This is a genomic window from Knoellia aerolata DSM 18566, from assembly GCF_000768695.1.
Classification (GTDB): domain Bacteria; phylum Actinomycetota; class Actinomycetes; order Actinomycetales; family Dermatophilaceae; genus Knoellia; species Knoellia aerolata.
Window position 1 is genome coordinate 1 of sequence record NZ_AVPL01000012.1, and the last position, 57,671, is coordinate 57,671.

Sequence of the window (57,671 nt, forward strand, 5' to 3'; positions counted from 1 at the left end):
GTGCGCGCCCCGGCGGCCCCGGCGGCCGCGGCGGCGTCCGGGTTCGCGGAGACCGGGGGCACGGCCGGGGCCCGCCGCGTCGAGGTCGTCGTGCTCGTCGCCCCGGTGCGGGCGTCGACACTGGTGGTCGTGACCTCGATGTTGTCCCCCTTCACGGTCGACACGGTCGTCGTCGTCACGGAGCCCACCGTCTTGACCGTGGCGTGGGCCACGGGCGCGGGGGTGGACGCCGCGGCAGCCGAGCTGCCCTGTGTCGCAACCTTAAATTCCTTCTGGGCCGTGGCACCGGCCGCCACGCCGAGGACCTTGCCATCGCTGAGCCGGAGGAAGGCCGCGGTCTCGGCGGGCACCATCCCCATGTCGAGGGCGCGCTGGGCCAGCACGGGGGCCGCGCTCTGCGCGTCGATGGCGTGGCCGAGCGCCTCCTGCGCGTCGGCGAGCTCGTTGGAGCGGTCCTGCAGGTCGCCGAGGACGAACGAGCCCTTGGCCATGGCCGTGTTGAGCATGAGCACGCCGATGAGGCCCGCGACGAGCAGCGCGAGGCAGGCGGCGACGAACCCGGGCTGGCCGTGGACGGGCTGCACGCGCACGACACGCAGCGGCTGGGGCCGTGACGGTCGGGACGCGGACCGCTGGAGCGGGCGGGCGGTGGCGGTCTGGGTCATCGCCGGGTTCCCTTCGTGGGACGAGTACGTTCGGCGACCCGCAGTCGAGCTGAGGCGGATCGGGGGTTCGAGGCCTGCTCGGACGCGGGCGCCTCCTCGGCGCCACGCGTGACCAGGCGGAGGTATGCCGCGTGCTCGGGGAGCTCGACCGGCATGCCGTGGGGGGTGGTCGAGGTGGCACCGGCGGCCAGGGCGCGCTTGGTGATGCGGTCCTCGAGCGAGTGGTACGACAGGACCGCGATCCGGCCCTCGACGGCGAGCACGTCGATCGCGGCGACGACGGCGCGCTGCCACGCGCCGAGCTCGTCGTTGACCTCGATGCGCAGTGCCTGGAAGGTCCGCTTCGCGGGGTGGCCGCCGCTGCGCTGCGACGCGGCCGGGACGGCCTCGCGCAGCAGCTCGACGAGACGCGCCGACCGGGTGAACGGCTCGACCTCCCGCTCGCGGACGATCGCGGAGACGACGCGCTTGGCGAAGCGCTCCTCACCGAAGTCGCGCAGGATGCGGACGAGCTCGCCGGGGGCGTAGGTGTTGAGGACCTCGGCGGCGGTGATGCCGGTCGACTGGTCCATGCGCATGTCGAGCGGCGCGTCCTGCGCGTAGGCGAAACCCCGGTCGGCCTCGTCGAGCTGGAGCGAGGAGACGCCGAGGTCGAAGAGCACGCCCTGCACCTCGCTCAGCCCCGCGTCGGCGACGACGTCGGCGATCTCGTCGTAGACGGCGTGCACGCCGCGGAACCGGTCACCGAAGCGCGCGAGCCGCTCCCCCGCGAGGGCGAGCGCCTCCTCGTCGCGGTCGATGCCGATGACGACGGCCTCGGGGCAGCGCTCGAGGACCGCCTCGGCGTGGCCGCCCATGCCGAGGGTGCCGTCGACGAGGACCGACCCCGGCGTGGAGAGTGCCGGGGCCAGGAGCTCGACGATGCGGTCGCGGAGGACGGGAACGTGCCGCTCTGCGGCGGCTCCCCGTGACTCCATCTGTCGGCTCCTCGTGCGTCGGTGTGGCGGTGTGGCGGTGTGGCGGTGTGGCGGTGTGGCGGTCGATCCCTGCGGTGGTGTCCGGTTCCCGGCTCCTGGTCCCCATCCGTCCGGTGCCCGGCACGGGGGAAGTCGTGTCGGGAGTCCGGTCGGCTGGAGGCCGGGAGCCGGGGTGGTCACATGAGTCCGGGGACGACCTCCTCGGACTGCTCGGAGTAGGCCTGCTCGGTGTTCGCGAGGTACTCGTTCCACGCGTCGGTGTCCCAGACCTCGACCCGGGAGCCGGTGCCGATGACGGTGCACTCGCGGGTCAGCCCGGCGTACTGGCGCAGGTGGGCCGGCACGGTGACGCGCCCCTGCTTGTCGGGGATCTCGTCGCTGGCCCCGGAGAGGAAGACGCGGATGTAGTCGCGCACGGCGCGGTTGGTCGTCGGCGCCGCCTGCATCTGCTCGGTCACCTTGAGGAACTCGTCCATGGGGAAGACGTAGAGGCAGCGCTCCTGGCCGCGGGTCACGACGAGGCCGGTCGAGAGGCGCTCGCGGAACTTCGCCGGGAGGAACAGCCGACCCTTGTCGTCGAGCCGAGGCGTGTGCGTCCCGAGGAACACCGCGCTCACCTCCCCACCCGTCTCGACCCCCGAAGACGACACTTCTCTCCGGCTTCCCCCACTTTACTCCACCAACCACCGAAATCAAGTCGTTATCAGGGTTCCGACACCCTTTTTCTGCAGGTCAGATGCGGTGGTGCAAAGTGGGGCACCTCCGTGCTGCCGCGCGGTCGCGCCGCCCGGCAGGACGGCATACGGCGGTGCGGTCGCCTGCGTCCCCCATGTGCCCCGGCTGCACGTTGGCTGTGAACCCCGAATTCGGCCCCCGGTGGCTACCTCGGTGGAGCAATGTGGGGGAAGATCGAAAGACCGGAGGCGCAGGGCCTCGGGTCCCGTCACCCAGGAGACGCCGTGCCCGCACACGACGAGGTCCACCAGACCCACGACCAGCGTCGCCTCGCCCACCCGACGCCCCCCGGAGCCGCCCTCGACCAGGTCTTCCAGGTCGCGAGCTCGCTGCAGACGGCGATGAACTCGGTCATCGAGGGCAAGCCTGCGGCCGTGCGCACGGCCGTCACCGCGCTCCTCGCCGAGGGCCACCTGCTCATCGAGGACGTCCCCGGCGTCGGCAAGACGATGCTCGCCAAGACGCTCGGCCGCTGCATCGACTCCTCGGTCCGGCGGGTGCAGTTCACCCCCGACCTGCTGCCCAGCGACATCACCGGCGTGAGCGTCTACAACCAGGACGTGCGCGACTTCGAGTTCCGGCCCGGTGCCATCTTCGCCAACGTCGTCGTCGGCGACGAGATCAACCGTGCCTCACCCAAGACGCAGTCGGCGCTGCTCGAGTCGATGGAGGAGGCCCAGGTCACCGTCGACGGCACGACCTACGCGCTCCCCCGGCCGTTCATGGTGCTGGCCACCCAGAACCCGATCGAGATGGAGGGCACCTACCCCCTCCCCGAGGCGCAGCGCGACCGGTTCATGGCCCGGATCTCGATGGGCTACCCGTCCGCGCGCAGCGAGGTCGAGATGCTCGACACGCACGGCTCACGCTCGCCGCTGGAGGACCTGCGCCCGGTCACGGACGCCGCGACGGTGACCCAGATGATCGACGCCGTGCGCCGGGTGCACGCCTCCCAGGCGCTCAAGCAGTACGTCGTCGACGTCACCCAGGCGACCCGCACCAGCTCGGCGCTGCGTCTCGGCGCGTCACCCCGGGCGAGCCTGCACCTGTTGCGCGCCAGTCGTGCTCACGCCGCGCTCGCCGGACGCGACCACGTCCTCCCCGACGACGTGCAGTCCATGACGGTGCCCGTCCTCGCGCACCGGCTCATGCTCACCGGTGAGAGCCAGCTGGCGCACCGGAGCGCCGCCGACATCCTCACCGACCTGCTCCAGCGCGTGCGCGTGCCGGCGCCCACGCGCTGAGTCGATGCGTCGGTTCCGCGAGTCACTCACCACCCGGGGCGCGGCCTTCCTCGCCTCGGGGATCGTCCTCGTCCTCGCGGGGATCGCGCTGGGCCAGCACGACCTCAGCCGCATCGGCACCGCCCTGTGCGCGCTGCCGGTGCTCGCCGGCCTCCTCGGACGCAGGCACGACCTCTCCCTCGTCGTCGAGCGGGTCGCCCGGCCCTCGCGCATCACCATCGACGAGCCGGCCGTCGTCGTGGTGTCGATCTCGAACCCGGCGACCGCGCGCGCCCCGATGCTGCTCGCCGAGGAGCACCTCGACTACTCCCTGGGTGACCGGCCTCGCTTCGTCGTCCCCGCACTCCACAGCGGCGCCTCGACCCATGTGGAGTATGCCGTCCGCGCCCACGCGCGCGGCGCACACCGCCTCGGTCCGCTCGGCGTGCGCGTGCAGGACCCGTTCGGGCTGACGCTGCGACACACCTCGATCAGCAGCCACGACGAGCTCCTCGTCCTCCCGCGCGTGGTGAACCTGGCCGACGGTCGTGCGCTCGGGCGCGGTCTCGGCGCCGAGGGCTCGGTCCCGCACCGTGTCGCCCTCCACGGCGAGGACGACCAGTCGATCCGCGAGTACCGCGACGGCGACGACCTGCGGCGCATCCACTGGCCGGCGACCGCCCGCACCGGTGAGCTCATGGTGCGGCAGGAGGACCGCCCGGCAAAGCGCCGCGCGACCGTGCTGCTCGACACCCGGGTGCGGGCCCACGGGGGCAAGGGTCCCAGCGGGTCGCTGGAGTGGGCGGTGACGCTCGCGGCGTCGGCGGTCACCCACCTGCTCGACACCGGCTTCGCCGTGCACCTCCTCACTCCCGACCCGGGGCAGGAGTCCGGCGTCCGCGAGGACTCACAGATCGACCCCGCCCTCGAGACCCTCGCCCGCACGGTCGCGACGGACGAGAGCGGGATCAACGGCATGCTGCACGCCGCGAGCGGGGCGACCGCCCAGGGCGGGCTCGTCGTCGCCGTGGTGGGCGCCCTCGACGACCCGTCGGCCCGGGCCCTGTCGTCCCTGCGCCAGCCCGGCGGGCCGGGACTGGCCTTCGTCATCGACCCCGACGGCTTCGGCCGCGGGGGGCCGCGGCCCGGCACCGGCGACCTCGACCCCCGGGCCACCTCGGCCGCCCTCGCCGCCGCCGGGTGGTCGGTCGTCACCGTGACGCCCGACCTCGACGTCGCCGACGCGTGGGCGACGGTCGCCGGCTCCCGCAGCCTCGTGGGTGCGCGATGAACCGCGCCCGGCCGATCGAGAGCCTGCTCGCGGCACTGGCGAGCTTCTGCGTCGCGCTGCCGCTGCTCACCCTCTTCGACGCGAACACGTGGATGCGACCGAGCGTCGTCGTCATCGCCACCATCGCCCTCGTCGGCGTCGCCGTCCGCTCCGTGACCACGTCCGCGTGGTCGCCGATCCTCGGCCAGGTCCTCGCGGGCTTCCTCATGGTGTCGTGGCTGCACGGACAGGGTCACCTCTACTACGGGTTCCTGCCCGGCATCGACACGGTGAGGTCGCTCGGGATCCTGCTCGGCGAGGCGCAGCAGACGGTGCTGACCTTCTCGGTACCCGTCCCGACCGATCGCGGCATCGTCGTCGCCATCACCATCCTCATCGGGTTCACGGCCCTCGTCGTCGACGCCGTGGGGGTGACCCTGCGCGCGCCGGCCCTGGCCGGGCTCGGGCTGCTCACGGCATACCTCATCTCCGCGACGAACTCCGGTGACGGGCTGTCGTGGAGGTACTTCGTGCTCCCGGTGGCCTGCTGGCTCGCCCTGCTGGCGATGCAGGGCATCGGCAGCGTGCGCCGCTGGGGCACCGCGGTCCCGCGCTCACCCGACGGCGAGGGGCCCGACCCGGTGCTCGGTGTCGCGGGGACCGCCCGCCTGCTCGGGGTGAGCGCGCTCGCCCTCGCGATCGTCCTGCCCATGGTCGTCCCGCACCTTCCCACCACGTTCCTCGCCGACGGGCTCGGTCGCGCCGACGGCTCACGCGGCGGCGGCGCCGTCAGCCTCAACACGACGGTCGACCTCCGCCGCTCCCTCGAGAGCCAGTCGCAGGCGCCCGTGGTCACGTACTCGACGACGACGAGCACCCCGGACCCGCTGCGGGTCGGCATCCTCACCGAGTACCGCCGGGGCGAGTGGAGCACGCGCTTCGAGGCCAACCGCGTCCTCACCGGCAACACCGAGCGACTCCTCGCCTCCCCCGACATCACGTCGACCGACGTGACGATCGAGGTCCAGGAGAACCGCCTCCAGGCCCCGCAGATCGCCCTGCCCAGCCCGCTCAAGTCCGCCGACCTCGGCGACGCGACGCTGCTCAGGAACTTCGTCGGCGGCTACGAGATCGACACGACCCTCGACGAGTACTCCGCGACCTACGCCCAGCTCGCCCCCGTGGACGCCGACTTCGCCCGTGACGGCGCGCGGCCGCAGGGATGGCAGGAGGGTGTCTACAGCGACATCGACGGTGAGGGGGTCGAGCGGCTCACCGAGCTCGTCGACTCGGTCGTCCCCGAGAACTCCACGCCGCTCGAGACCGCCCGGCTGCTGCAGGCCCACTTCCGCAGCAGCCAGTACACCTACTCACTGCAGCTGCCGACGCCCACCGACCCGGTGTCCGGGCGGGCGATGATGTCGGACCCGCTGTCGAACTTCCTCGTGTCGCGCACCGGCTACTGCGTCCAGTTCGCCACGGCCTTCATCATGGCCGCGCGGCTCAAGGGCATCCCCGCACGGATGGCGATCGGGTTCCTCCCCGGCACGTTCAGCACCGGGTCGTACACGGTGCGCGCGAACGACGCCCACGCCTGGCCGGAGCTGTGGTTCTCCGACCTCGGCTGGACCCGCTTCGAGCCCACCCCCGGCGGGCGGGCGGGTGCGGCTCCGACCTACAGCCTCATCCCCGCCGCGGCCGGCCCGTCGGCGAGCGCGTCGGCCACCGCACCGACGGCCACGCCCACCGTGTCGGCCAGCCAGCGTCCGGACAGCGACGCCGGCGCCGCCGCGGACGCCGCGGCGTCCAGTGGCGGGCCGCTCACGTGGCTCAGCGACAACGCCCTCGCCATCGTCGTCGCCCTCGCGACCGTCATGGCCCTGCTGCTCCTGCCGGTGGCGGCGTGGGCGCGCCGACGACGCCTCCGGCTCGAGGCTCGCGACGACGCCGAACGGGTCGAGGCCGACTGGGCCTCCCTCATCTCCCGCCTCGGCGACATCGGGATCGCGCCACCGCCGGGGAGCACCCCGCGGCAGGCGGGGACCCGGCTGACCCACGACGCGATCCTCTCCGGGGAGCCGAAGGAGGCGATGGGACGCATCGTCGCCACCGTCGAACGCGCCCGCTACGCCCCGCCCCGCTCCGACATCCCCGACGTCAGCGCCGACGCGCGCACGGTCTGGCAGGCCGCGCTGTCCGCCCGCCAGCGCAGCGACCAGGCACGGGCCTACCTCTTCCCGGCCGACGGCATCCGCCAGTGGAACGACGTCAAGGACGCCGTGGCCCGCTGGCCCCGGGACGCCTGGCGTCGCCTCCGGCGCGACTGACCCTCGTCCCTTCGCGGCTCCTCTGCGCAGCGGAGCCGGTTTCGCCAAACCCGGGAGCGGTGGCTCATCTGGCGGATCGGCCAGCCGATCCTGTGCGATCTGCATCGACCGACGCGGGCGCTGCCCCCGTCCTGCCGGATGGAGGAGCACCATGCACCTCGCGTGGCGACTGCTGTTGGCCCTTCTCGTGTCGGTCCTGCCCGTCACCCTGCCGGCGTCCGCCCACGCGGCCGGCGCGCAGGTGAACCCGGCGCGCTACTGCACCACGCACTTCTTCGAGTGGACGACCTTCGACGGGCGGGTGATCGAGGCGTACTGGGTGCCGATGCGCTCGACCGCGACCGCCGGCAGTCCGGTGATCGGCTTCTCCATCGAGTCCTGGGCCGGCTGCGTGAGCACGGTCGCCGCCGGGCTGCGTGACGGGGTCGTCGCCTCGGACTCCTTCACCATCCCCGCGACGATGGCCCAGTGCGCCTATCTCGAGGAGTCCCTCGGCCTGACGTACCCGGCCACGCTCTACGGCCGTTTCGAGGTCCGCAACCGCGCGGAGTGCGGGCAGGTGCTGCAGGACCTGCTCGCCGTCCTCCCACCACCCGCCAATGGCCCGCCCCTGTAGCCCGACGACCCCACCACGCAGGACGAGAAGGAGAACATCATGAAGCTCACTCGGATGGTTGCGGCGCTTGGCGTCGCGGCAGGTGCCATGGGTGCCAGTGCGACGACCGCGGCGGCGGACGCGCCCTCGCCCAACCCCGCCCAGTTCTGCCGGACGACCAACAACGCCGACGGGTACCTCGGCAGCCACGGCGGGTGCGTGAGCAGCGTGGCATCCATCGGCGTCGACGCCCTCATGGAGGGCGCCTTCCCGTCCCGTGCCGCCGCGATCGCCAACTGCAAGGGGATCGAGGAGATGGTGGGCGGCTTCCCCTACTACTTCTACGGCCGCGTCGGTGACGACCGCTACCTCGCCACGAACTATGCGAGCTGCGTGAGCATCCTCTACCAGCTCCACACCGGGCAGCTGCAGCCCGGCCCGGCCTGAGGGCCGGTTGCCGTGCACCGACGCATCGCGGCCCTCGCGCCGCTGGTGTACCTGCTCGCGGTGGCCCCGGCCCCCGCCGCAGCCGCTCCCTCCCCGGGGGCACCGAGCAACCTCGGTCTGTGCTCGCCCTACCTCGCGAGCCTGCCCGCGGTGACCGACCCGGTCACCGGGGAGTCGCTCGGCGGCAACACCCGAAGCGGCGTCAACCTGCTCATCAAGCGCTACGGCATGCTTCAGCCGGACCGGCTCGAGAACCCCGGTCAGCTCTACCGGATCAGGGCACACGAGCATCCGACCGCGTCGGCCGAGGACGAGTGCCTGCAGCGGAGGGAACCGTGAGGGCACGGACCGTGGTCGGCGCGGTGCTGGCGGCCGGGCTCGCCGCCGGCGTCACCCCGCAGGCGGCCGCCTCCGAGCTCGACAACCCGTCCGCCCTCTGCGGCGACGGCAACACCGTGACGGTCGTCTACACCCACCCCTCCCTGGGGTGGACCAAGCCGCTCACGAGGGCGACGTCGACGCACGGCGGCTGCGCCAGTGCCTGGGCGACGGGGCACATGACCTCCGCCGCGATCACCAAGCAGTGCTCCGAGGTGCTCAGCCGGTTCTTCCCGTTCGCCCCGTACGGGTACCTCATCGAGAACCAGGGTGACTGCATCCGGGTGATGGGCGCCCTGTCCCGGGGCGAGCTCGACCCCGGACCCGTGGACCCCTTCCCCTTCGGCTAGGTCACGACGCACGTATGCCGTGTGCCCGAGGTGGGCACACGGCATACGTGGCGGTGGTGGTGCGGCTCGCTCAGTCCCCACCCATCGGACTGACTTCTCACGGCTACGGGCCTTGGTCGCAGAGCGACCTGCGTTGCCTTCGCCGATCGGCGTCAGTCCAGGTAGTCGCGCAGCGCTTGGCTACGGCTCGGGTGACGGAGCTTGCTCATCGTCTTGGACTCGATCTGGCGAATCCGCTCACGGGTGACGCCGTAGACCTTGCCGATCTCGTCGAGGGTCTTGGGCTGGCCGTCGGTGAGGCCGAACCGCATCGAGACCACGCCTGCCTCCCGCTCGGAGAGGGTGTCGAGGACCGAGTGCAGCTGCTCCTGGAGGAGCGTGAAGCTCACGGCGTCGGCCGGGACGACCGCCTCGGAGTCCTCGATGAGGTCACCGAACTCGCTGTCGCCGTCCTCGCCGAGGGGCGTGTGCAGCGAGATGGGCTCGCGGCCGTACTTCTGGACCTCGACGACCTTCTCGGGCGTCATGTCGAGCTCGAGCGCCAGCTCCTCGGGAGTGGGCTCGCGACCGAGGTCCTGGAGCATCTGGCGCTGGACGCGGGCCAGCTTGTTGATGACCTCGACCATGTGGACCGGGATGCGGATCGTGCGCGCCTGGTCGGCCATGGCGCGGGTGATGGCCTGCCGGATCCACCACGTCGCGTACGTCGAGAACTTGTAGCCCTTGGTGTAGTCGAACTTCTCGACCGCACGGATGAGGCCGAGGTTGCCCTCCTGGATGAGGTCGAGGAAGAGCATGCCGCGACCGGTGTAGCGCTTGGCGAGCGAGACGACGAGGCGCAGGTTGGCCTCGAGGAGGTGGTTCTTGGCGTTCTTGCCGTCCTGGGCGATCCACCACAGCTCGCGCTTGAGCTTCATGTCGATCTTGTCGCCGGAGTTGAGGCGCTCCTCGGCGAACAGGCCGGCCTCGATGCGCTTGGCGAGCTCGACCTCCTGCTCGGCGTTGAGGAGGGCGACCTTGCCGATCTGCTTGAGGTAGTCCTTGACCGGGTCGGCGGTGGCGCCGGCGGTGACGACCTGCTGGACGGGCGCGTCCTCCTCGTCGTCGTCGCGCAGGACGAAGCCACCGGTGCTCTCGGGCGCGGTGTCGGCCTTCGCCTTGTCGCCCTCGCCGTCCTCGGAGTCGCTGTCGTCGTCACCCTCGACCTCGGCGGTCACGGCGGCGACCGCGGCAACGTCGACCTCGCCGACCTTGGCGAGCTCGGCCGGGTCGACGTCCTCGACCTCGGCGTCGCCGTCCGCCGCAGCGGTGCCGTCGGTGGACGTGGCGGCGGTCTTCCTGGCGGCCGTCTTGCGCGCCGGCGCGGCCTTCTTGGCCGGCGCGGCGGCAGCGGCGGCCGCCTTCTTGGTCGTCGCGGCCTTGGCGGTGGTCTTCTTGGCAGCCGTCTTCGCGGCAGGTGCCTCGTCCGCGGTGGTCGCCTTCGTGGTGGCGGCCTTGGCGGGTGCGGCCTTCTTCGCGGGCGCGGCCTTGGTGGTGGTCGCGGCGGCCTTCTTGGTCGCGGCCGCCTTCTTCGTCGCGGCCGACGTCGTCTTCCTCGCGGACGCCTGGGCCGCGGCGGCCACGGCCTTGTCGGGGGCGGTCATGACGACCTCGATGCCCTGACCGGCGAGCGCGCTGAGGACGATGCGCCCCCTGTTGGCGCGCACCCCCGCGGCGGTGATGGCCTGCGCCACCTGCTCACCGGTGACCTGACCGCCGGTGCGTCCGGACCGGACGAGGTCCTGGAGGGCGGGGTGGCTGAACTCGGCGGGCAGGGGCGTCTCGGAGGCGTTCGTGGACACAGGCGACACCGGCAACCTTTCGTCACGGGGGAGGGCTCGGCGGTGCTCACGCGTGAGCGGAGCACCGACCGGCTGATCGACTTTGGTGCACCTTCTGACGTGACCCACAGGGGTGAGAATCGGCCGTTGCTCGAAGGGTGCTTCACCATTATAAATCGCTGCGACCCCCCAGCCCTATTCCTGGGGGGTCGACGGCGATTCCACGCGGCGGGCACACCCGCTCGAAACGGCCGGATGGGCGTGCCTGCCGGCGTGCGGCGGGGCGCTCAGCTCTTGACGGCGAGCACGGGGCAGGGGGCGTCGAGCAGGATGCGCTGCGCGTTGGAGCCGAGGATGAGCTTGCCGACCGGGGTGCGGCGCCGCAGTCCGATGACGATGAGCTCGGCGCCGATCTCCTCGGCCACGGCGATGAGGTCCTCGGCGGGCTCGTTGCCGCGGATGAGCTGGCGCACCGTGACCGTGACGCCCTCACCCTTGAGATCGTCACCCAGACGCTGGAGCTCCTCGGAGTCGTTCCCGGCACCGTCCCGGTTGGAGTTGATCACGACGAGGTCCGTCCTGCGCAGGACGGCTTCCTCTCCGGCACGAGCCAGGGCGGCCGCGCCTTCCTTGGTCGGGATGTATCCCACGACGATTGCCACGAGCGTCTCCTCTGTCTCAGGTCAGCCCCACGGGGCTCTCTTGCGTGGACGCTACCGGAGAACGTGACGCTTGACACGGACGTCGGGCACGCCGTCAGCCGTGGGGACCGGCGAGCGCGTCGCGGATGATCTCGCCGACCCGCTCGATCTCGATGAGGAAGCCGTCGTGGCCGAACCGCGACGTCACCCGGCGCTGGATCGTGCCGGGGCGCAGGGCGGCGATCTCGTCGGAGAGCCGCTCCGGGTAGAGCCGGTCGGTGTCGACACCCGCGACGACGAGGCGTCCGGTGAAGGCCGCGAGCGCGGCGGCCACTCCCCCGCGGCCCCGGCCGACGTCGTGGCTGTTCATCGCCTCGCTGAGGACGACGTACGAGTTCGCGTCGAACCGCGCCCCGAGCTTGCCGGCGTGGTGGTCGAGGTAGGACTCCACGGCGAAGCGCCCCCCGCGGCGCAGGGGCTCCTCGCCGGGCTGGGCCACGCGGCCGAAGCGCTCGGCGAGCTCACCCTCGTGGCGGTAGGTGACGTGAGCGATCCGTCGCGCGATGCCCAGGCCGTCGGACGGGACGACGCCGTGCGCGTAGTAGTCGCCACCGTGGAAGTGCGGGTCGCTGCGGATCGCCAGCAGCTGCGGCTGGCACCACGCGATCTGGTCGGCCGTCGCGTACGCCGTCGACGCGAGCACGATGCACGTCGCCACCCGGTCCGGGTGGCTCGTCGCCCATTCGACGGCCCGCATGCCGCCCATGGAGCCGCCGAGGACGCCCGCCCACCGGCTCACCCCGAGCTGGTCGGACAGCCGGGCCTCGACGGTGACCTGGTCGCGGATCGTGATGGCCGGGAAGCGGCTCCCCCACGGCACGCCGTCCGGGGCGTCGCTCGACGGGCCGGTGGTGCCCTGACAGCCGCCGAGCACGTTGCTGGCCACGACGAAGAAGCGGTCGGTGTCGAGCGGCCGGCCCGGCCCGATGAGCCCGTCCCACCACCCGGGGGTGGGGTGGCCGTCGCCGACAGGCCCCTCGACGTGCGAGTCGCCGGTGAGCGCGTGCTCGACGAGGACGGCGTTGTCACGCGCCTCGTTGAGGACGCCCCACGTCTCGTACGCCACGGTGACGTCGGGCAGCGAGCCGCCGAGCTCGAGCAGGACGGGGCCGACCGAGGTGAGCTGTCGGCGGCCCGGCGGGTCACCGGGGCGCCAGAACGCCGCCGTCGGCAGGTCGGTGATGGTCATCGGAGGTGCTCCTCGGATCGCGCTTGCCCGTCGGGTGCCGACGGACCGTGTCTTCACCCGGGGCACCCCACCGCGAGGAGGGTTGCCGCCCAGCAAGCCGGGGCTTGTCGCTGGGACTCATGACCTGGTGCAGAGTCTAGGACTCCGGAACCGCGACGACCCAGCCCTGTCCGCTCCGTGAGAGCGCTCAGGCCGCGACGTCCGACCACTGCCGCCGGGGACGGACCTGGAACTCGATGAGCCGGCCGAGGTACTCGGCCAGGGTGTAGCCCGGCCGCACCCACAGGGCCCGGTCCACGGCGTCCCCCGCGGTGGAGCCGTTGCCGATTCCCCACGCCACGCACGCGGTGACCGTGCAGATCGCCGCGGCGTCCTGGGCGCACCCGTCCGGGACCCGCCGGGTGAGGGACAGGAGACGCTGGAGGACCGCCCGCGACCACGTCGCGCTGCGCACCGGGCCAGCCGGTGCGGCGGCGGCCAGCAGCATCGAGGACGCGTCGTCGACGAGGTCGAGCGGGAACATCACCGCCGACATGCACGCGACGAGCGCGTCCCGCCACTGCTTGTCGCGCAGGGAGTGGAGCATGCGGGCGACCTCGTCGTCGGTGGCCTCGAACCTCTCGCCCCGGGTCCCCTCGGGGGCGAGCACCCGCGCCCAGAGGTCGGGCACCGGGTCGACGGTGTCCGCGCACGCCCCGTCCAGCCGGTCGAGCGCCTCCCGGACCCCGGCACTCGCCGCCCGGTCCTCGGCGACGAGTGCGCTGACCTCGTCGCGGCTCGCGAGCGGAGCGCTGCCGTTGACGACGAGCTCGGCGACGGCGGCCACGCGGGAGGGGTCGGGCAGCGCGTGACCGGTGAGGTGGCCCGGAACGAGCCCGTCGAGGGAGCGCGGCGACGGGCGGCAGCAGGCGCCCCACCAGGAGTCGTCGCGGACGACGACGTGGTCGATGATCCCCACGCCGGCCCGCCGCAGGCCCGCATGGAGCCGGTGCCGCACCGTGCGCGACGCCCCCGGCACCGTCTCGTAGCCGACGATGAGCGCCAGCTCGGGCTCCACCCGCAGCAGGCTCGCGAGGAACTGCGCGGCGAGAGCCGGAGCGTCACGCTCGCAGGGCAGGTCGGTGCGCGCGACCGGGCCGAGCACCTTGTCGCGCACCATGGCGACGACGACGCAGTCCTCGAGCTGGTGGCCGAGCTGGTGCGGGAGGACGGCGAGGAACTCGCCGGTGGTCGTGATCTTCACTGAGGTCATGACCCCAGCGTCGGAACTCCCCGGCCGTCCCGGGAAGGGTCAGCTCACGCGCCTGTGGAGCGCGGACGGCATACGGGACGGCTGTGGACGACCGTCACGCACGAGGTGAGGAGGAAGCGCCACCGAGGTCGTCGTCGACGACCTCGCCCGGCACCGTGGCGCCGTGACCGGAGCCGCGCCCGGTGGACCGTTCCCACGCGAGGAAGTCCTCGGTCTCGGTGACGAGCTGCGCGGCCAGCCAGGAGCCGACGACGGCGTCGTCGGCGAGGCCGAACGCACCGAGCAGGGCCTCGGGGAGCAGGTCGACGGGCGAGACGAGGTAGCCCGCCGCACCGAGCATGAGGGCCAGCCGCCCGAAGGAGGTGCCGGTGTACTCACCGCTGCGGACGGCCCGGACGAGCCGGGGCATGGCCTGGGCCCGCTCCACCATCGACGGACCGCCGGGGCGGGTCGCGATGCGCACGGCCGTCGCGAGGCTCTTGAAGGTCGCGACCTTGGAGTGCAGTGCCACGGCTCAGGCCCCCGCGATCTGCGCCGTCGCCGTCGGGAACTCGCGGCGGGCGTTCTCGGAGATGCGCTTGATGAGCCAGCCGTCGAGACCGGCACCGACGACACCACCGACGATCGGCACGTTGCGGCCGAAACGGCTGAACGTCTTCCTGCCGGCGGTCGAGAGCAGGCGGAACCCGACGGCCTTGTTGACGACCATGAGGGCCGGGCCGGGCAGCCGCTGCGCGGCGAGGCTGGTGAGGCGGCCGGTCGGCGAGACCATGCCGGCCTTGGCGAGCAGGTCGTCCGCGTCGGCGCCCACGAGCGTGAGGAGGACGGCGGTGCGGATCTGCGGCGTCGCGAGGTCGTGACCACGCAGCGACGCGATGGCCGCCGTCATGCGGGTCGCGAGGAGGTAGAAGCCGATGACGTTGGCCGGAAGCGCGACCGGCAGCGTGATGAAGCCGCCGAGGCTCGTGACGAACCCTCCGGCCGCTGCGAGCTTGAGGTGGCTCTTGATGACGTCGTCGACCGCGGCCTCGACGTCACCGCCGTTCTTCTTCAGGGCCGACGCGGCGACGTCGGCGGCCGGGTCGAACGGGCCCTTGCCGACGATGCCCGTGTCGAGGAGGTTCTCGACCATCTTCGCGGCCTGGTTGCCGACGAAGCCCTGGTCCTGCGTCCCGGCCCGCGCCTGCTCGAGCGCGGACGTGGTCTGCGCGCTCTGGCCCTTGGCCTCGTCCTGGCCGAATCCGAAGAGTCCCACGGTGTCCTCCTGTGGCCGCCCGGTCCGACCGGGTGCCGTTGCGAACTGCTGACTGCGTCGATCCTGCCACGCCAGAGGGGCTGAACCGCCCGGCGTCGTGGTGTCGTCGTCCTCACCTAGGCTTCGCCCCATGTCCCACCCCGGCGGCCCCGTCGACCTCGTCGCCGCCGTCGTCCACGGGGGCCGCGCCGCCCTCGTCGGCGCTGACGTGCGCATCGCCGGGTCGGTGGCGGAGGTGGCGCCGCGGATGGCCGGCCTCGCGGCCACGTCGGGTCCGCGGTGGGTCTGGTGGTCCGCCCGGTATGCCGGTGAGCTGGTCTCCGCGGTCGGCTCACCGCTCGCTCGGGCCTGGGACCTCGCGGAGGCGCACCGGGTCCTCCACGGCGGCTGGAAGGCCGAGCCGGGACGCGTCTGGGCGGCGGCGCACGGGGTCCCGCTCTCGACGATGCCGGAGCCGTCGGCCGGCGACCTCTTCGACTTCTCGGCGGCCGACGAGGTCGGGCCCGACGACCTCGTCCGCGGCGACGGGCACCTGCGCGCCGACGCGGCGTCCGGGTGGCTCGAGACCGACGATCGCCTGCTCGCCTGGGCCGGCGCCGCACTCGACTGCGCCGTGCGGCAACGGGACCGGGCGCAGCAGCTCAGTCCGCGGACCGTGGGCACCGTGCACTCCGAGTCGGCGGCGGCCCTGATGTGCCTCGAGCTCGAGTGGGGCGGGCTGCCGGTCGACCGACCGGTCATGGAGGGGCTCATCGCCGACTTCGCCGGGCCCCGGGCGGCCTCCGAGGAGGCGGCAGCGGTGGCGCGACGCGAGCGCGACGCCCTCGTGCTGCGGCACGTGCCCGGACGCGAGTCGACCGACCTGCGCAACCCCCAGCAGGTGCGCGACATGCTCGCCGGCGTCGGGGTCGACGTGCCCAACACGCGCAAGTGGGTGCTCGACGCCTACCGGCAGGTGCACCCGGTCGTCGACGCGCTGCTCGAGTGGCGCAAGGCGGAGCGGATCTCGACGACCTACGGGTACCGCTGGCTCGACCAGTGCGTCGGCGCCGACGACCGGCTGCGCGGCGGCTGGACCGCGTGCGACGGGGCGGCCGGGCGGATGACGGCCGAGAACGGGCTGCACAACCTCCCGGCCGCGCTGCGGTCCGGGGTGGCGGCGCATGCGGGGCACGTGTTCGTCCGGGCCGACCTCGGCCAGATCGAGCCCCGGGTGCTCGCGGTGGTGTCCGGGGACCCGGTGTTCGCCGAGGCGACCCGGGCCGACGACCTGTACGCCCCGGTGGCGTCACGGCTGGGCGTCGAGCGACCGGTGGCGAAGATCGCCGTGCTCGCCGCGATGTACGGGCAACGCAGCGGCGCGGCCGGTGAGGCGCTGCGCGGGCTGGAACGGGCGTATCCCGTGGCGATGGGCCTGCTGGACCGGGCCTACGAGTCGGGGGTTCGGGGCGAGCCGCAGCGGACGTTCGGCGGGCGGCTCGTCCCCACGGGGCGCTTCCTCGCCACCTCACCGGTCGGCGCGGATCCGGCGCTCGACGCGGCGCGGGGGCGGTTCGCGCGCAACGCCATCATCCAGGGCGCCGCGGCGGAGCTCTTCAAGGCGTGGGCGGCGACGGTGCGCGCCCTGGCCGGACCGCTGGGGGGCCAGATCGTGCTGTGCCTGCACGACGAGCTGCTCGTGCACGCCCCCGCCGAGAAGGCGGAGGAGGTGGCGGCCCTCGTGGACCGGGCCCTGGCCGACGCGTCCCGGCGGTGGGCGGCGGGCGCACCCGTGCGGTTCGTCGCCGACACCTCCGTCATCACCCGCTGGTCCGACGCCAAGGACTGACCCACTTATTGCGCATGGTGACCGAGCGCGGCCGACTCATTGCGCATGGTGACCATCTCCGCGCGACGTGCGGCTCCGCACGCAGGGATCACAATGCGCAATAAGTCGGGCTCTGGTCAGTCGTCGCTGACGTTGCGGAGGAACTCCTCGATGTCCGCGCCGAGCTCGTCGGCCGACGGGAGGTCCTCGGCCTCGGTGGCGAGCAGGCTGGGCCGCTCCTGGCCCGAGACGAACGCGTCGTACTGCTGCTCCAGCGCGCTGACGATCTGCCCGGCCTCGGCGTTGTCGTCGAGCTCGGAGGCGATCTCGCGGTTGTTCACCCCTGCCTTGGCGATGAGGTCGTCGTTGGGCAGGTTGAGCCCGGTCGAGTCGGTGATCGCGTTGAGCGCGGCGAGCGCCCCCTCGGCCCACTCGGCCTGCGCGAGGTACTGCGGCACGTGGATCGCGAAGCCCAGCGCGTCGCGCCCGGCCTCACCGAGACGCAGCTCGAGCAGGGCCGGGAACGAGGCGGGGACCTGCACCGTGCCGAACGGCGACTCCTTGTCACCGACGAGGCGCGGGTCGGTCGCGTGGGCGGTCATGCCGACCGGCCGCGTGTGCGGCACGCCCATGGGGATGCCGTGGCTCGTGACGACGAGCGTGATGCCGAGGACCTGGATGAGCTGGCGGATCGCCTCGATCGTGCGCTCCCACTGGAAGTCCGGCTCCGGCCCGGTGAGCAGGTAGTAGGTCTGCCCGTCACGGTCGGCCATCCGGTACAGCACCATCGACGGGTCGGCGTAGCTCTCCCACCGGTTCCGGTCGAACACCATGGCCGGGCGGCGGCCGCGGTAGTCGAGCAGCGCATCGACGTCGAACGTCGCGACGACCTCCGCCTCGGTGGTGTCGACGAGGTGCGTGCCGAGGATGCGCTGGATGTTTCCGGCGTCGATGAAGGCGCCGAGCAGCACGATGAGCGCGCCGGGGCGACGCGTCGGCGGCGGGGCGTCGAGCTCGAAGCGATACAGGTCAGACGGGTTCTGCACGGGAACAGCCTCTCAGGGGGGTCACGTCTGGATGGAACGTGTGGGTCGCCGTGGAGATTCCCCCAACGCGTCGGGTCATCGGCTCACGGCGGCGATGGCCTGCCGCACGCGCTTCTCGCTCACCGGGTGGGCGGTCCCGAGCGACTGCGCGAACAGGCTGACCCGCAGCTCCTCGATCATCCAGCCGATGTCGCTCACCTCGGACGCGCGACGTGCCGTCGCCGGGAGCGCGTCGAGGAGGTCGGCGTATGCCGTCTCGACGCCGTCGACCTGCGCCTGCAGCTGGGGTTCCCGCGCGTTCGCCGGCGCCTTCTCGAGCCGCTGGAGCATCGCGCGGAGGTAACGGTGCAGGTGCGGCATCCGCGCCAGGCCGCTGTCGGCGACGAAGCCGGGGCGCACGAGCCCGTCCAGCTGCGCGCGCACGTCGGCACTGGTGAGGGCCAGGGTGCGGGCCGCGGCGCCGGAGTCGACGGCGTCGAGGTGGCGGCGCACGTCCGCGGCCAGCGCCAGCACCGGCTCGACCGCCTCGATGACCTGGAGGACCCGGGTGACGACATGGGTGCGCACCGCGGTGTGGGCGGTGTCGAACTCGGCCCGGGTGCGCACGTCCGCCCGGGCCTGCTCGGCGACGATCGAGTCGACGGCCGCGGCGAGGCAGTCCTCGAGGAGGGCGGGCACGGAGCCGTGCGGGTTCTGGCCGAGCGCGAGCTTCTGGGCGTTTGTCAGCCTGGCGAGGACGCGCTTCCACGGAGCGGTGGTGTTGAGCAGCAGCAGCCGGCGCACCCCCGCGCGGTGGGCGGCCTCGGCCTGGCCGGCGTCGTCGAGGACGCGAAGCGACACCGACGTCCCCTCGTCGACGAGGGCGGGGAAACCCTGGACGGTGTGTCCGGCAGAGCGCCCCTCGAACGTGCGGGGCACGACGTCCACGGTCCACGTGGTGAGTCCCGAGCGCTCGATCGACGCGCCCGCCTTGGCGAGCCGCTGGCGGACGGCACCCTGCGAGGTCGGCCGCAGCGCGTCGAGGTCCTTGCCGCGGGCGACCAGGCGGCCGCCCGGCCCCTCGACCGCGAACGTCGGGCGCAGGTGGTCGGGCACCCGGCCCCAGTCCCACTCGTCGGGTGCGATGCCCACCCCGGTCCGGTCGCGGAGCACCCGTGCGAGCTCGTCGGTGAACGAGCGTCCCGAGGCCTGCTCGGCGCCGACCAGCGCGGCGCGGGCGTGGTCGGGCGTCGGCACGAAGTGTCGGCGGGTGGCCTTGGGCAGCGACTTGAGCAGGGCGACGGCGAGGTCCTCCCGCAGCCCGGGCACCTGCCAGTCGAACCCGGCCGACGTGACCCGGTTGAGGACCGCCGTCGGGATGTGGACCGTCACGCCGTCGGCGTCGTCGCCCGGCGAGAACTGGTAGGTGAGGTCGAGCTCGAGGTCGCCCTGCCGCCACGTGCGCGGGTAGTCACCGGCGGAGACCGCGTCGGCGTCCTCGCGGGTGAGGAGCTCCTCGGTGAAGGTCAGCAGGTCCGGGTGACGTCGCTGCTCCCCGCGCCACCACGTGTCGAAGTGGCGCACGGACGTGACGTCGCGAGGGATGCGAGCGTCGTAGAAGGCGAAGACGACCTCGTCGTCGACGATGAGGTCGCGGCGGCGGGCGCGTTCCTCGAGCTCCGAGAGGCGTTGCAGCAGAGCCGTGTTGGCCTTCCAGAACCTGTGGTGGGTGTCCCAGTCGCCCTCGACGAGCGCGTGCCGGATGAAGAGGTCGCGCGCCTCCTCCGGGTTGATCCGCGAGTACTGCACCGTGCGGTCGACCACGAGCGGGACGCCGTAGAGGGTCACCCGCTCGGAGGCCACGACGGCGCCGGCGGACTTCGACCAGCGCGGCTCGGAGACCGTCCGCTTGACGACGTGCGCGCCGAGCTCCTCGGCCCACAGCGGGTCGATGGCGGCGTTGACGCGGGCCCACAGGCGGGTGGTCTCGACGAGCTCCGCGGCCATGACGACGTCCGGCTGGTTGCGGAACAGGCCCGACCCGGGGTTGATGCCGAAACGGGAACCGCGCGCGCCGGCATACTCCCGCTTCTGCTCGTCCCGGACGCCGACGTGCGACAGGAGGCCCGCGAGCAGCGCCTGGTGGACGCGGTCCCAGTCGGGCTCGCCACCCTCCGAGGCGGTCGTCAGCTCGGGGTCGATCCGCGCCGACTTGCACGCGGAGCGGAGCTGCTGGTGGAGGTCCTGCCACTCGCGGATCCGCAGGTAGTGGAGGAACTCGGCCTTGCACATGCGCCGGAAGGCGCTGCTGGACAACGCCCTTTGCTGTTCCTTGAGGTAGCGCCAGAGGGCGTGGAAGCCGGCGAAGTCGGACGTCTCGCTCTTGAAGCGGGCGTGCTGCTGCTGCGCCTGCGCCTCCTTGTCGACGGGTCGCTCGCGCGGGTCCTGGATGGACAGCGCGGCGACGATGACGAGGACCTCCTTGGTGCAGCCCAGCCGGCCGGCCTCGATGAGCATCCGGCCGAGACGGGGGTCGAGCGGCAGCCGGGCCAGGGTCTTCCCGTATGCCGTGAGCCGCCTCTCGCCGCGCCTCCCCTCCCCCTCGCGCAGGGCGTGCAGCTCCTCGAGGAGCCGGACGCCGTCGGCGATCTGCTTCGCGTCGGGTGCGTCGACGAACGGGAAGCGGGCGATGTCGCCGAGACCCAGCGCCGTCATCTGGAGGATGACCGAGGCGAGCGAGGTGCGCAGGATCTCCGGCTCGGTGAACTCGGGCCGGCTCGCGAAGTCCTCCTCCGCGTAGAGGCGGACCGCGATGCCGTCGGCGACGCGTCCGCACCGACCGGAGCGCTGCGCGGCACTGGCCTGCGAGATGGGCTCGATGGGGAGGCGCTGGACCTTGGTGCGCTGGGAGTAGCGCGAGATGCGGGCCGTGCCGGTGTCGATGACGTAACCAACGCCGGGCACGGTCAGCGAGGTCTCGGCGACGTTGGTGGCGAGGATGATCCGGCGCCCGCTCCCCCGGCGGAAGACGCGGTGCTGCTCGGCGGCGGAGAGCCGCGCGTAGAGCGGGAGGATCTCGGTCCGGGGCAGGTTCATGGCGCCGAGGGCGTCGGCGGCGTCGCGGATCTCGCGCTCCCCGGAGAAGAACACGAGGATGTCGGTGGCACTGTGCCCGGGCGGGGTCTCGGTCCACAGCTCCTCGACGGCGTCGCAGACGGCCGTCACCTGGTCGCGCTCCTCGGTGACCTCGCCGCCCTCGGCCCGCTCGACGAGCGGCCGGTACCGGACCTCGACCGGGTAGGTGCGGCCGGAGACCTCGATGACGGGGACCTCGCGCACGACGGTGCCGCGTAGGTCGGTCGAGAAGTGCCGGGCGAACCGGGCGGGGTCGATCGTCGCCGAGGTGATGACGACCTTGAGCTCGGGTCGGCGCGGGAGGAGCGACTTGAGGTAGCCGAGGATGAAGTCGATGTTGAGGGAGCGCTCGTGGGCCTCGTCGATGATGATCGTGTCGTAGCGGCGCAGGTCGCGGTCGCGCTGCATCTCGGCGAGGAGGATGCCGTCGGTCATGACCTTGACCCGCGTGCGGTCGCTGCTGTGGTCGGTGAAGCGCACCTGGTAGCCGACGAGGTCGCCGAGCTCGACCTCCATCTCCTCGGCGATGCGCTCGGCGACCGAGCGGGCCGCGATCCGACGAGGCTGGGTGTGGCCGATCTGTCCGGCGCTCCCGAGGCCGAGCTCGAGGCACATCTTCGGGATCTGGGTGGTCTTGCCCGAGCCGGTCTCCCCGGCGATGACGACGACCTGGTGCTCGCGCAGGGCGGCGAGGATGTCGTCGCGCCGCTCGACGACGGGGAGCTGCTCGGGGTACCTCAGCAGGGCGGGGTCGACGGGGCCACGGCCGGCGGCTGCGTCTGCGCCCGCCTCCGCGGCTGCGACTCCGGACTCTGGCACGCGCCCAAGGATAGGTCGGGAGCGTGCCGGCTCACGCCCCGTCGTCGAGGCGGTGCCGCCTCAGGCAGACGCGGCGACGCGCTGAAGCCTGAGCCGCCATGCCTCGGGCCCACGCTCGAGGTAGTCCACGGTGAACGCGCCCGGCTCCCGGTCCTCGAGCTGGCGCAGCAGCGGCAGCGGGTCGTGCGGCGCGACGAGGACGAGCCCGCCACCGGGACGCACGGCGTCGAGCGCGCCGAAGATCGTCGAGTGGCGGATGGCGTGCGGCACGGAGCGCGCGTCGAGCTCGGGCAGGTCGGGCCCGTCACTCTCACCGCACGCGCAGCCGCCCCCGCAGGAGCCGCCGTCGGCTGCCGGCACCTCCTCGGCGTGGTCGTGGCCCTCGTGGCCGCCGAGCAGGTCGTGCATGCCCTCCAGCGCCCCGGCGAGCGAGACCTCCGGGTTCGACGCCAGCAGGGGGAGGATCTGGTCGTTCTCCTTGGCGAGGTGGCTGTCGAAGGTCACCCCCAGGGCGCGGGCCTCGGCGGCGGCGTGGACGCGGTCGGGTGCGGAGCGCAGCGACCCCACGAGCCCGATGATGAGCCGGTGCTCGACGAGCATCGCCTCGACGAGGAGACGTCCCCGCTCGTCGGCGTGGGCGAGCGGGTACATCGCCGACTCCTCGGCCTTCGCGTGCGGCACGAGGTCGTGCTCGGCCCAGTGGACGAGGTCGTCGCGAGCCGAGAGGGCGGCCGCGTCGTCCGGCGCCTCGGCGATACGGGTCACGTGGGTGGCGAGCGCACCCGCCATCTGGGCGTGGTGCTGCTTGACCGCCTCCACGGCGTTGGAGTCCTCGACGGTGCTGGCGACGACGATGGTGTCCACGGCCGGCCTTCCTGGGCTGGGCGCCACCCCGCTGGCGGTGCCGATACCTATTTAATACACTTCTTTCCGTGATTAATCCAACCGCGTCACCGGCCACCCTCCCCGAGCGCATGGCAGCCGGCTTCGGCCCGAGTCCTGCCGGGGGCAGCCGGACGCACGAGGCGCCCGGACGGGCTGCGGCGGCCGTGCTGGCCACCCTCGAGCAGCAGGACGCACCGGTCACCGTCGCCGCCCTCACCGAGGCGACCGGTCACCACCCCAACACGCTGCGCGAGCACCTGGACGCACTCGTCGAGGCTGGGCTCGCCGAACGCTCGCGGGCGGCGGCTTCCGGACGGGGCCGACCGGCGTGGCTGTATGCCGCCGTGCCGGCTGCCGCGTCCGGCTCACCGGAGTACGCCGGCCTCGCCACCGCGCTGGCGATGCAGCTCGCGCGCACGAGCGAGGACGCCCGTGAGGAGGCCGCGACGGCCGGTCACGCGTGGGGCGACCGGCTGGCCGACGCGGTGCGCCCTCGTCCACGGGGCGCCGTTGCCGCACGGCGCGGGGTCGTCGGCGTGCTCGACGGCCTGGGCTTCGCACCGGACGCGGACGACCGTGCGAGCGAGGTCCGGCTCCGGCAGTGCCCGCTGCTCGAGGCCGCGCGTGAGCAGCCGGACGTCGTCTGCTCGGTGCACCTCGGCATCGTGCGAGGGGCTCTGCGCGCCTGGGGCGCCGAGACCGGCGAGGTCACCCTGGTGCCCTTCGCCGAAGCCGGTTCCTGCCTGCTCCACATGGGTGCGCCGGGGCGGAGCGACAGATGCTGATGCGCCGCCTGCCCTTCCTCCTCCCCGGGGCCGTCGCCCTGCTGCTCGGCCTCGACGCCGGGCTGCAGCTGCTCGACCTGCCCGCCGTCCCGGTCTCGGAGCGGCTACCGGACGTCCACGGGATGCTTCTCGTCCTCGGGTTCGTCGGGACCCTCATCTCCCTCGAGCGCGCGGTCGCCCTGCGGCGTCGTCCGGGATACGCGGCCCCCGCCCTGCTCGGTGTGGGCGGGCTGCTCATCGTCCCTCCCGGCACCGCCCGCGCCGGCCAGGTCCTGCTCGTCGCCGGCAGCGGCGCACTCTGCCTCGTCTACGCCGCGCTGTGGCGGCGCCAGCGCGACGAGGCGGTCGTCGTCCAGGCCCTGGGCGCCGTCCTCGCCCTGGGCGCGGTCATCCTCTGGCTCGGGGACGTGCCCGTCCCCCGCCTCCTGCCGTGGCTGGCCGGGTTCGTCGTCCTCACCATCGCCGGGGAGCGCCTCGAGCTCGCCCGGATCGACCTGGCGCGCAGCGGCCCGGTCCTGCTCTCGTCGGTCACCCTCACCCTCGCCGCGGTGGTCGGGCTGCTGTGGCCGGGTGTCGGCCATCCCGTGTTCGGGCTGGCCCTGCTGGTGCTCGTCGGCTGGCTCGCCACCCACGACGTCGCCCGACGCACGGTCCGCTCGACCGGTCTGCCACGGTTCGCGGCCGTCTGCCTCCTCGCCGGGTACGCGTGGCTCACGGTGGCAGGTGCACTGTGGCTGCTCGCGGGTCCGGTGCTCGAGGGCCCGGCCTACGACGCGGCCGTCCACGCCGTCTTCTTGGGCTTCACCCTGTCGATGATCATGGCGCACGCACCCGTGATCCTCCCCGCCGTGCTCCGGGTCGCGCTCCCCTACCACTCCGCCCTCTACGTGCCGGCCGTGCTGCTGCACGCGTCGCTCCTCGTGAGGGTCGTCGGTGGTGACGCCCGCGGCTGGGGACTGGCCCGGGAGGTCGGCGGCGCCCTCAACGTCGCCGCCGTCCTCTGCCTCGTCGCCGTCCTCCTCTGGTCGGCCGCCACCGCCCCCCGCCCGAACCGCCACCTGCCCACGCAGAGCGTGGGACCCGCCGCGAGCTCCCGTGGCGACGTCGAGCGACCGCTCACCGGGGTCGCTCCGTGAGCGTCGTCAAGCCGCGGGTCGCCTGGCACCTCGGCGCCAACGCCGGCGTGCTCCTCTGGCTCGTCCTGCTCCTCGTGACGACCCTCGTCCACCCGTTCGTCCCCGATGCGCGGTGGCTCATGGTGCACCTGCTGCTCCTGGGCGCCGTGACCAACGCGATCCTCGTGTGGAGCACCCACTTCGCCCATGCCCTCCTCAAGTCGGCGCCCGCCCGCAGGGCCGAGGCCGGCAGGCTCCTCGCCCTCAACCTCGGTGTCGCCGCCGTCGTCGTCGGCATGGTCACGGACACGTGGGCGGCGACGCTCGCCGGGGCCGTCGTCGTCGGCGGGTCCGTTGCGGCACACGGCATCTCGCTCGCACTCATGGCGCGACGAGCCCTGCCGGCGAGGTTCGGCACGTCCGTGCACCACTACGTCGCGGCGTCCTGCGCGCTGCCGGTGGGAGCCGCGCTCGGCACCCTCCTCGCGCGTCACCCGGGCGAGGCCCTCCACGGGCGGTTGCTCGTGGCCCACCTCGCGGCCAACATCCTCGGCTGGGTGGGACTCACCGTGCTGGGCACCCTGCTCACGCTGTGGCCCACCATCCTGCGGACACGGATGGCGGAGGGCGCCGAGCGCGCCTCGCGCCATGCCCTCCCCGTCCTCGTCGCCGGGCTGCTGCTCGTCCTGGGCGGCGCCCTCCTGGGTCTCATGACGGTGACCGCCGTCGGTGCCCTGGCCTACCTCGGGGCGGCCCTGTGGTCGCTGCGGCCGGCCCTGTCGGCGGCCCGGGCGAAGCCGCCGCAGTCGTTCGCGGCCTGGTCGGTGCTCGCAGCGACCGGGTGGCTCGTCGTGACCCTCGTGTGGTTCACCGCCCTGGTCGCGACGGCTCCCGACTGGTTCACGGCGGGTGAACGGACCCACGTCGTGGCCGTGCCGCTCGCGGTCGGGTTCGCCGCACAGGTGCTGCTCGGCGCCCTGACCCATCTGGTCCCTGTCGTGCTCGGTGGCGGTCCCGCCCGGGTCCGCGAGCTCGGGCAGGTCCTCGAGCGCGGCGCCGCCGCGCGCGTCGTGCTGACCAACGTCGGCCTCGCCGTCTGCCTGGCGCCGGTGCCGAGCCTCGTGAGGGTCCTCGTGTCGACGCTCGTCCTCGGCGCGATGGCCTCGTTCGTCGTCCTGCTCGTCGGGGCGCTGCGCCGGTCCCGCCGCCCCGTCGAGCCTCCGGCGTCCCCACCGGTGCGGCACATCCCGGAGTCGCGCGCGGTGGTGCGCGGGCGGCATACCGGAATGGCTGCGGTCGGACTCGCCGCCGTCGTCCTCGCGACCGCGGCAGGGGTGGCCGCCGACCCGGCGGCCCTTGGCGGGGTGGGTCGGTCGGCCGCCGGAGAGGTTGCGGCGACCGGGGAGACGACCACGGTGCGGGTCGAGGCCCGCGGCATGCGGTTCCACCCGGCGTCGGTCACGGTGGCGGCGGGCAACCGGCTCGTCATCGAGGTCGTCAACCAGGACACCGACGTCCACGACCTCGCCCTCGAGAGCGGCGAACGCAGCGGTCGCCTCTCCCCCGGCGCCAGCGGTCGGGTCGAGGTGGCGGTCGTCGGTCGCGGCCTCGACGGGTGGTGCACGATCGCCGGGCACCGGCAGATGGGCATGCTCTTCACCGTCGTCGTCACCGGAGGCGATGCCGTCGAGCACGCCGCACACGGCACGTCCGACGCAGCGACCGGGACGCGGGGTGGCGACGCCGCCGACGACGTCCCCCGGCTCGACGTCATGGCCGAGCCCGCGACCGGCTTCCGTGCGCGGGATGCCACGCTGGCACCCGCCGCGGCGGCCACCGTGCACCGGGTCGACCTCACCGTGCGGGAGGTCGAGCGCGAGGTGGGGGTCGGCGTGCGCCAGAAGCGGTGGACCTTCGACGGCACTGCCCCGGGACCGACCCTGCGCGGCAAGGTCGGTGACCGCTTCGACGTCACCCTGACCAACGACGGGTCGATCGGGCACTCGATCGACTTCCACGCCGGGTCGCTGGCCCCGGACGGACCGATGCGGACGATCGCGCCGGGGGCCTCGCACACCTTCTCGTTCACGGCGACACGGGCGGGCATCTGGATGTACCACTGCAGCACGATGCCGATGTCCCTGCACATCGCCAACGGCATGTTCGGCGCGGTCGTCATCGACCCGCCGGACCTGCCGCCGGTCGACCGGGAGTACCTCCTCGTCCAGTCCGAGCTTTACCTCGGTGAGTCCGGGGCGGACCCGGCCAAGGTCGCGGGCGAACGTCCGGACGGGGTGGTCTTCAACGGCTTCGCGAGCCAGTACGACCACGACCAGCTGCCGGCGCGGGTCGGTGAGAGGGTGCGGATCTGGGTGCTCGACGCCGGCCCGAACCGGCCGAGCTCCTTCCACGTCGTCGGCGGTCAGTTCGACACCGTCTTCAGCGAGGGGGCGTGGCTGCTGCGGCCGGGAGGTGTGGGCGGGGCGCGCGATGTCGGCGGGGCGCGCGGTGTCGGCGGGGCGCAGGCGCTGGCGCTCATGCCGGCGCAGGGAGGGTTCGTCGAGCTCGTCCTGCCCGAGGCGGGGCACTACCCGTTCGTCTCGCACGTCATGGTCGACGCCGAGCGCGGCGCCCACGGGATCCTCGAGGTCACCGACCCCTGAGCCGTCACACGACGCCGGGGCGGGTCATCGAGGCAGGCCCGAGCGCTCGGGTTCCCCATCGGTCACGGCAGCAGCGGCCGCGGACCGGGCCGGCGGGACGGCGTGCTCGAGCGTGACCCCGGCGACGAACATGCGCCGGGCGCCCGCTCCCCCGGCCGTGGCCGCACGCCAGTCGTCGAGGAACGCCTCGTCCACCCGGCGGCGGGCCAGCGCCCCGGCCTGCGCGCGCCAGACCTGCGCCTTCCGCCCGAGGGGGAGGTTCGTCGTCGCCGGCATGACCGGCAGGGGGTCCAGCGGCACGACCATCCGGCTGGGTGGGACGGCGCCGTCGAGGGTGCGGGCGAGGCGCGGGTGGACGCGGTGGAGCTCGTCGCGGGTGCCGATGACGACGCGCTCACGGGCCGTCAGGCTCTCACCGACGTAGCCGCGCCGAGCGTCGGCGAGGCTGGACGTGGCGCGCGAGCCGGCCAGCGCGCCGCCCTTGAGCCCGTGGGCGCCGAGACCGAGGGTGCGCGCGCCGGCGTTGATCCCGACCTGCTTCCAGCTGCCCTCGCCGTAGAGCACGAGCAGGCCGACCTGGCTGGCCGTGCCCACGACGTCGGCGACCGTGCCGAGCGCCGCGGTGACGGAGGTGCGGCGCAGCGCCGGCGGGACCGCGGCCAGCTCCTCGGCGAACCCCTCCGCGCGGGCGAACGCGGAGTAGTGCCACGAGTCGTCGAGGACGTCGTCGGCCAGGGCCAGCAGGCGCCGGGCGAGGTACCGGTCCGCGTCCCGGAAGTCCTCCCACGCTCGTGCGTGGCGCCGTTCGGCCTCCATCACCCGGCCCATGGTCTCCCCCTGTCGGCGCCGGACCGCCTCTGCCGCAACCGGATCCGCGGTGACGGTGACGGCCAGCTCCTCCAGCATCCGGTACTCGTGCAGCGCGTCCTGGTGGCTCTCGCTCGCCGCCCGGGCCCGGTGCTGAACCGCCTCGAGCGAGTCGGCGAACGTCATCAGCGCGAGCGCTGCGCCGGCATACCGGTCGATGAGGGCGTCGACGACGGGAGGTGACTGCTGCACGGCGGCCTCGAAGACCTCGCCGGCCGGACTGTCCCAGGACGCTCCTGCCTTGATGCGGGTGAGGACGCCGTTGACCTGCGCGAGCCGGCCCGCGCCGGACCGCAGGGCGCGGGCGAGCTCGCGGACGCACGCGGGGTCGCCCTCGACCGGTGCGAGGACCCGGCCGGTCACCGGGTCGGCCCGCCGAACATGCGCCCGACGTCCGTCTCGGTCTCGACGTATGCCGTCCCGGCCACCTGGGCCTTGTCGCCCAGGTCCCGCAGGGACTCGGCCAGCGCCAGCCGGTCGCGGCGCCAGCCGGAGAGGAGGTGGTCGAACGCGTCGGAGGCCTCGCCGCCACCGAGCGCCCAGCGGTCGACCGACCCGTCGCGGGTCGCCTCGAGCCCGTGCGCGACCTCACCGAGGGACACACCGAGCGCAGCGACCACCTCGGCAGAGATGAGCATCCGGGTCATGCCCCCGACGCTAGAACGTCCCGTCCTCCCACCCGAGCCGTTGTCCACACCCCCCCGAATGACGTCCCACCGCGCACCGCCCCGGGCCCTGCGACTTATTGCGCATTCCGCTCCTGCGCGACCGACTGATTGCGCATTCCGTACACGGCATGCGCAATCAGTGCCGGTCGCTGGAGCGGAATGCGCCATCAGTCGGGGGGCGGGTCAGGCGGCCTTGGCGGCGACGAAGCCGAGCTCGAGGTCGGCGAGGATGTCGTCGATGTGCTCGATCCCGACCGACAGGCGGACGAGCCCGGGCGTCACCCCGGCGGCGAGGCGGTCGGCGTCGCCACCCTGCGAGTGGGTCGTCGAGGCGGGGTGGATGACGAGCGAGCGCACGTCCCCGAGGTTCGCGACGTGGGAGTGCAGCCGGAGGGCCTCGACGAAGCGCTTCCCCGCCTCCGCACCCCCGGCGATCTCGAACGCGAGCACCGCGCCCGAGCCCTTCGGGGTGTACTTCGCCGCGAGCTCGAAGAACGGGTCGCCGGGCAGCGACGCCCAGCGCACCGACTCCACCTGCTCGTGCGCGTCGAGGAACTCCGCCACCGCCCTGGTGTTCTCGAGGTGCCGGTCGATCCGCAGGCTGAGGGTCTCGACGCCCTGGGCGATGAGGAAGGCGTTGAACGGCGCAACGGCCGGCCCGAGGTCGCGCAGCAGCTGCACCCGCGCCTTGAGGATGTAGGCGAGGTTCGCGCCGAGAGCGCCCCCGACTCCGAGGTCCCGCGCGAAGACGAGCCCGTGGTAGCTCTCCTCCGGCGTGTTGAAGTTGGGGAACTTCTCCGGGTCGGCGCCGAAGTCGAAGGTGCCGCCGTCGACGATGACCCCGGCGATGGTGGTGCCGTGCCCACCGAGGTACTTCGTCGCCGAGTGGACGACGATGTCGGCGCCCCACTCGAGTGGGCGCAGCACGTAGGGCGTCGCCACGGTGTTGTCGACGATGAGCGGGACCCCCGCCTCGTGGGCGACCGCGGCGACCGCCTCGATGTCGAGGATCTCCACCTTGGGGTTCGAGATCGTCTCGCCGAAGAAGAGCTTGGTGTTGGGGCGCACCGCCGCGCGCCACGACTCGGGGTCGGTGGTGTCCTCGACAAAGGTCACCTCGATGCCGAACTTCGGCAGCGTGTACTTGAGCAGGTTGAACGTGCCCCCGTAGAGCGAGGGCGAGGCGACGACGTGGTCGCCGGCCTCGGCGATGTTGAGGATCGCGATCGTCTCCGCCGCCTGGCCGGAGGCGACGAGCAACGCGCCGACGCCGCCCTCGAGCGAGGCGATGCGCTGCTCGACGGCGTCCTGCGTCGGGTTCATGATCCGCGTGTAGATGTTGCCGAACTCCTTGAGCGCGAACAGGTTCGCCGCCTGTTCGGTGTCCTTGAAGACGTAGGAGGTCGTCTGGTAGATCGGCAGCGCCCGGGCGCCCGTGGCGCTGTCCGGGGCCTGCCCGGCGTGGATCTGCCGGGTCTCGAAGGACCAGTGGGGGGTTCCGGACGTGGCGTCGTCGGTCATGGCCTAGCTCCTTGTGTGCCGTGCTTGCGGCCGCCGGTCGACGTGCCGCCAGGTCCTCACCCGGGGCACCCCACCGCGGTAGGAGGGTTGCCGGCCAGCGAGCCGGGGCTTGTCGCTGGCACTCATGACCTGCGACAACGGTAGCCAGCGATGCCCACCCGTCGACACGACCGTCTCTCATCGTGGACGGGGCGCGGACCGGGCATGATGGGCGGCATGACCTTCCACGTCGATGAGTACAAGGCGGCCACGGGCCGCTACCGCGCCGGTATGCCGTACCGCCGGGTCGGTCGGTCCGGTCTCGACCTGCCCGCGATCTCGTTGGGCCTGTGGCACAACTTCGGTGACGACGTGCCCCTCGAACGCCAGCAGGCGATCCTCCGCCGCGCGTTCGACAGGGGCGTCACCCACTTCGACCTCGCCAACAACTACGGGCCGCCCTACGGCAGCGCCGAGCGCAACTTCGGCACGCTCTTCGCCCGCGACTTCAAGCCCTACCGCGACGAGCTCATCATCAGCTCCAAGGCCGGCTACGACATGTGGCCCGGCCCGTACGGCCAGGGCGGCGGCGGCCGCAAGTACATCCTGGCCAGCGCAGACCAGTCGCTGAAGCGCATGGGCCTCGACTACGTCGACATCTTCTACAGCCACCGCTTCGACGAGACGACGCCGCTCGAGGAGACGATGGGCGCGCTCGACTCGCTCGTGCGACAGGGCAAGGCGCTCTACGTCGGCATCTCCTCGTACTCCGGCCCGCGCACCCGCGACGCCGTCGAGATCCTCCGGTCGATGGGCACTCCCCTGCTCATCCACCAGCCGTCCTACTCGATGCTCAACCGCTGGGTCGAGGAGGACCTGCTCGACGTCCTCGGCGAGACCGGCGTCGGCTGCATCGCCTTCTCCCCGTTGGCACAGGGGATGCTGACGAGCAAGTACCTCAAGGGCATCCCCGAGGGCTCGCGCGCCTCGCAGGGCAAGAGCCTCAGCCCCGACCTGCTCACGCCCGAGTCGCTCAAGCACGTGCGTGCCCTCAACGCGATGGCGAAGAAGCGCGGTCAGAGCCTCGCGCAGATGGCGTTGTCCTGGGCCCTGCGCGACGACCGCGTCACGTCGGTGCTCGTCGGCGCCTCGAGCGTCGAGCAGCTCGACGACAACCTGCTCGCGGTCAAGAACCTCCGGTTCAGCGAGGCCGAGCTCAAGGCCATCGACAAGCACGCCGTCGACGCGGGCATCAACCTCTGGTCGACGTCCTCGGGGCACTAGGGTGTCGCGTCGCCGAGCGCACGCGGTTGAGCCACCAGATGCCCAGCACCGGCAGGACCAGCGGCACGTAGCCGTACCCGGAACCGAAGTGCGACCAGACGGTCTTGTCCGGGAAGGCGTCGGGGACGGCATACGACAACGCCCCGACGACGAGCACCCCGACGAGCTCGACCGTGCAGGCGAGCAGGGCGACCCGCGTGCTCGCGCGGTCGCCGCGCACCATCCCGACCGTGGCGACGACGTAGATGAGCGCGGCCAGCGCGGAGAGCAGGTAGGCGAGCGGCGCCCGCGAGAAGTACTCGGCGATCTGGAGGATCGAGCGCCCCGTCGCGGCGAGCGCGAGGACGCCGTAGACGGCGACGAGGATGCGACCGGGGCCGCGCGCCGGGTGCAGCTGCTCAGGCATGGATGTCCCAGATCTGCTGCAGGCGCAGCGTCATGACGGCCACGGCGAACGCCCCGACGGCGACCGCGCTCATGGCCCAGCGCGTCTTGTCCTTGATGGCCCCCCACAGGGTGAGGGCGAGGACGAACGGGAGGGTGACGAGGTATGCCGCGAAGGTCGCCTTGCGCTCCCCCGTGTCGAGGTCCCCGATGCCGACGAGTCCGCGGACGAGCTGCACGAGCACGCCGAGCTCGACGAGGGCGGCCAGGCCGAGCAGCCAGTCGTTGATGAGCTTGTCGAACAGCGCGTAGGCCAACGCGACGACGCACAGCAGCATGGCCGCGGCGACGAGCCCTTGGGTGAGCGGGGTCAGCACGAGGCGAAAGCCTACGTCGCGTTGCTCACCCCTTCGGTTACCGGCCGGTTCGGCGGTGGTTGGATGCCGGTATGACTTCCGCGGAGATCGGCGACGTGCGGATCGAGTACGTCATCGACGGACCCGACGACGGCGAGCCGATGCTCCTCATCATGGGGATGGGCGCGCAGCTCGTCGCGTGGCCGCCGGACTTCGTCGAGATGCTCGTGGAGCGGGGCTTCCGGGTGATCCGCTACGACAACCGCGACCAGGGGCTGTCGACGTTCACCGACACTCCCCCGCCGACCCGGGGCGCGGTGGCCAAGGGATTGGCGGCCCGCCGCTGGGCCATCGCGGACTACACGCTGAGCGACCTCGCCGACGACGCCTCCGGGCTGCTCGACCACCTCGGGATCGAGTCGACCCACGTCGTCGGGGTGTCCATGGGCGGGATGGTCGCGCAGGAGCTGACCCTCAAGTACCCCGAGCGGGTCCGGTCGCTCACCTCGATCATGTCGAACACCGGGCACCGCCGGCACGGGCGCACCTCTGCGCGGTTGCTGCCGGCGCTCATGCGCCAGATCCGGGCGGCCGCGCCGGCGACGCGCGAGGAGGCCATCGAGCGTGGCGTGCAGGCGTTCCGGGTCATCGCCGGGCACGACTTCGACGAGGACGAGATGCGCCGCATGGCCGAGGCGCACGCCGCCCGGGGCACGCAGACGGCGGTGAGCCGTGACCGCCAGCTCAACGCGATCAACGCCTCGCCGGACCGGACGGCCCGGCTGGCCGAGGTGAAGGTCCCGACCCTCGTCATCCACGGGCTGATGGACCAGCTCGTCCTGCCCAGCGGCGGTGTGGCGACGACCCGGGCGATCCCGGGGTCGCGCCTCCTGCTCTTCCCCGAGATGGGCCACGACCTGCCCCGCGGCCGCCGCGCCGAGATGGCCGACGCGATCGCCCAGAACGCCCGCCGCGCCTAACTCGCCAATTCCCCCGTTCGGCACGCGACACGCCGATATGCCCCCGCGCCCAACTCGCCAATTCCCCCGTTCGGCACGCGACACGCCGGTATGCCGGCCGCGCCGCCGCTCGCCGGCTCGGGTCAGCGGATGGCCGGGTCCGACTCGTTGCTGACGCGCTCGGGCCGCGCCGGCGAGGAGCGCTCGCCGCGGGTCAGCACGACCGCCGCAGCAGCCACGGCCACCGCCGCGAGCACGGCCGCCATTCCCACGACGGCTGAGCGCGGCTCATCCGCGAACCGCCCCCAGGCCAACCAGCCCAGACCCCACACGACCGCGGCGGCGACACCCAGCCGGGTGGGCGCCAGCCGAAGCAGGGACACCGCGAGCGCGACGACCACCACCAGCGCCAGGAGCGCCACGCCCACGGCGACAGCGCCACCGGTGAGCTCGAAACCGCTGTTCGCCAGTGCCGCCGCGATGTTGGCGAACGTCGCGACGGCGACCCAGCCGAGGTAGAGCCCCGCGGTGAGCCGCACGATCCACGTCCCGACGGGGTCGGCGGCGTCGTCGGGCGTCGAGGCGAGCTCGAGGGCGAGCCGGGCGAGCACGAGCAGGAGCGCGAGGATGACGACGACGCTGAGCCAGATCCAGTCCTGCTGGGTGACGAGCAGCCACGCGGCGTTGAGCACCATCGATCCCGCGAACAGCCACCCGGTCCGCCGGGCCAGCTCGCTGCGACCGGCGGCGGGGAGCCACTGCCACACCGTGTAGGCGGCGAGCCCCACGTAGATGACCGACCAGATCGAGAACGCCGGCCCCGCGGGGGCGAGCAGCGTCGCGTCCGCCGACAGCGATCCCCCGCCCGATTCCTCCACCCGGGTGCCGATCACCCCGACCCCGACGAGCGTGCCGATGACGCAGAAGATCTCGGCGAGGGTGACGCCGACCTGCCGGGTGCGATCCGAGGAGCTCATGCCCCCACCCTGCCATCCGCGGCTGCGGAACGGCCTGGACGTACCCGTCTCACGGCATAACCGCAGGTGAGGACTCGGAGCACCTACACTTCGGGGGTGACTTTGACTTTCGCTGCGCCGACTCCGGTCGACGCGATGCTCGCCGCGGCCCAGACCATGGACGAGCGCGCCCTGCGCGCCGAGCTCCGTCAGCAGGCGCGGGACCTCGGCGTGGCCGTCGTCGTGACCGACGTCGTGCTGCCGTTCCTCAACGCCGTGGGACGGGCGTGGGAGCGTGGCGACTGCACGGTCGCGACGGAGCACTTCGCCAGCCAGGTGGTCCGGTCGTGGCTCAACAGCGTCGCCCTGTCCGATGCCGACACGTCGGCCACGGCCACCGCCACCGCCATCGACCCGGTCGTGCTGGCCTGCCCGCCGGGTGAGCGGCACGACCTCGGCCTGCTCTGCTTCCACGTCCTGCTCGTGGGGGCCGGAGTACCGTCCCGCTTCCTCGGCTCCGACACGCCCCTGCCCGGGCTGGCCGACGTGTGCCGCGTCGTCGGTGCGTCCGGCGTCATCGTGTCCGCCACCCGCAGCCGGGTGTTCGAGGCGCACGGCGGGGCGCTGAGGGTGCTCGCCCGGCACTACCCGCTCGCCATCGGGGGCGCCGGCGCCGACGCCGACCTCGCGGAGCGCGTCAACGCCACCCTGCTGCCCGCCGACATGCGGCGGTCCCTCGCGCAGGTCGTCCGCTGGCACCGCGGTGACGCCGTCGGCCTGACCGTCTCGGCCTGACCGACGGCGTATGCCGTCCGCTCGCCTCACGCGAGGCCCTCAGCTCACGCGGTGAGCGACTCCCTGACGGCCGCGACGAGCATGTCGACCTCGTCCTCGGTGATGACGAGCGGCGGGGCCAGTCGGATCGTCATGCCGTGGGTGTCCTTGGCGAGGATGCCGCGCTCCATGAGGCGCTCGCACAGCTCGCGCCCGGTCGGGCCGCCCGGCGTGACGTCGAGGCCGGCCCAGAGTCCACGCACCCGGACGGCGTCGAGCCCGTGGCCGACGAGCGGCTCGAGCCCGGCGAGCAGTCGCGCACCCAGCCGACGCGCGCGCTCCTGGTACTCACCGGTGGCGAGCAGACGGCATACCTCGTGTCCGATCGCGGCAGCGAGCGGGTTGCCACCGAAGGTGGACCCGTGCGAGCCGGGGGTGATGACGCCGAGCACGTCGGTGTTCGCGGCGACGGCGGAGACGGGGTAGAGGCCGCCGCCGAGGGCCTTGCCGAGGACGTACATGTCGGGGACGACGTCCTCGAGGTCGCACGCGAAGGTCGTGCCGGTGCGCGCGAGACCGGACTGGATCTCGTCGGCGACCATGAGGACGTTCTCCTCGGTGCAGACCGCGCGCAGCTCGCGCAGGAAGCCCTCGGGCGGGACGACGACGCCGCCCTCACCCTGGATCGGCTCGAAGAGGACGGCCACGGTGAAGTCGTCGATCGCGGCGCGCAGGCTGTCGATGTCGCCGTAGCGCACCGCGCGGAAGCCGGGCGTGTAGGGACCGTAGTTGTCGTGGGCGACCTTGTCGTCGCTGAAGCTGATGATCGTCGTCGTGCGGCCGTGGAAGTTGCCCTCCATGACGATGATGTTGGCCTGGTCCTCGGGCACGCCCTTGACCTCGTAGCCCCAGCGGCGGCTCACCTTGATCGCGGTCTCGACGGCCTCGGCGCCCGAGTTCATCGGGAGGACCATGTCCTTGCCGGTGAGCTCGGCGAGGGCCTGCGCGAACGGGCCCAGCTGGTCGTTGAAGAAGGCGCGGCTCGTCAGGGTCAGGGTGCCGACCTGCTGGCGGGCCCGCTCGACGAGCTGCGGGTGCGAGTGACCGAAGTTGAGGGCGGAGTAGCCGGCGAGGCAGTCGAGGTAGCGCTTGCCGTCGACGTCGGTGACCCAGGCACCCTCGCCGCTGGCGAGGACGACCGGCAGCGGGTGGTAGTTGTGCGCCGCGTAGCGCTCGGTCATCTCGATGTGCTGCTCGGTGCTCACGGCCGGGGTGGTGCCGGTCTGCTCGGGCGTCATGGCGGGTGCTGCTCCTTCGTCGATGGTCCCGCCCAGCGTAACGGCGCCCGGTCAGGGCTGACGACGCCCCAGCACCCACGCCGAGGCGTCGTCGAGCGACCCCTCCGCGGTCCGGGTGAAGACGAGCCGGTCGTGCAGCCGGTTGCGTCGCCCACCCCAGAACTCGACCTCGTCGCAGACGATCCGGTAACCGCCCCAGAAGTCCGGGAGCGGCACGTCGTCCGCGGTGCCCCGGTCCGGCCAGCGGGCGGCATACGTCTCGTATGCCGTCTCGAGCTCGGCGCGCGACGTCACCGGTTGCGACTGGCGCGAGGTCCACGCGGAGATGCGCGAGCCCCACGGCCTGGTCGCGAAGTAGGTGGCGACCTCGTCTCGGTCGAGCAGCTCGGCGCGACCCCGGAAGCGCACGGCGCGGTACATCGACGGCCACGTCAGCGACGCGGCGACGGCGGGGTTGCCGGCGAGCTCGACGCCCTTGGTGGAGTCGGTGTTGGTGAGGAAGCCCGGTCCGCGCTCGTCGAAGAAGCGCATGAGGACGGTGCGGACGTTGGGTGCGCCGGACGCGTCCACGGTGGCCACCGACAGGGCGTACGGCTCGGGCACGTCGTCGCGGGCGTGCGACCGCTCGACGGCGTCGTCGACCCAGCGCTGCGCCTGCTGCCACGGGGTCGGGGCGACGTGCTCCTCGGACAGGCCTTCGCCGTCGTAGTCCACTCGGGTGACGTCACTCATGGGCCGAGCATAGGAGTGCCAAGCGCCGATCCTGCGCGGGTGGGGCTAGCTGCGGTCGCGCCGCCACCCCGACGCGAACGAGCAGTCGGACCAGGACCACCGACGAGGGGTGTCCACCATCGGCTCGGCAGCCGTCAACGCACCGGCTTCCGGGCCGGGCACCCAGTGCGACCCGTTCCAGTTCTGGTTCACTCCATCGGGCAGCTGGTACAGGCCCTCGGGCGCTTGACTCATGGCTCATACCCCTTCGTCGACGTGGTCCGCAGCGTAGGGGCAAAGCCGCAGGTCGGGGTCGCTTTCGCGAAATCAGTCCGGAGGCGTACGTCCGGCGAAGGCCGCCAAGCGGTCCTGGACCGACCTGTCGTCGTCGATGTGCACGGGGGGTGCGAACACCCCGCTGCGGTTCTCGGGGGTGAGGTTGTTGCTCATGAAGGCGAGGGCGTGCTTGGCGACCTCGTCGTCGAGCGGGCGCGAGCTGCCGGTCGACTGCGCGAGGTCCCACGCATGGACGGCGAACTCGGGCAGGGCAGCACTCGGCGACCCACCGCCCTCCTGCGAGCGCAGCTGTGTGAGCAGCTCGTCCGCACCCGACCGGAAGTCCGCGGCCGGGTCGTCACCCAGAGAAGGTGGGTTGGTCCAGTCGACGTCCTTGCCGGCGAACATGTCGACGAAGTTGCGGGGAGACGCGGCGACGTGCTGGACGAGATCGCCCACGGTCCAGTCGCTGCACGTCGAGGGCTTGTCGTAGTCGTCCGGCGAGACGTCCGCGAGCAGGCTCTCGGTCTGGTCGATCGCCCGGGAGAGCAGGGCGACGACATCGGGCTGGGCATCCATGACGAACCTTCCGTGGAGGGCGGTCTGACTTCCCCACGCTAGCGACGGGGCCGGACACCGTCGAGGCCACGCGCCAGGGACCCCGAGGGCCCGGGGGGCGGTCAGCTCGCGAGGCTGGGGGCGAGCTCGAGCGCGTCGTTGGGGACGGCATACAGCTCCCCGTCGACGCGGACCTGGCTGCGCGTCGCGTACGCCGCCTCGACCTCGCCGACGGAGCCACGCAGCGGACCGGCGGTGACAATACGCACCACCGACCCGAGCGCGAGTGCGGGAGCCGCCGGTGCGGCCGGCGCCGTCGACGCGCCGACCGTGACGCGACCGGTGAGTGCCTCGAGCTCGGCGCGGTAGGCCTGGCCCATGGCGACCCGCCGCCCGCGGTAGGTCCACGAGATCACCGACGTGGAGTCGAACGCGGTGCTGCACTGAGAGCAGCTGAGGACGCGCGTGGGCCGTCGGTGCCGGGTGGAGACGTGCCCCTCCGGGCAGACGCCGCGCCACGGCCCCTCGAGCCGGGGCGCGGTCGACGGCACGGTGCGCTGGCCCGTGCAGCCGATCTCGATGGCCTTGGCGCGCCAGACGTCGTCGTGACCGTGGAAGGGTCCGACCAGGGCGTGCGCGATCTCGTGCAGGATCGTGTCGCGCACCTCCTCCTCGTCGTGGAGGTGCGTGAGCGCAGCACTGAGGGAGATCGTGTGGGTGCCGAAACGGCATACGCCCGCTCGGGTCTTGGCGCGGTCGGTGCGGATGCTCCAGTCGCCCAGCCCGTGCTCGCGCAGCAGGCGGCGCCCGAGCGTGAGGGCTGCCGTGATCTCCATACCGATGATGCTGCCAGCGACCACTGACAGTCCCTCTCGGCACACTCCCAGCCACCTGTCAGGGATCGTGTATAGGGTTTGTCACATCTGCCCCGAGGAGTGAGTGATGGCGTCCCGCGACGACACGAGCGTGAACCCCGACCGCTGGGACGCTCGCGCCCGGACGCAGCTCGCGCATGCCCTGCGTTCGCGGGTCGCCGGCGACGACGCCGCTGCCAAGGCCCGGGTGATCTGGGGCGCTGAAGGCGAACGCTGGTTCACGCCCGAGGACCCGGTCTGGCGTGTGCACGCCGACGCCGCGATGTTCCCCGGCGGGATACGCGCCCTGCTCCTCCAGTCCCTGCACCCGCTCGCCATGGCCGGCGTCGCTGGACACTCCGGCTTCAAGGGCGACCCGTGGGGACGGCTGCAGCGCACGAGCGAGTTCCTCGCGACGACGACGTTCGGGACGATCGAGCACGCGGAGACGCAGATCGCGCGAGTGCGGTCGATCCACGAGCGCGTGCGGGGCAAGGCCGAGGACGGACGCCCGTATGCCGCGAGCGACCCGCACCTGCTCCGCTGGGTCCACATCACGGAGGTCGACAGCTTCCTCACCGCGTTCCAGCGGTATGCAGCTGAGCCGCTCACGGAGACCGAGGCCGACCTCTACGTCGAGCAGACGGCGGTCGTGGCCCGGCGCCTGGGCGTCGTGGATCCGCCGCTGACGACGGCCGCGCTGGCCGCGATGATCGAGGCCTACCGGCCCGAGCTCGAGTCCACGGCCGCGTCGCGCGAAGCCGCGCGCTTCCTGCTCCTGCACCCGCCGCTGCCGCTGGCCGCCAAGGCCGGGTATGCCGCCCTCGCTGCCGGTGCCGTCGCCCTGCTCCCCCGCTGGGCGCGTCGGCCGTTGCGCCTGCCGTGGCTGCCGGTCACGGAGATGATGCTTGCGCGGCCGATCGGGGATGCCGCGACGGCGACGGTGCGGTGGGCGATGACCGACCCCGCCGACGTGCGCACGGTCGCGGCTGCGGCTCGGACGCGCTGAGTCGGGCGGCGACCTGGGGACAACTCCACGGTCGAATCCGCGTTTCTGGGCACACTCGGTCACGTGAGTGTTCGTGCTGGTCGTGCTCGGTCGTCAGCCGCTGAGCCGGGGTGTCTCTGGGCGTCAGGTCCCGTTGGGGGGTGGCGGAACCGGGCGGAATCCCTAACCTTGATGGCAGAACTTGATGCCTCGGGGGCACCTGGGCGGCTCCGAGGCACCGCTCGATGGAGGGGTTTCCTCACGATGACGACCCGCGCACGCATGACGTATGCCGTGTCCGCAGCGACCGTGGTCACGCTGGCTCTTGCGGGCTGCAACGGTGGCGAGGAAGAGCCAAGTGCCAGTCCCACGGCAACGAGCCCGTCGACTCCCTCGGTTGCAGCAAGCAGCGCGTCGCCATCGGTGACAGCAACGCCCAGCCCCAGCACGACCGCCTCGATCAATATCCCCGCAGCAGCACGCGCCAACACCGACGCCGGGGCCATCGCCTTCGTGCGCTTCTGGTTCGACCGAGTGAATGAAGCCTTCATGACTCCGAATCCCAGCCTCATCCCGGCGCTTTCTTCACCGTCATGTCGAAGTTGTTCGAATCTGGCCGACAACCCGGTGCAGTACGCGGCGAAGGGTCAGCGCGTTAAGCCCGCCCCGTTCAAACCCTTAAGAGACGTCAAGTCCTTGGGCGCTGATTCACTTGGCCAGTACCGCGTGAGTTTTACGCTCGCCCAAAACGCCGTCAGCGTTGTGGATTCGTCTGGGAAGGTCGTCGAGTCGCAGAAAGCCAGTTCGGCCGTCCGGATCGCTTTGCTCAGTCGAAAGGGGGAGCAATGGGTAATGCAAGGTCTGGCCGCGCCGCAGTCCTAACGTGTGGCCTGTTGCTCTTCTCGTTCCTAGGGGTAGGGCCCGCAGCCGCTGACGATCCCTCCTTCTTGGGCGAGACCGACGACGATGGTTCGGTGGTCAACGGCTTGTCAGCCCAGGACCTGGCAACGCTCGGCGCCGCATTTCATGGCTCGGCCACCGCTCCAAGCAAACCGCCTTGGTACAAGTTCGCCTCAACGTCGTACTGCACAACCGCGCCACCGGGGCTGGGGAACCCCAGCCAGCCAAGCTGCACTTCCGAGTTCGCCGTATGCAACGGAGGTCGCACCGTCGGTGCCACCGCGGGACCCGCCGTCTGGGTGTGGCGGATGGAAGTGGACCGGACCGGCTCCCCCGTCGCTGGTGCCACCTGGGACCGGATCGACTACACGTGCCTAGCTTCCCTAGTGCCAGGGGCGAACAACGCTTTGACGATGCGGATGATTCTCGATGAGTTCCACAAGACGACGTTCGCCAGACCGACAGCGTCCATCCAGCCCGTCGGGCTGACGACGCTGGTGAACCTGCCGACGTACTACGAGCTGAGGTGGCCGGCCCGAGGTTTCGAACCCGGCGAGCCGGACTCGACGACCTTGGTGGGGCGCCGAGTCGACATCGAGCCGGTCTTCGTCAGTGCCACGTACATCTTTGGCGACGGCGAGGCCCTCGGACCGGTCAAGACCCTCGGCGGACCGCACCCCACGGGTGACGTCATCCACACGTACCGCAGCAAGATGGTCGCGCCCGTCCAGATCAACGCGACGTACTCCGGCCGCTTCCGGGTCGACGGGGGCGCTTGGATCACCATCCCGGACACGGTGACCATCCAGGGCACACCCTCCAACCTCACCGTGGCCGAGGCGAGGGCGCGGCTCTACCAGAACTGACCCCGAACATCTTGCTGCGTTGGGATGATGGAGGTCGCACGAGGATCGGATCCGATGGCGTTGCGGCACTGCGCACTTCAGCCTCGGTGCACGTCCAAGCCTGTGGACAACTCAGCGGGTGCGCCGCAGCGATCGGCCAGAGTGTTCGGATGAATCACGAAGCCGACGATTTCGCGCCCCATGACCTGCTGTCGACGGCCTTTCGCGTCCTGGCCTCGGGTCCACTTCCGATCGACTGGCTCGCGCGACGACTGCGCACCGAGCTTCGGGATGCCCGGGTGACGAGGGAGAGGCTGATCGACACGGTCATGTCCACGACTCTCTTGGTGGGAATGCCGGACGGCCGGATCTGCCGGTTGCTCGACGTCCTCGACGGACAGACGCTCACCCATAGGGTGGAGGCCGCGACGACCGGGCGGACGGACCTGTGGACCAACGTCTCGCTCTTGCCCCTCCTCGTGTGCGCCGCGTTGGACCCAATTCCCCTGGTCACCGGCGGCGCGCTCACCGCCGCCGAGTTCGGGCACCCCGCCCTCGTGGGGCCGCCGGGGTGGATGCCCGACGTCCCAGCCGGGGCGTTGTTGGCGCTCACCGTCGAACGCGGACGGGTGCGGATCGAGGCGCTGTCCGACGGTGTCGGTTCCACCCCGGCACAGGAGCAGCGGGTGCGGGCCATCCTGGGCAGACACATCCGTGACGAAGCGTGGTGGTCGGACGTCGCGGAGCCGAACCGCGAGGCCGAGCTCAACCGAGCCGTCAGCCACGGCCTGATCGAGGATCCCGAGCTGTTCCGAACGCCGGTGAGCCCGCTGATCGAGCTGTTGCACGATGTCCTGTCGGAGCATTCACGGGCGCACGTCTTCGACGATGCTGCGGCTTGGGACGCGGGCGATGTCGTGTCGTTCGTCGTCGCCGGCATGCCGGAGTCCCTCTATGCAGAGTTCAACCGTCGCGCCACCAGGTACGGCATGTCGCTCGACCGTTTCGTCATCGCGACATTGGGGCACTGCGCGTGGCGGACACCGTTCGCCGAGGACCTCGGGCCGTGGGAGTCGTGGGAGGTCCCTCAGACGCAACCGAGCGCCCCAGCGATCCTGCGTGCCGTCCAATCCATGAGCGACCCAGAGGATGCGCCCGACCCTGAGGACCCCAACGCCGTTGAGGGTGCCGAGAGCCGCTAGTCGACGCAGGATCGCGCCACGCCGACGACCCCGCCGTGGCGGGGTGCGGGGCAGGGTCACTGTCGTCGGCGGGTGCCAGCCCGATGCGGGACCTCAGCGGCCGCACGGTCATAGGAGTCGACGGACAGGTCCCACTCGACGCGTGGACCGCGCGCCCCTTCCACGACCCGGCCCGCGTATCGGTTGCTGTGGACGACCGTGTGGTGCGCCCGGCAAAGGAGCGCGGCGTTGCCGATGTCCGTCGGACCGCCGTCGACCCAGTGGACGAGGTGATGCGCATCCGTCCAGGCCGCCGGCTTGGAGCATCCGGGGAAGGTGCATCCGCCGTCGCGCAGCCAGAGGTGGCGGATCTGCGGACGGGTGAACAGCCGCTGCGCCTCACCCTGGTCGAGCACCTCTCCACGGGAGCCGAGGACTACGGGGATGATCAGAGCATCGCAGGCGAGGCGGCGCACCGTGGCGGGCGTGAGAACCTCGCCCTCCATCGTGACTCCCGCGCCCCGGCACCTCCCTGCGAGGGTCTCGTAGTCGATCGTCAACGACACACTCGTCTTGGCCTGTCGAGGCACACCGTCCGGGGCGCCGACCGCCCGCTGGATGAGGTCGAGAAGGGCGTCGGCGCGGCGTGCGGCCGGGGTGCGAGGGTCCCGCTCACCGGTGTCCTCGTCTCGCCGCGGCTTCGCGAGCGCGTCGACGGCGGCGTCGACGATGGCAGCGCCTTCCTCGTCGAGCAGCAGGATGTATCGCGCGAGGCCGAGCGGCCCCTTGCCCTTAATGAGCGAGCGGTGCGCCCGACGACGGTCAGCGTCATCCTCTGCCTCCTTGTCGGGTCGCAGCACCTGGCCCGCGTACCGGATCGCCGTGGCCAGCTGCCGCTCGCCGAGCCCGTCGGCGCCCCGTGCGCTGTGCAGCAGCACCTCGGTGACCCCCTCCAGCTCCGTCGCGTCGGCCAGTCCCCGCACGCTGCGGTGAAACCGCACGATCTGGGCGGCCTTGCCCAGCGGCAAGTACCCAACTCCGGCAGTCCCACTTTCACCCTGCGCGGCGCCCACCCGATCGTCAGCCGAGGATGCGGCATCCATGACCGCGTCCGTGACCTCCTTCAGTCGCGGCTCGTCGGCGGCTGCACCCATGACGTCGAGGTCGGCGTGGGTACGACTGGCCAGCTGCGGAGCCATCGCGCGGGTCCAGTCGGTGGGACCCCACCCGTCGGCCGTGCCCAGTCCGCGACGGCGCGCCTCGGCGACGACGGCGAACAGGTGGGCCTCGACATTGGCGCTCAACGCACCGAGTTCCCCCACGGCCGACCCCAGCTCGTCGTCGCTGAGCGCCCACACACGCTGAACCGAGGACCGCTCCAAGGCCTCGGTCGCCTCTCGCGTCGCACTCAGCACCGGCCGCCCCTGCGGCTGCTGCGCCGGGCTCGGAAGGCGATGTTCGAGGCGGCGACACCGTGACGCGATCTGGCGGACACGGCGGGCAGGATGGCCACCATGAACGCCTTCGTGAGCTGGCTCGCGCGCCTGGACCAGCGTGACCTCGCGACGGTGCTGGGCAACCGAGCGGACGTCCTGCACGGAACTCCTCCCGACGATCTCACGGCCGTCGCCAGGCGGCTGGCCACTCGCCGCAGCCTGGCGTCCGCGCTCGTCGCCAGCCCCAAACCGGCACTGCAGGTCCTCACCGCCCTGCTCATCCTGGGTGGCGATGCGCCGCTCGCGAGGATCGCCGCCATGCTCGACGCCGGGCCCAGCCCGGCCGACCACCTCACCAAGGTGGGTCACTGGTGCCGCGTGCTCGAGGCGTCGGCGCTCGTGTGGCTCGACGAGCAGCACGTCCACGCGGCACCGGGCATCAGCGACGTCCTTGCATTGCCGGAGGGCACGGGCACCCCCTCGAGGCGACTTCTCGACGCCCTCACCGTGGCGGTCCTCAGGTTGATACTCCAGATCTGGCGGCTGCCCTGGAACGGGACCAAGGCGGAGCTCGTCGACCGCCTCGGGGCAGCCTTCGGTGACCCGGTTGCGGTGCGCGAGCGCGTCGGTCGGCTCACCGACGAGCAGCGCGACGCGCTGCTTGCCGAGATCGACTCGCACGACGCAGAGTCCGACCCCGCGCTCCACCGCCGACGCCTCACGGGGCTTGCCGATGCGGTGCGGGCGGGCGCAGAGGCCGGCATCGTGTTGACCGGATACACGCCTTACGAGTTCTCGGTCCCCGCCGAGGTGGTGGTCGTCCTGCGGGGGCATGGACTCCCCTTCGACCGCCACGAGCCGGTCCCTCCGACGAGCGAGGCGAGCCCTCACATGGTGGCGCGCGAGTCGGCGGCGGCGCTGCAGACCTTCGCCGAGGCGAGCATCACGATTCTGGACCACGTCCGCGACCGACCGCTCACGCCGCTGCGTCACGGGGGCATCGGCGCCCGGGAGGTGAGCCGGGTCGGCAAGGTGTGCCGCATCGAGTCGCAGATGGTGCGGCTCGTTCTCGACCTTGCGTATGCCGCGCAGCTGCTCGTGTGGGACCACACCGGCTATGCGTGGGGAGAGTCCACACGCGAGTGGCGTGATCTCGACGCCGGCACTCGGACGGTCACCCTCCTGAGGGCATGGCCCTTCCTGGGCTGGTCGCCGACCCTGGCCCGAGGGCTCGACGGTTCGGCACTTGCCGTCGGCGATTCGGAGCGCGCCTGCGACCGGTGCACCGATGCCCGCATGTCGACCCTGGCCGAGTGGCTTCGCATCGCGGATGGCCAAGGCGTCACCGACTCGGCGATGGGCGAGCTGATGACGTGGCTGCGGCCGCTGGACCACTTCGAGCACCGCGCGCTCGTCGTCGAGGAGGTGAGCTCCGCAACCTACCGGCACAGGTGGGGTCGAACCGTGACGAGGACGTTGCCCGATCCCCTGTGGCTCGTCGAGGTGGAACCCTCGCTCGGCGTCATCGCCGAGGAGGCGCGGATGCTCGGCCTTGTTGCTCATGGCGCAGCCACGGCGGTGCTGCGCGAGCTCTTCGGTGCCCCGACCGGCGGTTCGCCGGACGGGACTCAGAATGGGCCGCAGGACGCGGAGACCGGCCTCGTCCGACTGGTCGGTTCGCTCCTGCCGCAGCCCGTGGCACAAGCGACGTTCGGCTCCGACCTGACCGCTGTCGTCACCGGCCCGCCGACCGGGGAGCTCAGTGCGCTGCTCGACTCGTGTGCCGACCGTGAAGGGCGTGGCGGGGCCGCGACGTGGCGGTTCTCGACGGCGTCGGTACGGCGCGCTCTCGACGCCGGGGCGCGCGCGGAGGACCTCGAGACCCGACTGTCCGCAGTGTCACGGGGGACGCTTCCCCAACCCTTGACCTACCTGCTGGCCGACGTGAGCCGGCGTCACGGCTCCGTCCGGGTGTTCGACGGTCGCGCCGTGCTGCGCAGTGAGGACGTCGAGCTGCTCGCCCAGATCGTGGCCGACCGCAAGCTGCGCAAGCTGGGCCTGCTGTCGGTGGTCCCGACCGTCGCGGTTGCCACGGTGGCCAGCGGCGAGGTGCTCAAGGCGTTGCGTGCCGCCGGCTATCTGCCCATGGCAGGGGCCGGCCCGGGCAACGGGACGGATGAGTCCGTTGAAGGCACGAATGATCGCCCGGGCGCAAACCCGAGGCAGGAGCTCGACGCGATGCTCCGGCGTCTGGCGGCGGAGGACGTCATGGATCTCGATGCGCTCCTTCCCGCGCACCCGGCTCGCCATGAACCGGAGACTCCGGAGGTCGCCGCTGCCCGGCTCGCGGGACGGTAGGGGCCCGACCGTCCGCCGGCGTTCCGGCTTCTGCGAAGTGACCCTTCCGGAGGAACTCGCACTCCCGTAGGGTTCGACGTCTCGGAGCCAACGGCGGCACCGTGCTGTGGAACGGGGAGTCCTCCGATGCATCGCTCTGTCGCTCGTGTCACTGCCACCCTCGCTGCTTCGGGACTGCTCGCCATGGGGGTGCACGCAGGCCCGGCCAACGCCGCCGAACCGCCGACCGAGCTGATCATCAGCGAGTACGTCGAGGGTTCGTCGAACAACAAGGCGATCGAGATCTACAACCCGACCGGCGCCGCCGTGGACCTCTCGGCCGGCGGCTACTCCCTGCAGCAGTTCTCCAACGGCGCCCCCACCGCCGGCCTGACCATCAACCTCACCGGTTCGGTCGCTCCCGGCGACGTGTTCGTCCTGGCGCATGCCTCGGCCGGGCCGGCCGTGCTCGCGGTCGCCGACCAGACGAGCAGCGCTGGCTTGTTCAACGGTGACGACGCCCTCACGCTGCGGCACGGCACCGCCGTCGTCGACTCGCTGGGCCAGGTCGGAGTCGACCCGGGCACCGAGTGGGGCACCGGCCTCACCTCGACAGCGGACAACACCCTGCGCCGCGCGGCCACGGTGTGTGTCGGTGACACCGTGACCAATGACGCGTTCGACCCGGCGACGCAGTGGGCCGGCTTTGCGACCGACACCTTCGACGGGCTCGGCGCCCACGTGTCCAGCTGCGGCGACGTGGAGCCCGCGACACCGGTGCTCAACGAGTTCTCGGCCAGCACCACCGGCACCGACGTGGAGTACCTGGAGCTGCTGGCGCCGGCAGGCACGGACCTGTCGACCTACGCCGTCCTCGAGGTCGAGGGTGATACGGCCCCCGCTCCCGCGTTCGGCACGGTCGACGGTGTGTTCACGTTCTCCGCCCCCGACGCCGACGGTCGCTCGCTCAGGACCCTCGCGGCCAACGACCTCGAGAACGGCACCCTCTCGCTCCTCCTCGTGGCCGGCTTCGCCGGAGTTGTCGGTGACGACCTGGACGCCAACGACGACGGGACGGTCGAGCTGCCCGCTGGCGCGACCCTCGTCGACTCCGTCGCAGTCAACGACGGTGGCGCCGGCGACCGGACCTACGGTGGCGTCACCCTCGGGGTCGGGTACGACGGCCAGGCCTTCGCTCCGGGAGGAGCATCGCGTATCCCCGACGGCACCGACACGGACGCCGCCGCGGACTGGGTGCGCAACGACTTCGACCTCGCGGGCATCCCCGGCAACGAGGGGACGCTCGTCGACGGCGAAGCCGTGAACACCCCCGGCGCCAAAAACGCGACGACCATCGTCGTCGAGCCGCCGACCGAGGCGAACTGCGAAGCCGCCGCCGTCACCATCGGGTCCGTGCAGGGCCCGGGCAGCTCATCACCAATTGCCAGCCAGACGGTCGAGATCGAGGGTGTCGTCGTCGCGGACTTCCAGACCGGCGGCTTCGACGGCTACTACCTGCAGGATGCGGGCGACAGCAATGACGCGACCTCGGACGGAATCTTCGTCTTCGCGCCCGGCGGCGTCGACGTCAGCCTGGGCGACGAGGTCCACGTGCTCGGCACGGTGAGTGAGTTCTTCGGCATGACCGAGGTCACCGCGACCGCCGCGTCCGTGTGCGCCAGCGACGTCACCCTGCCGGCCCCGACCGAGATCACGCTCCCGATGGACGCTGCGGACTACGAGCCGCTCGAGGGAATGCGCGTGACGCTGCCGCAGTCCCTCTCGATCCTGGAGTTCTTCGAGTTCGGCCGCTTCGGCACCGTCACGCTCGGCACCGAGCGTCACATGACGCCCACCGCGGTGGTCGAGCCGGGACCGGAAGCCATCGCTCTCGCAGCCGCCAACGCCAGGGACACGATCACCCTCGACGACGCGCGCAGCCAGGAGAACCCCGACCCGGCGCTGCACCCCAACGGTGACGAGTTCACCCTCGCGAACTCGTTCCGGGGGGGCGACCTCGTGACGAACGCGACCGGAGTGCTCGACTACCGCTTCGACACGTGGGCGGTGCAGCCGACCCAGGACGCCGACTACCAGTCCGTGGACCCGCGCGCTGCCGAGGGCGTGCCCGAGGTCGGCGGCACCACGACGGTGTCGAGCTTCAACGTCCTGAACTACTTCACGACGCTCAACTCGCGAGGTGCAAACGACGCCGTCGAGTTCGAGCGCCAGGAAGCGAAGATCGTCGCGGCCCTCGCGGAGATCGACGCCGACATCTTCGGCCTCATCGAGATCGAGAACAGCGCCGACGACACCCCACTGAAGACCCTCGTGGCAGCACTCAACGAGGTCGTCGGCGCCGGGACGTACGCAGTCATCGAGACCGGCCAGCTCGGAACCGACGTCATCACCACGGCGCTCATCTACAAGCCCGCTGAGGTGGCCCCCGTCGGTGACCACGCCGTGCTCGACTCCAGTGTCGACCCGGACTTCGACACCGACTTCAACCGTCCGGCACTCGCGCAGACCTTCACCGACCTGCAGACCGATGGTGAGGTCACGGTCGTCGTGAACCACCTCAAGTCGAAGGGCTCGGCCTGCGCGGGCGACCCCGACACGGGAGACGGCGCGGGCAACTGCAACATCACCCGGACCAAGGCCGCAGCCGCGCTGGCGAAGTGGCTGGCCACTGACCCGACGGGTCAGGGAGCCGGCAACGAGCTGATCATCGGCGACCTCAACTCCTACGACAAGGAGGCCCCGATCGACACGCTCCGCGCGGCCGGCTACTCGGACCTGCTCTTCGAGTACCAGGGCGAGAACGCGTACTCCTACGTCTTCGACGGCCAGCTCGGCTACCTCGACTATGCGATGGCGAACACCGGGCTCCTTGACAACGTCACGGGTGCCGGCGCCTGGCACATCAACTCCGACGAGCCGAGTCTGATCGACTACGACATGACGTTCAAGAAGCCGGCACAGGACGCGCTCTACGCGCCCGACCCGTGGCGCTCGAGCGACCATGACCCGGTGATCATCGGCCTCGACCTCGACGAGACGGCGCCGGAACTCAACGTCACCGCCTCGCCGAGTACCGTCTTCCCGCCGAACAACAGGTGGGTGCCGGTGACGTTCGACATCGTGGCCACCGACAACTCGGGCGGCGAGGTCACGGTCGAGATCACCGACGTCGCGGCGACGGGCCACAGGGCCGAGATTCGGGAGGTCTCCGACGACGAGGTCGAGGTGCGCGCCAGACAGGGTGCCGTCTACACCGTCACCTTCGAGGCGACGGACCCGAGCGGAAACGTCAGCAGCACGACGGTGACCATCCGGGTGCGTCCGTAGACCTGAACCGAACCAACGACGCGTCGCTTCACCAAGGGGCGGCGCGTCGTGCCGTTTCAGGCCTTTCCGTATGCCGTCCGCCAGCCGGTGCGCAGCTCGGCGAGGATGCGATCCAGGACGGCCTCCTCGTGAACGGCCACGTCCCGCCGCCGCATCGCAGCGGCCAGCTCGGGGTCCCATGGTGACTCGACCGGCGAACCCTTGAGCGACAGGGATCCGGGCACGCCCTGGTAGTCCTCGGCCCCCATCAGCCAGGGCTGCGCGCCGTACCGACGCAGGGCGTCGGTGGCCATCGCGAGCCCCGGCCAGTCGAAGTCGCCGTGGTAGATCATCGGTGCCGTCGACTCGGCGACGTGCGCGAGCACCTGCGCAGTCACGAGGTTCGGTCGCCCGCTCGTGCAGATGACGGCAACGTCCAGCTCGGCCGTGGCGATCGCCTCGAGAACGCTCGGGTTCTCGCAGACCAGGACTCTGCCCGCCGGCGAGACCCGCATCCCGGACTTCACGTCCCACCACGTCACGTGCGTGGGCTTCGCTGTGTCGAGAGGCCGAGGACCGCCCCGTTTCCCGCCGACCTCCACGGCCAGCCCCCAGACCAAGCAGGTCGACGACACGAGATCGGTCACGACGCCGAGGCGGTCCCAGAGCTCGCGCCGGTCGCGCGCATCGGTGGGTGGCACGGATCCAGTTGCTGATGCGACCGCTCGAAGGACGGCGCTGGCCAGGCGGCGATCGTCGTCGAGGGCATGGGCGTCATGGCAGACGGCAGCCGCGAGCGCCGAACGGGCCACCGGAGCGGCCACCTCCCGAGCACCCGAGGACCCCGCCTCTCCCTGTGGGAGGAAGGCCCGACGGTGGTCCAACACCTCGAGGGCCGCGGTCACGAGAGCCGCGGGGTGCGGCTCCCGGCCGAGCACCCCGTCCGAGCGCATCGCCACCAACCACTTCTCGAGCCACGGCCAGTCGACGTCCCGGTGGTCCTCGACCCAGCATCGCGCGGCCTCCGCCGGTTCGGCCCGTCGCTCTGCCAGCCGCGCCGCCCGGGCCCGCCGGTCGACGAGTGCCCGCCCCACGACGGTCTCGGCGGCCTCGACGATCCCCACCCCGGCGCGCAGGCGCATCCGCTCGTCGAGCTCGGCGAGGTCCACCGTCACCTGCGACGCGGCCACCGTTCGCCCCAGCAGGTCGCCCACCGCGTGCCGTTCGCGTCGGTCGAGGTCCGTCACCCGGATACGGCCTTCGGCGCGCATTCCGTTGCGCTCCAACCGGTCTGCGATGCGCAGCCACACGCCCTCAAGGGGGTCCCCAGACCACCACGAGGACTCGCCCAAGGACCGGGCCATCGTCACGCACCCACGGCAGTGAGCTGACGCCCGTCCCAGCGATGCTGGTACTGCGCGATCCCCCGATCGCCGGGACTCCGCAGGGCCTCATAGATGGCCAGCTGCGGCACTGTCGAGTGCGTCCCCCACAGGCGTTCACTCGTGATGACGAAGTCGAGGTCGAGGTCGACGAGCAACCCGAACAGCAGCGGATGGGTCCGCACGTCGATCTTGGGGAAGGCGTCGTCGAGCAGGATGAAGCGTGGTGCGTGCGGCGCAGCACCCGCAACGGACGTGAAGTGTGCGGCGGCCGCGGCGAAGAGCGGCAGGTAGCAGAGCACCTTCTGCTCGCCCTGGGACAGCGCCGTGCGGCGCTCGAGGTTGCGCCAGTCACCGGCCTCCGGCCGGTGGTACTGGACGGAGAACCGGTTCCACTGCCGGTAGTCCAAGGCTCGAGCAAGGTGCACGGCGTACGGCTCCTCCGGCGACTCCGCGCGGGACACGGAGATGAGACGGTGCAGGCTCTCCTGGAGCTGGGCCCTCTCCCCCGGGAGCAGGGCACCGAGGGGAGACCCGAGCAGCGTCAGTGTGCGTCCGGCCTCGGCTGGGAGGTCGTCGCGCTGCTTCCAGCGCAGCCGCACCTTGATCCCCTGCGACGTCGTGACGTCACGCAGCTGCTCGTTCATGCTCTGGACCAGCTCGTCGGCACGCATCCGCACGTGGCGCAGGGCGTCGCCGAGCTGCCCGAGCACATGGTCCTCGAAGACCTTGCGTTCCCGCTCGCTGAGCAGGTCACGGTCGCGAGTGACGGCAGCGGTGAGGCGCCGCGCCAGGGCCGCCACTGAGTGCTCGCCGGCTTCGTCTCGCCCGAGGGCCACGAGCACACCCTCGTGGTCGACGACGCGCGGTTCGTGGATCGCCGCGTCCCCTGCCTGCAGTGCACTGACCGCCTGCAGCACCGCGTTGGTGCGTGCCTCCACGGCGCCACCGGAGGACCATCGCCCCGCCAGCTCGCGCAGCCGAACGTCGTCGAGTGCGCCCAGCACCAGCCCCGCGGACTCTGCATCGTCGGCGTGGTCAGCATCGTCGACATCGCCGGGCTCGGCCGTGGCTGCCACGACGCCGGGCAGCCCGTCGAGCTGCCCCAGCGCCGCCCGGGCCCGGTCGAGTGCCGGCTCCACCTCGTCCAGTCGGTGTTGCAGCGACTCCGCCCGCTCGACCAGGGTGGCCTGACGACCGATGAGGCCGTCACGATCGTTCCGGTTCTCCTTCGCCCGGGCCAGGGCGTCCTTCTCCGCCTGCCGCGCCGCCTCGAGCTTGCTCTCGAGCTCGCGCACCGACGCGCCCTCGGCGTCCAGAAGCGCCAGGTGCTGACCGGCCAGGTCCCGGGCCTCGCCCTCCGCTGCCGTGGCCACGTCGCTCTCGTGCGTCACCGCCGCTGCGTCCTCGCGCGCGAGCGCAGCTGCCCTGAGCCAACGCCCGAGGCCGTCCCTGACGGCGCGAACGTCGCGGCCGCGGCCTTCGAGGTCGCGCGCCGCGCGGTCCAGACGCTCGGTGAGTGCATCGAGCCCCTCCCACGTGGCGGGGACATCATGCCTCTCGCTCAGGGCGACCAGCTGGGTATGCCGTTTCGCCGCGAGCGCACGCGCGTCATGTGCGTGGCGGGTCGCCTCGACCTGCTCGACCTCTGCGCGGTGCAGCACCTCGCGCCGATGATCGACGGTCGCCCAGGCCCGCACCACCTCGTCGTGGGGTGGGCGGGCACCCAGCCAGCGTTCGACCTCACCGAGGGCTGCAGCAGCCGCGGCGGACTCGGCCTCCGCCGCGTCGACGACGGCGACGGTGGCCCGGATCTCCTCGCCGAGAACGGCGAGCCGACGGGCGCGCTCGGCAGCGCGTGCCGTCGCGCCGATGAACTGGGCGGTGTCCTTGGTGGTGCGGCCGTGCACCGGCCCCGATCGCCACTGGCCGTCGCGTCCGACCGCGAGGCCAGCCACGTGTACCGCACCGTCACCCGGCTCGGAGACCCGCACCGCCGTCAGGACCCGCTCGACGACGTCGGACGCCACCGCCAGCGCGTCGTTCCCGCCACGGTCCGGCTGGAGCACTGAGGCCAGGGTCACTGAGTCCTGCGCCCACGGCCTAGCCTGCCCGTCCTCCGCACCGGCGAACGCGTGAACGTCGAGCCGATCCCCGTCGACGACACCGTCGGGCGTGACCCAGGCGTCGAGAAGGCCCGCGCCCTCCAGCGCCGCTTCGACACCGGCCCGATCCCCAGCCGACACGTCGGCGCGGAAGTCCACGAGCTGCCAGAAGGGCGCCCCCGACTCCTCGCCGCTTCGCTCGCGCACGAAGCCCGGCGCAGCCGGCTGGGGGTCGGTCTGCGCCTCGACCTCGGCACGCTGACGCTCGAGAGTCGCGATGAGCTGGGTGGCTTCTGCCGCCCGAGTCACGGCCCGGCCGCGAGTCAGGGAGAGCGCATCCACGCGCCCCGCCACCGCCGCCCGAGCCAGACCCTCGAGTCGGCCAAGCCCCTCGAGGTCGAGCAGGGGGAGGGTGAAGGCCTCCGCGACGGGGGCCTGCTGCCACGTGGACAGGGCATGGAGCAGTGCCTCCTCGACGCCGTCCCGCTCGCCGACCGCCTCCTCGACCGACTCCCTCGCGGCATCGGCACGCGACTGGGCCAGCTCCTCGATCGTGGTGCTCCGCTCGGCGTCCTGCCGCGCCTCGTCGGCTTCTCGCAGTCCCTCGCGCACGACCCGAACCGCAGCCTGACGTTGGCCGACCGCGGTCTGCGTCTCGCGGAGCCAGCCCAGCACCCGCTCCAGCCCGGCGGCGAGGGGCGCCCCTGCCGCGGAGTCCTCCCACGTCAGCGAGCCGCGCCCGTCCGCCAACGTCGCAGCGACCGAGTGGATCGTGGTGTCGACGGCCACCCCGGCCGTTCCGAGGGTGCCGACGTGCTCGATCACCGCCGCCGCCATCTCCCCCGACCCGCGCGCCACGGCGTTGCCGTCCTCGGCCGCGGAGTCCGCGGAGCGCCGGGCCCTGTGCTGCGCATCGTCGCGGCGCCGCACGGCGACCTCCGCGGCGGCCGCGCGTTCCTCGACGCGCTTGCCCATCTCGAGCAGGCGCAGACGGGAGCGTGCTTCCGGCCCGCTCTCGAGCGCACCGATCTCGTTGCGGGCAGCAGCGCCGGCCTGCTCAGCCCGGGTCAGCTCGGCCTCCGCGACGGTAAGCGCGTCACTGACCTCGCTGCCCTCTCGCCGCGCATTACGCAGCAAAGTGTTCACCCTTCGGACCTGGTCGGCAGCGTCCACGACTCGCGCGGCCCGGTCGGCGACAGCGGCACGTGCGTAGCCGGCATACGTGTCGACGAAGCCCGTCAGCGCCGACGCGGCACGGGAGCGGCGCTCGATCTCCTCTCCGAACGCCTCGAGCTCGTCGAAGGTGTCACCCGCCGCCCGCAGCGCGGTGTCGTCGAGCTGCGGCAGCGCGTTGACGAGCTGCTCGGCCAGCCGCTTGGGGTCGATGTCCTCGCCGACCTGGGGCTGGCGCAGCCAGTAGATGAGGCGCAGGAGGTCGTCGTACTGGTCACTGGCCAGACCGAACAGGGCCTGGCCGACGTGCTCGCGGTAGCGCACCGCCGAGTCGAAGACGTGCCCGCGGCCGTCGGCCGTGACGGCGGCCTCGAGCTGCGCCTTGCTGAGGGGCCCGCTCTCACCTTCGAGCTCGAGTCCGTCGCCGACCCTCAGGGGCGAGATGAAGAACCACGCCGTTGCGGCGCGCGCCGACTGCGTCGCCCGCAGACCCACTCCGCAGGTCACGGACTCGGGTTTCCCATCCTCACGGATCCGCGAGAACTCCACCCACACGTAGCCGGTGCGCGCCTGCCCGTCGTAGCCGTCGAGGAGCAGCCAGAGAAGGCTCGTGTGGTGGCGACCCGAGGCGGTGAGCCGGGTCTTGTCGCCGTCGATGGCGAACGGGAGCAGCATCTCCATCGTTTTGGACTTGCCCGCGCCGTTGGCACCGCGCAGCAGCAGCCGACCGTCGGCGAAGTCGAAGACCTGCCGGTCGTACTGCCACACGTTGACGACGCCGCCGCGGGCCAACCGGAACCGGTTCGGATCAGTCATGACCGTCAGTCGTCCTCGTCCTGGGTGTCGAAGAGGGAGAGCTCTCCCGTGCTGGACTTCTCGACGATGACGGGCGCGGGCGCGTAGCGGGACGCCGCCGCGTGCACCTCCATCGATCTCGGATCGTCGCTGCGGCGCAGGAGGCCCATCGACTCGAGCAGTGCGAAGGCCTCGTCGACCGCGGCGTCCGGCGCCTCGCGCTGGTCGCGTCGCAGGACCTCGGCCCACCGGCTCACGATCCCGCGCGCCATCACGCGTGCACTGTCGATGGGTATGCCGTGCCAGGCCTTGCCGGGTGACGTCACCGCGGGTGCCTGCTCGGTGAGCGCCTCGAGGACGAGCAGGGCCAGATGCCTGGTCGAGCCACGCCCCGGGAAGGACACGTCGGTCAGCTCGTCGTCGGGGTCGACGGCCAGGGCACCCTCGGCACGCAGCTCGACCTCCAGTCCGAAGTGGTCGCGGAACCATTCGCTCTCACGGTTGCGGTTGCGTCGCCACCACTCCGACTGATCCTCGGTGAGGTCGTCGACGGTGAGGATGGGCGACTCCAGCAGTCGTCTGCGCACGGCGATCCGGGCACCGCCGACGGCCGAGGGAAGGGCTGCTCGGTCGAGTAGGTCTCCTGCGCTCGTCGCTGACGACAGGGGTGCCGCCACCATGAGGCTGAGCAGCTCACGCCGGACGTCGAGGAGCGACTGGGTGCGCTTCTCGGCCCAGTGGTCGAGGTCGCCGTCGCGCTCGACGAGGATCCCGAGGTCGACGAGCGCGAGCAGGGCGGCGTTGAGGGCCCGGCGGTCGGTGATGCCGTCGAGGTCGAGGTCGATCCCGGCGTCGACCGCCGTTGAGCGAACTTGGGCCACGAGCTCGTCGACGAGCAGCTGGGACTTGGAACGGGTCAGCGCGGCGAGGACAAGGGCGAGGAGCGCATAGGCCCGAGGGGTGAACGGGGTACCCGAGCGCCGCCGCAGCGGTCGCGTGGAGTCGCGGCCGAGCCCGGCCTTGAAGAGTCGGGCGCCGTTGGGGTCGACGTGCAGCCGGTAGCCGGCGCCGTCGGCGAAAAGGCGGGTGAGCTCGGCCTGGTGACGCCGGATGAGTCGCAGGGTCGAGCGGTTCGCCTCGGTGGCGGCCATCAAGGGATGGAGGAGCAGCTGTCTGGCGGCTTCGACCCGCTGAGCCACCTCGATGGGGTCGTCGGCGAGACGCGGACGCTCGACGGTCGTGGGTGTCACGAAGCGCCCCCGACGCGACTGACCTCGCGTGCAGCAGTGGGCGCGCCAGATGCTTCGCCCGATGCCTCCCCGACGCGACGCACGGAGAGGGCCCGGTCGACGAACTCGAGGCGACCACTCGGCCCGTGCAGCACCGACCGCTCCCCCGGTGCGTCCTCGATGACGAGCTCGTGGTCGGAGTGCGGGATCGGCGCGGTCAACGGCCCCTGAGCGCTCGGCGAGCCGCCCCCCTGGGCCAGGCACGCGGCATACACCTCGAGCAGCTCGGTGCGTGCCGCCTCGCTGAGTCGCACGCCGTCGATGCGGCCCCGCAGGCTCGCGAGCTCGGCCAGAGCAGCGGCGCGACCACGCTCGGACTCCGCGCGCTCGGACACCCGTGCTGCCTTCGCCGCCGAGTAGTCCACGGTGCGTGACGGTCGGCCGTGGACGCTGCGCAGGCCCGAGCGTCGCAGCATGAGTGGCACCTCGGCAGAAGGAGCCACCCACCACGACGTTGTCGGCGACACGGGGCGCTCGGGGTCGTCGGCGACGAAGGACAGGTGCCGGCAGGGGTGGAGACCGAAGGCCGTCGCCCACAGGGCGTGCGCAGCGTCGTCGGCGGAGGTGTCGAACCACCCCGCCAGTCGCACGAGGTCGGCGTAGCGGCCGTGCTCGCGATCGGCGCTGCTGGCGATCCGGCGCAGGTTGGCGAGCAGCGACCGCATGGCCTGCGTCGCGAGCTGGCGCACGACGTCGGCGTCACTGCTGCGTCCACCACCACCGGCGAACCACGCGTGCAGGCTCGGCCAGTCCTCGGGTGACAGGCCGGTCGCGCGGCGGGCGGTGGTGCCGTCGAGGTCGAGGAGCCTCTGGCCGGAGTTGGCTCGCTCGCACAGGGCGGGGATGAGCGGCGCAACCGACGCATACGTGTCGGCGATCTGGGGCATGTGCCGCTGCACCTCGTCGACGAATCGCTGGAGGTAGTCGACGAGGGCGGTCTTGAACGCCTGGAACTCGTCGCGGTCGAGGTCGTAGCGGGTGAGCACCTGCGTGAGGTAGGCGTAGAACTCGCGGGTGCTGTGGACGAGCCGGTCGAACTGGGCGAAGACG

48 protein-coding genes and 2 riboswitches (1 of these 50 running past the window's edge) are annotated in these 57,671 nt (G+C 72.1%); of the genes, 20 read left to right on the forward strand and 28 right to left on the reverse strand.

Going from position 1 to position 57,671, the window contains the following annotated elements; translation table 11 throughout:
- The 3 genes from ftsL to mraZ form a co-directional block, all read right to left on the reverse strand.
- Positions 1-665 (reverse strand): cell division protein FtsL (ftsL, locus tag N801_RS06615; protein WP_052112696.1); only part of this gene is annotated, 665 nt, incomplete at its 3' end.
- A complete protein-coding gene (gene rsmH, locus N801_RS06620) occupies positions 662-1,642 on the reverse strand; it encodes a 16S rRNA (cytosine(1402)-N(4))-methyltransferase RsmH (protein ID WP_035935214.1) in 981 nt (326 codons plus the stop codon). The genes rsmH and ftsL, both read right to left, overlap by 4 nt.
- Before the next feature lie 176 nt (positions 1,643-1,818).
- Positions 1,819-2,250, reverse strand: a complete 432-nt coding sequence (gene mraZ, locus N801_RS06625) for a division/cell wall cluster transcriptional repressor MraZ (RefSeq protein WP_035935218.1) — start codon at positions 2,248-2,250, stop codon at positions 1,819-1,821.
- Positions 2,251-2,538: 288 nt separating this feature from the next.
- Here mraZ and N801_RS06630 point away from each other — a divergent pair, with 288 nt between their 5' ends.
- The 7 genes from N801_RS06630 (at position 2,539) to N801_RS06660 (ending at position 8,967) form a co-directional block, all read left to right on the forward strand.
- Positions 2,539-3,621, forward strand: a complete 1,083-nt coding sequence (locus N801_RS06630; RefSeq protein ID WP_035935221.1) for an AAA family ATPase — start codon at positions 2,539-2,541, stop codon at positions 3,619-3,621.
- Between the two features lie 4 nt (positions 3,622-3,625).
- A complete protein-coding gene (locus N801_RS06635; protein ID WP_035935224.1) occupies positions 3,626-4,891 on the forward strand; it encodes a DUF58 domain-containing protein in 1,266 nt (421 codons plus the stop codon).
- On the forward strand, positions 4,888-7,197 hold the full coding sequence (locus N801_RS06640) for a transglutaminase TgpA family protein (RefSeq protein ID WP_156996554.1): 2,310 nt from the start codon (positions 4,888-4,890) through the stop codon (positions 7,195-7,197). Before N801_RS06635 ends, N801_RS06640 begins: the two co-directional genes overlap by 4 nt.
- Before the next feature lie 151 nt (positions 7,198-7,348).
- Positions 7,349-7,813, forward strand: coding sequence for a hypothetical protein (locus N801_RS06645; RefSeq protein ID WP_035935230.1), 465 nt, complete (start codon positions 7,349-7,351; stop codon positions 7,811-7,813).
- A gap of 39 nt (positions 7,814-7,852) precedes the next feature.
- Positions 7,853-8,239 carry a hypothetical protein gene (locus N801_RS06650; protein WP_035935234.1) on the forward strand — a complete coding sequence of 129 codons (387 nt, stop codon included), beginning with the start codon at positions 7,853-7,855 and terminating at the stop codon, positions 8,237-8,239.
- 12 nt (positions 8,240-8,251) lie between these two features.
- Positions 8,252-8,578: a hypothetical protein gene (locus N801_RS06655; RefSeq protein ID WP_035935236.1), complete on the forward strand. Its 327-nt coding sequence runs from the start codon at positions 8,252-8,254 to the stop codon at positions 8,576-8,578.
- On the forward strand, positions 8,575-8,967 hold the full coding sequence (locus tag N801_RS06660; RefSeq protein WP_035935240.1) for a hypothetical protein: 393 nt from the start codon (positions 8,575-8,577) through the stop codon (positions 8,965-8,967). The genes N801_RS06655 and N801_RS06660 overlap by 4 nt, the downstream gene beginning before the upstream one ends.
- 152 nt (positions 8,968-9,119) lie before the next feature.
- Here the strand turns inward: N801_RS06660 and N801_RS06665 are convergent, their stop codons facing one another.
- The 6 genes from N801_RS06665 to N801_RS06690 all read right to left on the reverse strand — a co-directional run bounded on the left by N801_RS06665 (position 9,120) and on the right by N801_RS06690 (position 15,184).
- Entirely contained in the window at positions 9,120-10,808 is a 1,689-nt protein-coding gene (locus N801_RS06665; RefSeq protein ID WP_035935244.1) for an RNA polymerase sigma factor, read from the reverse strand.
- A 266-nt stretch (positions 10,809-11,074) separates the two neighbouring features.
- Positions 11,075-11,449: a universal stress protein gene (locus tag N801_RS06670; protein WP_035935246.1), complete on the reverse strand. Its 375-nt coding sequence runs from the start codon at positions 11,447-11,449 to the stop codon at positions 11,075-11,077.
- A 94-nt stretch (positions 11,450-11,543) separates the two neighbouring features.
- The gene (gene metX, locus N801_RS06675) at positions 11,544-12,677 is read right to left on the reverse strand and encodes a homoserine O-acetyltransferase MetX (protein WP_035935253.1); all 1,134 of its coding nucleotides are present in this window, start codon (positions 12,675-12,677) and stop codon (positions 11,544-11,546) included.
- Positions 12,678-12,691: 14 nt separating this feature from the next.
- A riboswitch (SAM riboswitch) is annotated at positions 12,692-12,802 on the reverse strand.
- A gap of 62 nt (positions 12,803-12,864) precedes the next feature.
- On the reverse strand, positions 12,865-13,929 hold the full coding sequence (locus tag N801_RS06680) for a DUF4192 domain-containing protein (RefSeq protein WP_084108410.1): 1,065 nt from the start codon (positions 13,927-13,929) through the stop codon (positions 12,865-12,867).
- Positions 13,930-14,023: 94 nt separating this feature from the next.
- Complete coding sequence (locus tag N801_RS06685) at positions 14,024-14,440, reverse strand: YkvA family protein (protein ID WP_035935258.1); 417 nt, start codon at positions 14,438-14,440, stop codon at positions 14,024-14,026.
- A gap of 3 nt (positions 14,441-14,443) precedes the next feature.
- On the reverse strand, positions 14,444-15,184 hold the full coding sequence (locus N801_RS06690; RefSeq protein WP_035935260.1) for an EcsC family protein: 741 nt from the start codon (positions 15,182-15,184) through the stop codon (positions 14,444-14,446).
- A 130-nt stretch (positions 15,185-15,314) separates the two neighbouring features.
- Here N801_RS06690 and N801_RS06695 point away from each other — a divergent pair, with 130 nt between their 5' ends.
- A complete protein-coding gene (locus tag N801_RS06695; protein ID WP_035935264.1) occupies positions 15,315-17,012 on the forward strand; it encodes a DNA polymerase in 1,698 nt (565 codons plus the stop codon).
- Between the two features lie 116 nt (positions 17,013-17,128).
- Here N801_RS06695 and N801_RS06700 read toward each other — a convergent pair whose 3' ends face one another.
- From N801_RS06700 to N801_RS06710, 3 genes are all read right to left on the reverse strand, one after another.
- Positions 17,129-18,037, reverse strand: coding sequence for a proteasome assembly chaperone family protein (locus tag N801_RS06700; protein ID WP_035935269.1), 909 nt, complete (start codon positions 18,035-18,037; stop codon positions 17,129-17,131).
- A 75-nt stretch (positions 18,038-18,112) separates the two neighbouring features.
- Positions 18,113-21,970 carry an ATP-dependent RNA helicase HrpA gene (gene hrpA / locus N801_RS06705; protein WP_052112697.1) on the reverse strand — a complete coding sequence of 1,286 codons (3,858 nt, stop codon included), beginning with the start codon at positions 21,968-21,970 and terminating at the stop codon, positions 18,113-18,115.
- A gap of 60 nt (positions 21,971-22,030) precedes the next feature.
- A complete protein-coding gene (locus tag N801_RS06710) occupies positions 22,031-22,834 on the reverse strand; it encodes a DUF2249 domain-containing protein (protein WP_211254678.1) in 804 nt (267 codons plus the stop codon).
- Positions 22,835-22,902: 68 nt separating this feature from the next.
- Here N801_RS06710 and N801_RS06715 point away from each other — a divergent pair, with 68 nt between their 5' ends.
- Genes N801_RS06715 through N801_RS06725 form a run of 3 tightly spaced genes read left to right on the forward strand, consistent with a single transcriptional unit; the run spans position 22,903 to position 27,418 of the window.
- Complete coding sequence (locus N801_RS06715) at positions 22,903-23,640, forward strand: helix-turn-helix transcriptional regulator (protein WP_211254679.1); 738 nt, start codon at positions 22,903-22,905, stop codon at positions 23,638-23,640.
- Complete coding sequence (locus N801_RS06720) at positions 23,634-24,776, forward strand: DUF8744 domain-containing protein (protein WP_052112698.1); 1,143 nt, start codon at positions 23,634-23,636, stop codon at positions 24,774-24,776. The genes N801_RS06715 and N801_RS06720 overlap by 7 nt, the downstream gene beginning before the upstream one ends.
- Entirely contained in the window at positions 24,773-27,418 is a 2,646-nt protein-coding gene (locus N801_RS06725) for a multicopper oxidase domain-containing protein (protein ID WP_035935273.1), read from the forward strand. The genes N801_RS06720 and N801_RS06725 overlap by 4 nt, the downstream gene beginning before the upstream one ends.
- Positions 27,419-27,442: 24 nt before the next feature.
- Here the strand turns inward: N801_RS06725 and N801_RS06730 are convergent, their stop codons facing one another.
- The 3 genes from N801_RS06730 to N801_RS06740 all read right to left on the reverse strand — a co-directional run bounded on the left by N801_RS06730 (position 27,443) and on the right by N801_RS06740 (position 30,474).
- Positions 27,443-28,648 carry a putative T7SS-secreted protein gene (locus N801_RS06730; protein WP_035935275.1) on the reverse strand — a complete coding sequence of 402 codons (1,206 nt, stop codon included), beginning with the start codon at positions 28,646-28,648 and terminating at the stop codon, positions 27,443-27,445.
- Entirely contained in the window at positions 28,645-28,932 is a 288-nt protein-coding gene (locus N801_RS06735; RefSeq protein WP_035935279.1) for a WXG100 family type VII secretion target, read from the reverse strand. Before N801_RS06735 ends, N801_RS06730 begins: the two co-directional genes overlap by 4 nt.
- A gap of 204 nt (positions 28,933-29,136) precedes the next feature.
- Positions 29,137-30,474: a bifunctional o-acetylhomoserine/o-acetylserine sulfhydrylase gene (locus N801_RS06740; RefSeq protein WP_035935283.1), complete on the reverse strand. Its 1,338-nt coding sequence runs from the start codon at positions 30,472-30,474 to the stop codon at positions 29,137-29,139.
- 15 nt (positions 30,475-30,489) lie between these two features.
- Positions 30,490-30,604: riboswitch (SAM riboswitch) on the reverse strand.
- Between the two features lie 86 nt (positions 30,605-30,690).
- On the opposite strand from N801_RS06740, the gene mgrA reads away from it, so the two are divergent.
- Complete coding sequence (gene mgrA, locus N801_RS06745; protein ID WP_156996556.1) at positions 30,691-31,737, forward strand: L-glyceraldehyde 3-phosphate reductase; 1,047 nt, start codon at positions 30,691-30,693, stop codon at positions 31,735-31,737.
- Here the strand turns inward: mgrA and N801_RS06750 are convergent.
- A complete protein-coding gene (locus tag N801_RS06750; protein WP_052112699.1) occupies positions 31,706-32,143 on the reverse strand; it encodes a hypothetical protein in 438 nt (145 codons plus the stop codon). The two genes, mgrA and N801_RS06750, sit on opposite strands and share 32 nt — an antisense overlap.
- Entirely contained in the window at positions 32,136-32,498 is a 363-nt protein-coding gene (locus N801_RS06755) for a hypothetical protein (protein WP_035935290.1), read from the reverse strand. Before N801_RS06755 ends, N801_RS06750 begins: the two co-directional genes overlap by 8 nt.
- Positions 32,499-32,569: 71 nt before the next feature.
- On the opposite strand from N801_RS06755, the gene N801_RS06760 reads away from it, so the two are divergent.
- Positions 32,570-33,457 carry an alpha/beta fold hydrolase gene (locus tag N801_RS06760; RefSeq protein WP_035935293.1) on the forward strand — a complete coding sequence of 296 codons (888 nt, stop codon included), beginning with the start codon at positions 32,570-32,572 and terminating at the stop codon, positions 33,455-33,457.
- Positions 33,458-33,579: 122 nt separating this feature from the next.
- Here N801_RS06760 and N801_RS06765 read toward each other — a convergent pair whose 3' ends face one another.
- A complete protein-coding gene (locus N801_RS06765; RefSeq protein WP_035935298.1) occupies positions 33,580-34,413 on the reverse strand; it encodes a TspO-related membrane protein in 834 nt (277 codons plus the stop codon).
- Positions 34,414-34,509: 96 nt separating this feature from the next.
- Here N801_RS06765 and N801_RS19630 point away from each other — a divergent pair, with 96 nt between their 5' ends.
- Positions 34,510-35,187: a cobalamin B12-binding domain-containing protein gene (locus tag N801_RS19630; RefSeq protein ID WP_156996558.1), complete on the forward strand. Its 678-nt coding sequence runs from the start codon at positions 34,510-34,512 to the stop codon at positions 35,185-35,187.
- A gap of 44 nt (positions 35,188-35,231) precedes the next feature.
- Here N801_RS19630 and rocD read toward each other — a convergent pair whose 3' ends face one another.
- From rocD to N801_RS06790, 5 genes are all read right to left on the reverse strand, one after another.
- Positions 35,232-36,464, reverse strand: coding sequence for an ornithine--oxo-acid transaminase (gene rocD / locus N801_RS06775; protein WP_084108413.1), 1,233 nt, complete (start codon positions 36,462-36,464; stop codon positions 35,232-35,234).
- A gap of 51 nt (positions 36,465-36,515) precedes the next feature.
- Complete coding sequence (gene pdxH, locus N801_RS06780) at positions 36,516-37,196, reverse strand: pyridoxamine 5'-phosphate oxidase (RefSeq protein ID WP_035935304.1); 681 nt, start codon at positions 37,194-37,196, stop codon at positions 36,516-36,518.
- 45 nt (positions 37,197-37,241) lie between these two features.
- Positions 37,242-37,430: a hypothetical protein gene (locus tag N801_RS20635; protein ID WP_156996560.1), complete on the reverse strand. Its 189-nt coding sequence runs from the start codon at positions 37,428-37,430 to the stop codon at positions 37,242-37,244.
- A 72-nt stretch (positions 37,431-37,502) separates the two neighbouring features.
- Positions 37,503-38,030 carry a maleylpyruvate isomerase family mycothiol-dependent enzyme gene (locus tag N801_RS06785; RefSeq protein WP_035935307.1) on the reverse strand — a complete coding sequence of 176 codons (528 nt, stop codon included), beginning with the start codon at positions 38,028-38,030 and terminating at the stop codon, positions 37,503-37,505.
- Between the two features lie 101 nt (positions 38,031-38,131).
- A complete protein-coding gene (locus tag N801_RS06790; protein ID WP_035935362.1) occupies positions 38,132-38,845 on the reverse strand; it encodes a SprT-like domain-containing protein in 714 nt (237 codons plus the stop codon).
- A 106-nt stretch (positions 38,846-38,951) separates the two neighbouring features.
- On the opposite strand from N801_RS06790, the gene N801_RS06795 reads away from it, so the two are divergent.
- The 4 genes from N801_RS06795 to N801_RS06805 all read left to right on the forward strand — a co-directional run bounded on the left by N801_RS06795 (position 38,952) and on the right by N801_RS06805 (position 42,798).
- The gene (locus N801_RS06795; protein WP_035935310.1) at positions 38,952-39,872 is read left to right on the forward strand and encodes an oxygenase MpaB family protein; all 921 of its coding nucleotides are present in this window, start codon (positions 38,952-38,954) and stop codon (positions 39,870-39,872) included.
- Between the two features lie 261 nt (positions 39,873-40,133).
- Entirely contained in the window at positions 40,134-40,733 is a 600-nt protein-coding gene (locus N801_RS20640) for a DUF6318 family protein (protein WP_211254680.1), read from the forward strand.
- A gap of 431 nt (positions 40,734-41,164) precedes the next feature.
- Entirely contained in the window at positions 41,165-41,617 is a 453-nt protein-coding gene (locus N801_RS06800) for a hypothetical protein (RefSeq protein WP_156996564.1), read from the forward strand.
- 308 nt (positions 41,618-41,925) lie between these two features.
- Positions 41,926-42,798, forward strand: a complete 873-nt coding sequence (locus N801_RS06805; protein ID WP_169744219.1) for a hypothetical protein — start codon at positions 41,926-41,928, stop codon at positions 42,796-42,798.
- Positions 42,799-42,854: 56 nt separating this feature from the next.
- On the opposite strand, the gene N801_RS20645 is transcribed toward N801_RS06805, so the two are convergent.
- On the reverse strand, positions 42,855-44,135 hold the full coding sequence (locus tag N801_RS20645; protein WP_052112701.1) for an HNH endonuclease signature motif containing protein: 1,281 nt from the start codon (positions 44,133-44,135) through the stop codon (positions 42,855-42,857).
- 156 nt (positions 44,136-44,291) lie between these two features.
- On the opposite strand from N801_RS20645, the gene N801_RS06815 reads away from it, so the two are divergent.
- Both N801_RS06815 and N801_RS06820 read left to right on the forward strand, forming a co-directional pair.
- Positions 44,292-46,571, forward strand: coding sequence for a helicase-associated domain-containing protein (locus N801_RS06815; RefSeq protein ID WP_035935317.1), 2,280 nt, complete (start codon positions 44,292-44,294; stop codon positions 46,569-46,571).
- Between the two features lie 183 nt (positions 46,572-46,754).
- Entirely contained in the window at positions 46,755-49,898 is a 3,144-nt protein-coding gene (locus N801_RS06820; protein ID WP_052112702.1) for an ExeM/NucH family extracellular endonuclease, read from the forward strand.
- 56 nt (positions 49,899-49,954) lie between these two features.
- On the opposite strand, the gene N801_RS06825 is transcribed toward N801_RS06820, so the two are convergent.
- The 4 genes in view from N801_RS06825 to N801_RS06840 are tightly spaced (at most 5 nt apart) and all read right to left on the reverse strand, a layout consistent with a single transcriptional unit that may run on beyond the window.
- Entirely contained in the window at positions 49,955-51,241 is a 1,287-nt protein-coding gene (locus N801_RS06825) for a TIGR02679 family protein (RefSeq protein ID WP_084108423.1), read from the reverse strand.
- A gap of 2 nt (positions 51,242-51,243) precedes the next feature.
- On the reverse strand, positions 51,244-55,353 hold the full coding sequence (locus N801_RS06830) for a TIGR02680 family protein (protein WP_035935320.1): 4,110 nt from the start codon (positions 55,351-55,353) through the stop codon (positions 51,244-51,246).
- A gap of 5 nt (positions 55,354-55,358) precedes the next feature.
- Positions 55,359-56,582, reverse strand: coding sequence for a TIGR02678 family protein (locus tag N801_RS06835; RefSeq protein WP_052112703.1), 1,224 nt, complete (start codon positions 56,580-56,582; stop codon positions 55,359-55,361).
- Positions 56,579-57,671 carry the 3' portion of a TIGR02677 family protein gene (locus N801_RS06840; RefSeq protein ID WP_169744220.1) on the reverse strand. It continues 497 nt past the right edge of the window, so only the last 1,093 of its 1,590 coding nucleotides appear in the window; the start codon falls outside the window, past its right edge; its stop codon occupies positions 56,579-56,581. Before N801_RS06840 ends, N801_RS06835 begins: the two co-directional genes overlap by 4 nt.

What these genes read in the sequence shown, in the direction of transcription:
- rsmH (WP_035935214.1), bottom strand. Translation starts at nt 1,642, where the DNA reads ATGGAGTCACGGGGAGCCGCCGCAGAGCGGCACGTTCCCGTCCTCCGC.
- N801_RS06630 (WP_035935221.1), top strand. Translation starts at nt 2,539, where the DNA reads ATGTGGGGGAAGATCGAAAGACCGGAGGCGCAGGGCCTCGGGTCCCGT.
- N801_RS06635 (WP_035935224.1), top strand. Translation starts at nt 3,626, where the DNA reads ATGCGTCGGTTCCGCGAGTCACTCACCACCCGGGGCGCGGCCTTCCTC.
- N801_RS06640 (WP_156996554.1), top strand. Translation starts at nt 4,888, where the DNA reads ATGAACCGCGCCCGGCCGATCGAGAGCCTGCTCGCGGCACTGGCGAGC.
- N801_RS06645 (WP_035935230.1), top strand. Translation starts at nt 7,349, where the DNA reads ATGCACCTCGCGTGGCGACTGCTGTTGGCCCTTCTCGTGTCGGTCCTG.
- N801_RS06650 (WP_035935234.1), top strand. Translation starts at nt 7,853, where the DNA reads ATGAAGCTCACTCGGATGGTTGCGGCGCTTGGCGTCGCGGCAGGTGCC.
- metX (WP_035935253.1), bottom strand. Translation starts at nt 12,677, where the DNA reads ATGACCATCACCGACCTGCCGACGGCGGCGTTCTGGCGCCCCGGTGAC.
- N801_RS06680 (WP_084108410.1), bottom strand. Translation starts at nt 13,929, where the DNA reads ATGACCTCAGTGAAGATCACGACCACCGGCGAGTTCCTCGCCGTCCTC.
- N801_RS06695 (WP_035935264.1), top strand. Translation starts at nt 15,315, where the DNA reads ATGTCCCACCCCGGCGGCCCCGTCGACCTCGTCGCCGCCGTCGTCCAC.
- N801_RS06720 (WP_052112698.1), top strand. Translation starts at nt 23,634, where the DNA reads ATGCTGATGCGCCGCCTGCCCTTCCTCCTCCCCGGGGCCGTCGCCCTG.
- N801_RS06735 (WP_035935279.1), bottom strand. Translation starts at nt 28,932, where the DNA reads ATGACCCGGATGCTCATCTCTGCCGAGGTGGTCGCTGCGCTCGGTGTG.
- N801_RS06740 (WP_035935283.1), bottom strand. Translation starts at nt 30,474, where the DNA reads ATGACCGACGACGCCACGTCCGGAACCCCCCACTGGTCCTTCGAGACC.
- mgrA (WP_156996556.1), top strand. Translation starts at nt 30,691, where the DNA reads ATGACCTTCCACGTCGATGAGTACAAGGCGGCCACGGGCCGCTACCGC.
- N801_RS06750 (WP_052112699.1), bottom strand. Translation starts at nt 32,143, where the DNA reads ATGCCTGAGCAGCTGCACCCGGCGCGCGGCCCCGGTCGCATCCTCGTC.
- N801_RS06760 (WP_035935293.1), top strand. Translation starts at nt 32,570, where the DNA reads ATGACTTCCGCGGAGATCGGCGACGTGCGGATCGAGTACGTCATCGAC.
- N801_RS06765 (WP_035935298.1), bottom strand. Translation starts at nt 34,413, where the DNA reads ATGAGCTCCTCGGATCGCACCCGGCAGGTCGGCGTCACCCTCGCCGAG.
- rocD (WP_084108413.1), bottom strand. Translation starts at nt 36,464, where the DNA reads ATGACGCCCGAGCAGACCGGCACCACCCCGGCCGTGAGCACCGAGCAG.
- pdxH (WP_035935304.1), bottom strand. Translation starts at nt 37,196, where the DNA reads ATGAGTGACGTCACCCGAGTGGACTACGACGGCGAAGGCCTGTCCGAG.
- N801_RS20635 (WP_156996560.1), bottom strand. Translation starts at nt 37,430, where the DNA reads ATGAGTCAAGCGCCCGAGGGCCTGTACCAGCTGCCCGATGGAGTGAAC.
- N801_RS06785 (WP_035935307.1), bottom strand. Translation starts at nt 38,030, where the DNA reads ATGGATGCCCAGCCCGATGTCGTCGCCCTGCTCTCCCGGGCGATCGAC.
- N801_RS06790 (WP_035935362.1), bottom strand. Translation starts at nt 38,845, where the DNA reads ATGGAGATCACGGCAGCCCTCACGCTCGGGCGCCGCCTGCTGCGCGAG.
- N801_RS06795 (WP_035935310.1), top strand. Translation starts at nt 38,952, where the DNA reads ATGGCGTCCCGCGACGACACGAGCGTGAACCCCGACCGCTGGGACGCT.
- N801_RS20640 (WP_211254680.1), top strand. Translation starts at nt 40,134, where the DNA reads ATGACGTATGCCGTGTCCGCAGCGACCGTGGTCACGCTGGCTCTTGCG.
- N801_RS06800 (WP_156996564.1), top strand. Translation starts at nt 41,165, where the DNA reads ATGCGGATGATTCTCGATGAGTTCCACAAGACGACGTTCGCCAGACCG.
- N801_RS06805 (WP_169744219.1), top strand. Translation starts at nt 41,926, where the DNA reads ATGTCCACGACTCTCTTGGTGGGAATGCCGGACGGCCGGATCTGCCGG.
- N801_RS06815 (WP_035935317.1), top strand. Translation starts at nt 44,292, where the DNA reads ATGAACGCCTTCGTGAGCTGGCTCGCGCGCCTGGACCAGCGTGACCTC.
- N801_RS06820 (WP_052112702.1), top strand. Translation starts at nt 46,755, where the DNA reads ATGGGGGTGCACGCAGGCCCGGCCAACGCCGCCGAACCGCCGACCGAG.
- N801_RS06825 (WP_084108423.1), bottom strand. Translation starts at nt 51,241, where the DNA reads ATGGCCCGGTCCTTGGGCGAGTCCTCGTGGTGGTCTGGGGACCCCCTT.
- N801_RS06830 (WP_035935320.1), bottom strand. Translation starts at nt 55,353, where the DNA reads ATGACTGATCCGAACCGGTTCCGGTTGGCCCGCGGCGGCGTCGTCAAC.